Below are 54,735 nucleotides of genomic sequence, written 5' to 3' on the forward strand. Positions count from 1 at the left end.
GCTGCCGACTGCCAAGGGCCGTCCGGGGCCGGCCACTGCCGGCGGCCGGCGGCCCGCATCGCTTCTGAGCCCCTACTTATGTCTTATATAAGACTTCCTGGCAAATCGCGCCGTGGAGGCCCGGCCGGCGGATTGCTATGGGGTTGATTGCGACGTCCCGGCGGCAGTTTTCGCCGAAAAGAACAGTCTACTCTTTTGGCGTCACGCAGGGGAAGAAACATCTCCTTCGCGGGCCAACTATGGCGAGCCGTTCTCTTGAAGAAATGCAGCGCCAAGGCATTTTAGAAGCACGGGTTTTTCCGCTCCAGGTGCCGCCATGCCGCTCCGAAATTCGCATCTTGCCGCTATCCACCGTGCCGGCGACGACGGCTTCTCCTGGTCGATGCCCCGCCCGGAGACAGCGACGCGCGGCAGCGTCTGGCTCGGCGCGCTGGCATTCTGGATCGTGGTCGCCGGGCTGATCACGGCGCGAATCCTGTTCCTCGATCCCGCCAAGACCACCGTCAGCACTGACAGCCGCACCAGCGTCGAAACCTCGGTGGCGTCGAAGTTCTGAGATCGGCCGCCCGCGCGGACGATCGCGCGCACCGTCTGCCCGCCGCCGCTCACGACGCGACGTTGCGCTGATCCTTCACCCGCACCGCCTTGCCCTGCGACCGCGGCACCTCGCCCGGCGATTTCACCGCGACCTTGCAGGTGACGCCGATCAGCGACTTGATGTGATGCGTCACCTCGGCGGCCTTACGCAGCCGGCCGGCGTCGTCGAGCGCTGCGTCCGGGGCCATCTCGACCTCGACGGTCATGGTGTCGAGCGCCTTTTCGCGCGTCAGTACCAATTGATAGTGCGGCGCAATACCGGAGAAGCCGACCAGCACCGATTCGACCTGCGACGGATACACGTTGACGCCGCGGATGATCAGCATGTCGTCGTCGCGCCCGGTGACGCGCATGATGCGGACGTGGCTGCGGCCGCAGCTGCACGGTTCGTTGCTGAGCCGGGTAATATCGCGGGTGCGGTAGCGGATCATCGGCAGCGCTTCCTTGGTCAGCGTGGTGATGACCAATTCGCCGACCGCGCCGATCGGCAGCGGCTGCAGGGTTTCCGGATCGATGGTTTCGAACAGGAAATGATCCTCCCAGCCGTGCAGGCCGTTCTGCTCGACGTGGCACTCGCACGCCACGCCGGGGCCCATGATCTCGGACAGGCCATAGACGTCCATCGCCCGGATGCCGAGCCGCGCCTCGAGGTCGCGCCGCATCGCGTCGCTCCACGGCTCGGCGCCGAACAGCCCGAGCCGCAGCGGCGCATGCCGCAGATCAGCATTCACCTGCTCGGCGACTTCGGCGATGTTGAGCGCGTAGGACGGCGTCGAACACAGCACGTTGGCGCCGAAATCCTTGAGCAGCGAGACCTGCCGCTCGGTGCCGCCGCCCGACACCGGCACCACGGTGCAGCCCAGCCGTTCGGCGCCGTAATGCGCGCCGAGGCCGCCGGTGAACAGGCCGTAACCATAGGCATTGTGCACGATGTCATCCGGCAGCGCGCCAGCCGTGGCCATCGAGCGCGCCATCAGCTCCGACCAGATGGCGAGATCGTTCCGGGTATAGCCGACCACGGTGGGCTTGCCGGTGGTGCCGGACGAACCGTGAATCCGCAATAGCTGCTGGCGCGGCACCGCAAACATGCCGAACGGATAGTTGTCGCGCAGGTCGGTCTTTTGCGTCAGCGGAAACCGGGCGATGTCGGCGAGCGATGTCAGATCGTCGGGCCTGACGCCGGCGGCATCGAACTTAGCGCGATAATGCGGCACCGCGCGATAGGCCCGCTCCAGCGTCTTCTTCAGCCGCTCGAGCTGCAGTGCGGCGAGCTGCGCCCGCGGCAGGGTCTCGGCGGCGCGATCGAACATGAAGATCGGCATCTCGCGTGCCGCCGTCTGTGCCTGTACCAAGTCGATCTCCCGTCGATCGTTATTTCGCTCGTGTCGGTCGAACTATGACGCCGCCGCCGCAACCGGCGCCGCGGCCAAGGCATAGCCGGCCGCCAGCGCGTCCAGATTGAGATCGAGGAAGGCGCGCGGCGACCCCGCACGCACCACCCGCTCGATCGATTGACGGTTGCAGATCTTGCTGAGCGCGATCAACGCGCCGAGCGCCACGATGTTGGTGACGCGCTCATTGCCGAGTTCCAGCGCGGTGCGGCTGAGCGGCAGATGGTGCCGCGGAGTGCCGCCGTCCGGCAGCTCTGGACACAGCCTGGTGTCGGCGATCACCAGCGCGTCCGGCTTGATCCGCGGCCAGGACGGCTTGATGGCGAGCTTGTCGAGCAGCACCAGGTAGTCGAAGGCGATCGGCAGCGGATAGTCGACCTCGCCGTTGGCGACCACCAGGTCGGCGTTGCAGAAGCCGCCGCGCGAGGTCGGCTCATAGGTCTGCGACTGCGCGACGTGCTTGCCTTCCGCGGCCAGCGCGTCGGCCAGCATCTTGCCGCTGAGGATCAGCCCCTGACCGCCGGTGCCGCCGAAGCGCAGTTCGATCCGCGAATGGGGCATCACTTGGCTCCCTTCGCGGCCGCGGCCGCCGCGGCACGCCGATACGCCGCGCCATATTCCGGACGGTCGTTTTGGGTCAGGATGCCGGTCGGCAGCGAAGTCGAGTGGAACGGGGTGTCGACCGTGTCGCGATAGGCGCTGGGGCGAATCTCGCTCTTCTGGCGCATGATCATTTCCGGCGAGGAGCCGAGATCGTTCTTGCGGCCGAATACCTCGGTACAATCCGACAGCACTTCGACAAAGGCGAAGCCGGGATGTTCGAGCCCGGCCTTGATCAGCTCCTTGAGCTTCGGCACGTGGCGCGTCACCTCGCGGCCGACGAAGCCGGCGCCCGCCGCGGTCGCCAGCGCGCAGGCGTCGAAATTCGGCTCGGTGTTACCGAGCGGCGTCGTCGTGGTCAGCCGCGATTCCGAGGTGGTCGGCGACACCTGGCCGCCGGTCATGCCGTAGATCTCGTTGTTGAGCATCAGGCAGGTGATTTTCAGATTGCGCCGGCAGGCGTGGATCAGATGATTGCCGCCGATCGCCAGGCAATCGCCGTCGCCACTGATCACCACGACATGCAGATCGGGCCGCGCCAGCGCCAGCCCGGTGGCATAGGCCAAGGGCCGGCCGTGGGTGGTGTGGAAGGTGTTGGCGTCGATATAGGCCGACAGCCGCCCGGCGCAGCCGATGCCGCTCACCACGGCGAGCCTGTCGCGGTCGATGTCGAGATCGTGCAGCGCCCACAGCAGCGCGCGCAGCGCGATGCCGTGGCCGCAGCCCGGGCAAAGGAAATGCGGCATCATCTCCTTGCGGAGATAATCACGGACGTCGAAATTCGCAGCGTCGGTGAACATCAGGCCTCCGAGGCGAGCGTGTTGGTGCGCGCGGCGATCTGCGCCGGCGTGATCGGCTCGCCGCTGAACTGATGCAGGCCCTCGACGCGATGGCGGCCGAGCAGCCGCTCGACCTCGAGCCGCAATTGACCAATGTTGAGCTCCGGCACCAGCACGGCGCGGGCGCCCTTGGTGGCTTCGCGTAGCGCGGCTTCCGGGAACGGCCACAGCGTGATGGGGCGGAACAACCCGACATGGACGCCGTCGGCGCGGCAAATCTCAACGGCGCGCTTGGCGGCGCGGGCGCTGATGCCGATCGCGACGATCACCACGTCGGCGTCCTCGCAGCGGATCGCTTCCCACGACTCGATCAGCTCGCGGTGGTGGTCGAGCTTGGAATACAGCCGCGACATCGCGCGCTCGACCGCGTCCGGGTTCTGGGTCGGAAAGCCGTTCTCGCCATGGGTCAGCCCGGTGGTGTGGGTGCGATAGCCGTCGCCGGGGCGCGGCATCGCCGGGATGCCGTCGACGCCGGCCGCATAGGGCTTGTAGTCGGCGCGCGGGCCGCTCGCCCATTTGCGTTCGGCGCGCGGACCGGATGGCGCGGCAAGCGCCACGGTCTCCGAGGACTGCGCTATCACCTGATCGTACAGTACGATCACCGGGATGCGGCAGATCTCGGCGAGGTCGAAGGCCCGGATGGTTTCCTGGTAGATCTCGCGCACCGAGGCCGGCGCCAGCACGATCATCGGATAGTCGCCGTGGCTGCCGAACCTTGTCTGCATGATGTCGGCCTGCGACGGCCGCGTCGGCATGCCGGTGGAAGGGCCGCCGCGCATCACGTTGACGATCACGCAGGGAATTTCCGCGCCGGCGGCGTAGCCGATGTTTTCCTGCTTCAGCGAGAAGCCGGGACCGGAGGTCGCGGTCATCGCCTTGACGCCGCCCATCGAGGCGCCGATCACCGCGGCCATCGCCGAGATCTCGTCTTCCATCTGGATGAACACGCCGCCGGCTTGTGGCAAACTCGTGACCAGCTTTTCGGCGATTTCCGACGACGGCGTGATCGGATAGCCGGCGAAAAACTTGCAGCCGGCGGCGACCGCACCCTGCGCGCAAGCGCTGTTGCCGGACAACAGCGTCGCGGTCGGCTTGCTCAGCGATTTGTCGTGCACGTTCATCGCGCATTCCCTTCTGCCGCGGCATGCGGATCGAGATGCACCCGGATCGCGAAATCCGGGCACAGCCATTCGCACAGCCGGCAGCCGGTGCATTTCTCCGGCGCAGCCAGTTCGGCGACGCGCTCGGCGTTCAATGTCAGGCAACGTTCGGGACACAGCTTGACGCAGATGTCGCAGCTCTTGCACCAGTCGGCGTTGATCTCCAGCCGCGGCGTATAGGGCGCGGCGAGCGGCGCGTGCAGCGCCGGCGCCGCTGCCGCCGGCGTGCGGGCTTCGGCGACCCAGGTGCGGCCGAGCCGAAATGCTTCGAGATTGACCGCGACGGTTTTCTTCGGCACGAATTCGGCGACCGTGGTCTCCCAGTCCTCGACCGGGAAATCCAGCGCGTTCGACAATGCGCCGAGCAGCACGACGTTGGCGGCGCGTTCGTTGCCGAGCTCCTCCGCCATGGTGGTGGCGTCGATCGCATAGCCTTCGGCGACATAGCTCGCCACCTCGCCGGCGGTTTCCCGCGAATAGCGCAGCGCCGCGCCGGGCTTGCGGTTGAGGCAGGCGAACGGCGGCACGATCCGCTTGGTGTCGCAGATGAAGATGCCGGTGTCGGGTTTCAGGAACGGCAGCCAGCGCAGTCCTTCGGCCCATTCCAGCGCTACCAGCACGTCGGCCTCGCCCTTGCTGATGGTCGGCGACCACACCCGCTTGCCGAAGCGGACGTGGCTGAACACCGAGCCGCCGCGCTTGGCCATGCCGTGCACTTCGCTCTGCTTGACTTCGAAGCCGCGCCATTGCGCCAGCGCCGCCAGCACCTTTGAGACCATGATGACGCCCTGGCCACCGACCCCGACGATCAGCACGTTGAACGGCGGCTTGCTGGCGAGCGGCGCGACCGCGAGCGAGACCTCGATGCCGGGTTCACTCATGGCGTCACCGCCGCTGCAATCTTGATACAGTCGACGGTGCAGACTTGGGCGCACAGCGTGCAGCCGATGCACAGCGCAGGGTCAATCTTGACCCGGTGCCGACCCTCGAACCATTGATCGCTCCAGGTCAGCGCCGGGCAGCCGAGATTCATGCAGGACTGACACGCGGTGCATTGCCCGGCGAGGATTTCGAGCGGCGGGCCTTTGATCTTCACCGGATCTAGCACGCAGGGACGGTTGGAAATCAGCACCGCGACGCCGCGATAAGCGATCGCCTCGCGCAGCGCCTGCTGCGTCGCGGCGAGATCGTAGGAATCCACGGTGCGGACCCATTTGACGCCGATGGCGCGAATCAACGCCGCGTAGTCGATCTGCGGCGCCACTTCGCCGCGCAAGGTCTTGCCGGTGCCGGGATGTTCCTGGCCGCCGGTCATCGCGGTGATGTGGTTGTCGAGCAGCATCACCGCGATGTTGGCCTGGTTGTAGACCGCGTCGATCAGCGCCGGCAGGCCGGCGTGCAGGAACGTCGAGTCGCCGATGGTGGCGACGATCGGCTTGGTCTCGCCGGCCTTCGACATGCCGATGGCGTTGCCGATCGAGGAGCCCATCGCCACGCAGGTATCGAGGCCGCGCAGCGGATCGAGGCAGCCCAGCGTGTAGCAGCCGATGTCGCCGGCGACGCGGGCGCCGGCGGCGCGCACCGCCAGGAAGCTCGAGGTGTGCGGACAGCCGGCGCACAGCACCGGCGGCCGCACCACCAGTTCGGGCGTCCAGCCGTTGGAGACCGGCTGCGGCGCCAGCAGGCCGGCCTTGACGAAGCCGGCGCGCACCACTTCCGGCGAGAACTCGCCGGCGCGCGGGAACAGCGACTTGCCCGACACCGCAAAGCCGAGAGCTGCGATTTCCTTCTCGATCACCGGCTCGAGCTCTTCGACCACGAACACCCGGTCGACCGATTCGCAGAAATCCCGCAGCAATTTGTCCGACAACGGCCAGGACGCGCCGAGCTTCAGCACACTGGCGTCGGGCAGCACTTCGCGGACGTAAGGGTAGCAGGTGCCGGCGGTGACGATGCCGAAGCTGGTGTCGGTGATTTCGCAGGAATTCAGCGCCGAATCGGCGAAATACTCCTTCAACCGTTCCTCACGCTCCAGCACCGCGAGATGGCGCGCCCGCGCATGCGCCGGGATCATCACGTTCTTCGAAGGCTTCTCGACAAAGCCGCGCGGCGGCGGCGCGACCCGTTCGCCGACCGCGACGGGACTGCGGGTATGCGACAGCCGGGTGGTGCCGCGCACAATCACCGGGGTATCGAAGCGTTCCGAAATCTCGAACGCCAGCTTGGTGTAGTCGAGCGCCTCCTGGGCGTCGGACGGCTCCAGCACCGGCACCGAGGCCAGCATCGCATAGATCCGGCTGTCCTGCTCGTTCTGCGAACTGTGGATGCCGGGATCGTCGCACACCGTCAGCACCAGGCCGCCGTTGACGCCGATATAGGCTACCGTCATGAACGCGTCGGCGGCGACGTTGAGGCCGACATGCTTCATCGAGGCCAGCGCGCGCTGCCCGGTGAACGACGCGCCGATCGCGACGTCGAGCGCAACCTTTTCGTTGGTCGACCATTGCGCGTGAACGTCGTCGCGCGGATAGCTCGCGAGATTTTCCAGGATTTCGGTGCTGGGCGTGCCGGGATAGCCGGCGGCGACCTTGACGCCAGCTTCCCAGGCGCCGCGGGCGATCGCTTCGTTGCCGGTGAGCGGGCGGTACTCGCTAGCCTCGCGCTGCAATGGCTCGGTCGATCGCCGTGGTGTATGCATTGCGTAGCCTCCTTCAGCGTACGCCGCCGCGGCGATCAGCCCAAGGTACACACCATTCCAAATCTACCTCTGAACGTAATTGAGCTATGTCAACGGCAGCTCATGCCTTAGTCATACGCTGATCAATGTTGTTGCAGGCGGCGTCAGGCGCGGCGCTTGCTACTCGTTCTGAGCCGCGATCGGGCCGCCGCCGCGCCCGCCCTGATGCGAGTTCTTCGCGAGATTTGGCGTGCGCCGCAAAATCCGTTACGGCTATCGCCATGGCCGCTCATCCGTTGTCGCGCATCGTCAACCGTTTCAAGCGTGAACCGTCACGCACCGGATCACTGATCATCACCTTCTATGGCGATGCGATCCTGCCGCGCGGCGGATCGCTGTGGCTCGGCACGCTGTTGCAGTTTCTCGAACTGCTCGACACCGACGGTGGCGTGGTGCGCACCGCGGTATCGCGGCTCGCCGCCGACGGCTGGCTGGCGCGCGACAAGATCGGCCGCAAGAGCTTTTACAAGCTCGCGGCCGATGGGCGGGACCGCTTCGAACTGGCGGTCCGCCACGTCTATAATCCGCAACCGTCGACCGCGGCGGGGCGGTTCGAAGTGCTGCTGATCGGCAATGGCGCCGACCGCGAAGCGTCGCGCGCGGTCCTGAGCGAGGCCGGCTTCGGCAATCCGATGCCCGGGGTATGGGTGGCGCCGTCAGGCGTCGCGGTGCCGGCGCTGGCGGAAGGCACGATCCGGCTCGCGGCGAGCGCCGACGACGCCATGGGCTGGCGGCTGATCGGCGCAAGCTGGCCCCTGGAGGCCATCGCCGCCTCGTACCGCGATTTCCTCAAGACCTTTGCGCCGCTGCAAGATTGGGTCGAGGGCGCCGAAGCGCTCGAGCCGGCGGACGCCATGCTGGCGCGCATCCTGCTGATCCATCACTACCGCCGCGTCATCCTGCGCGATCCGTTGCTGCCGGACGCGCTGCTGCCGGCGGATTGGCCGGCACCGCCGGCCCGCGCGTTTTGCGGAGCAATCTATCGCGCGCTGCTGCCGGCCTCCGAGCAATGGCTTGATAATCATGGCGAAAGCGCCTCCGGCCCGCTGCCGCCGCCGGGCCGCGAACTGGCGCTGCGGTTTCGCTAGCGGCCGGAAATATGTTACAAGAATGACTTGCAATAGCCGTTTTATGTTATATGTTGCAGATAACAAGACCCTAGGGAGCCGAGCGCCATGTATACCCAGGCCCTCAATGCGCCGCAGAGCGACGAGCGGAACCTGGAAGACGCCGGGCAATCGGCGCGGTTCGAAGCGCGCATCGCCGAGGAGCAGCGCATCGAGCCCAACGATTGGATGCCTGAGGCCTATCGCAAGACGCTGACCAGGCAGATCTCGCAGCACGCGCATTCCGAAATCGTCGGCATGCTGCCGGAAGGCAATTGGATCACCCGGGCGCCGACGCTGCGCCGCAAGGCGGCATTGCTTGCCAAGGTGCAGGACGAATGCGGCCACGGCCTTTATCTCTATGCCGCCGCCGAAACCCTCGGCTCGTCGCGCGAAGAGCTGGTCGACCAGCTGTTGAGCGGCAAGGCGAAATACTCCTCGATCTTCAACTACCCGACGCTGAGCTGGGCCGACATCGGCGCAATCGGCTGGCTGGTCGATGGCGCGGCGATCATGAACCAGATCCCGCTGAGCCGCTGCTCTTACGGCCCCTATGCGCGGGCGATGATCCGGGTCTGCAAGGAGGAATCCTTTCACCAGCGCCAGGGCTACGAGACCATGCTGACGCTGTCGCGCGGCACCCAGGAGCAAAAGACGATGGCGCAGGACGCGCTGAACCGCTGGTGGTGGCCGTGCCTGATGATGTTCGGTCCGCCGGACCAGGCGAGCCAGCACGGCGATCAATCCACCCGCTGGAAGATCAAGCGCTTCAGCAACGACGAGCTGCGACAGAAATTCGTCGATGCCACGGTGCCGCAGGCGCATTATCTCGGGCTGACGATCGCCGACGCTGAGCTGCGCTTCAACGAAGCGACGCAGCATTGGGACTATGGCGCGATCGACTGGCAGGAATTTTCCGACGTGCTGGCCGGCTTTGGGCCGTGCAACCGCGATCGCCTGGTGGCGCGCCGCAAGGCCCATGACGACGGCGCCTGGGTGCGCGAAGCGGCAGCCGCCTATGCCGACAAACAGCGCACGCGGCGCAAGACGGCCAACGCAGCTGCGGCGTGAGCGCTGGGCGATGACGAGCGCACAGCTCATGGACAACGCCCCTTACGGTCGCGGCCGCAGTTCAATCCCTCCCCCTTGCGGGGGAGGGTCGGCCGAGCGCCGGCGATGCGCAGCATCGTCGGCAGCGGAGGCCGGGGTGGGGGTGCGGCGAGCCGCTCGACCGTGGCTTCCCCCACCCCCGACCCCTCCCCGCAAGGGGGAGGGGAGCGCGCTGCCGATGCGGCGGCACAGAGTTCATAACTGATCGAGACCACGCGATATAGGCCACGATAGATCCGCAAAGCAGGAGCCCATCATGAGCGAGCCGAACAGTCAGCTCTGGGAAGTGTTCATCCGCAGCCGCAACGGGCTCGCGCATAAGCACGCCGGCTCATTGCACGCTGCCGACGCCACGCTGGCGCTGCAGGCGGCGCGCGACGTCTACACCCGGCGCGGCGAAGGCCTGTCGATCTGGGTGGTGCCGTCCACCGCCATCACCGCCTCCGACCCGGCCGAGGTCGGCATGCTGTTCGAACCGGCGCAGTCCAAGATCTATCGCCATCCGACGTTCTACGAGGTGCCGGAGGAAGTCGGGCATATGTAAGCGCCTCCGCGTCATTGCGAGCCACCGGCGGGCGCGAAGCGCTAGCCGATGAGCGAAGCAATCCAGCGGCATCACATGCGGCCCTGGATTGCTTCGTCGCTTCGCTCACAGCAATGACGCAGCTATCGCATCGCGATTGTCGCCCACGCAGAAGGACGTTGAACGATATGGCCACCGCATCGATCGCAATCGCCGAAACCCCGCTGGTCAACTACGCGCTGCGCCGCGGCGACGACGCGCTGATCCTCGGCCATCGGCTGTCCGAGTGGTGCGGTCACGCGCCGATGCTGGAAGAGGACATGGCGCTGGCCAATATCGGCCTCGACCTGATCGGCCAGGCGCGCGAACTCTACAGCTACGCCGCGCAGGCCGAGGGCGCGGCCAACACCGAGGACAGCCTCGCCTATCTGCGCGACGTCCGGCAATATCGCAACCTGCTGCTGGTCGAGCAGCCGAACGGCGACTTCGCCCGCACCATGCTGCGGCAATTGTTCTATTCGGCGTTTGCCGATCCGTATTGGCGGGCGATGATGGGCTCCACCGATCCGACGCTGGCGGCGATCGCCGCGAAGTCGGAAAAGGAAAGCGCCTATCACCTGCGCCACGCGTCCGAATGGGTGATCAGGCTCGGCGACGGCACCGACGAAAGTCATCGCCGCACCCAGGTGGCGGTCGACGAACTGTGGGCCTTCACCGGCGAGTTGTTTCATACCGACGAGAGCGACGCTGCGCTGATCAAAGACGGCATCGCGATCGACCCGGAGCGCCTGCGCGCCGGCTGGTCCGACACCATCGCGAGCGTGCTTGAGCGGGCGACGTTGCGCCGCCCGAGTTCCGAGTGGATGCAGAAGGGCGGCCGCGCCGGCCAGCACAGCGAACACCTCGGCCATCTGCTTTGCGAATTGCAGTGGCTGCAGCGCAGCTTTCCGGGGGCGACATGGTAACGCTTGCCCGCGACATCGGCGATCTGCGGCGGCGCGCCTGGACTGCCGCTGCCACGGTGGTCGATCCGGAAATTCCGGTTTTGACCATCGAAGACCTCGGAGTATTGCGCGACGTTACGGTGACCGATGGTCATGTCGAAGTGGCGATCACGCCGACCTATTCCGGCTGCCCGGCGATGAGCATGATCGCGCTCGAGATCGAACTGGCGCTGGCACGCGAAGGCATCCGCGATCCGAAGATCACCACCGTGCTGTCGCCGGCCTGGACCACCGACTGGATGAGCGACGACGGCCGCCGCAAGCTGCGCGACTACGGCATCGCGCCGCCGGTTGCGGGCGGCGGCCGCCGCGCGCTGTTCGGCGAGCAACAGGTCGCCTGCCCGCAATGCGGCTCGACCGCCACCGAGCTGCTGTCGGAATTCGGCTCGACCTCCTGCAAGGCGCTGTGGCGCTGCCGCAATTGCCGCGAGCCGTTCGATTACTTCAAATGCCATTGATGACTTGCGACATGACGTCCGAAGCTGCTCAGGAGCTCGCTATATTATCCGCCGTCATTCCGGGGCGCGAGCAGTTCGCTGCGAGCGAACCCGGAATCTTGCCGCGGGTTGATGGGCCGGGGCACGTCGCGAGATTCCGGGTTCGCTCGGCCTTTCGGCCTCGTGCCCGGAATGACTCTGTCTTTCATGTCTATCGGACGGTGAGTTGAGCGAATGATGATGTCCCACACCCCGAAATTCCATCGCCTGGCGATTGCCGACTTGCGTCGCGAAACGCAAGACGCGGTGTCGATGAGCTTTACGATCCCCGATGAGCTCGCCGCCGACTACGCCTTCGCGCCGGGACAATACCTCACGCTGCGCACCACGCTCGACGGCGAAGAACTGCGGCGCTCCTATTCGATCTGCTCCGGCCCCGACGATCGCGAGCTGCGCATCGCGGTGAAGAAGGTCAATGGCGGCGTGTTCTCTGGCTTTGCGTTGGAGCAGCTGAAATCCGGCGACGAGATCGAGGTGATGACGCCGACCGGCCGGTTCGGCGTGGCGCACGTACCGGATCAGGCGCGGATCCATGTCGGCTTCGCCGCCGGCTCCGGCATCACGCCCTTGATCTCGATCATCCGCGGCATCCTGGCGCGCGAGCCGAACAGCCGGTTCTTCCTGTTCTACGGCAATCGCACGACCTCGAACATTCTATTTCGCCAAGCGCTGCAGGATCTGAAGGACCGCTTCATGGCGCGCTTTGCGGTGTTTCATGTCTTGTCACAAGAGGAGCAGGAGCTGCCGATCCTGCACGGCCGGCTCGACCGCGAGCGGGTGACGCTGCTGCTGCGCGCGATGCTGCCGGCGCAGGCGATCGATCACGTCTTCATCTGCGGCCCCAGCGCGATGAGCGAGGAAATCGCTTCGACCTGCGCCGGGCTCGGCGTGCCGGAGGATCGCGTGCACGTCGAACGCTTCGTCGCGGGTTCCGGCGGCAAGCCGCGGCCCGCCCCGGTGGTCGCGCCGGAAGCGCCGCCCAAGGCGATCGCGTCGCTGATCATCGACGGCAAGCGCAAGGACGTGCCCGTTGCCGAAAGGGAAGCCATCCTCGACGCAGCATTGCGCGCCGGCCTCGACCTGACCTATGCCTGCAAGGGGGGGATGTGCTCGACCTGCCGCGCCAAGGTGGTCGAAGGCAAGACACACATGGACGTCAACTACGCGCTGGAGCCGTGGGAGCTGAAAGCCGGATTCGTGCTGACCTGCCAGGCCCATGCCGTGTCGGACCGCGTGGTGATCGATTACGACGCGGTGTGACGCCCGCGTATGAGGCGCCTGCGGGTGAGCGGCTGCCGAGTGAAAGCGACGCTCGACCAACAACCCCATCGTCATTCCGGGGCGCGAGGGCGATAGCCCGGGCGAACCCGGAATCTTGCCGCTGGGGACGACTTGGACGTGTCGCGAGATTCCGGGTTCGCTCGCAGCTTTGCTGCGCGCGCCCCGGAATGACGGTTCAATATTGGTCGCTACATCATTCCACTTGAACAGCGCAGCCCATCGAACAGCTCAACCCACCCCGGTCCTATTGCAAAATATCGTTGATCTGCAGCGACGGCTGGCTGTTGGAGAAGTGCGGGATGTCGGCGAAGATCTCGCGGCCATGCGCCTTGCCGGCGGCCTTGAAGGCGTCGAGCGATTCGAAGGTCAACAGCGCCATCATCTGGTAGTCCGGCGCGATGCCGTCGGGTTTGCCGATGCCGCGCAGCACCTGGACATTGCTCATGCCGAGCGGCGACCAATGCTGTTTCAAGAGCGGAATATGCTTGTGCAGATAATAATCGAGATCGAATGTCGATTCGGTTCCGGCCGGATACATCACCGTGACGAGAATCATCGCTTCCTCCGCTGTTATTGTTGGTTATCGACGGTAGCTTAGCCGCAATCGCCCCGCCACATCAATCAGCGTGCACCGAGTTCGTGGTCCTAAGCTCGTCGGTCGCGGCCGGCGATCCAGCGGCCGCCGAGGTCGCTTTCAAGCGTCATGCGAAACCCCTGCTGCTGAACCGGGATCGCGGGTATGAGCGGTCATCGACGGCGCGCGTGCCAGAAGATCGCGCGAGCCGTCGGCGATCAGTCGTGTCACCAGTTCGGCATAGTCGGCGCGGCTGACCGAGCCCTGCTCGCTGAACCAGAGATAGTGCCAGTTCACCATGCCGAACAGCGACATCGTCACCAGCTTCAGCAGGGGAGTGTGGTTGAGCTGCGGCGCCACCGCCGCGACCGCGTCGGAAAACATCCGCACCAACTCGCGTTCGATGTCCTTCAGCGCGGCTTGCCGTTCGCCGGACAGAAACCGTAGGCTGGAGATCTGCACGTTGTGCTGGGCGTCGGCGTCGCGATAGGCTTCGAGCAGCGCCGCGACCAGTTCGCGCAATTGCACGTCGGGCGCAAACTCCGGGCGCTGCGCCGCCTGCACCACCGCCCGCAGCGCCTCGAGATGCGTTCGGATCACGTCGAACAACAGTTCGTCCTTGTCCGCGTAGTAATGATAGAGGTTGGCCTTCGATACCCCGCAGGCCGCGGCGATGCTGTTCATCGAGGCGCGGTCGTAGCCGTATTCGGAGAACAATTCCGCGGAGCGCTCCAGAATAGCGCGGCGCTTGTCGTCGTAATTGCTGGCGCGGGGACGTGCCATGGCGCCCCTAGGTCAGCGGCCGGCGATCGACGATGCGCTTGGCCTTGCCGGCCGAGCGTTCGATGCTGTCAGGATCGCGGATGATCACCCGCGTGGTGATGCCGATGCTGTGCTTGATCGCCTGTTCCAGCCGGCCCGCCGCGGCGGCGCGCAGCTCGGTTGCCGCCGCATCCGGCCGCGCCTCGACGTGCACTTCGAGTTCGTCCATCCGGCCGGTCCGGGTCAGCACCAGTTGATAGTGCATCGACAGCGCGGAGATGGTCAGAAGCTTCTCCTCGATCTGGCTCGGAAACAGATTGACGCCACGCAGGATGATCATGTCGTCGGTCCGCCCGGTGACCTTCTCCATGCGCCGCATGCTGCGCGCGGTTCCCGGCAGCAGCCGCGTCAGGTCGCGGGTGCGATAGCGCACCACCGGCATCGCCTCTTTGGTCAGCGAGGTGAACACCAGCTCGCCCTGCTCGCCGTCCGGCAGCACGCGGCCGGTGTCGGGATCGATCACCTCCGGATAGAAATGATCCTCCCAGACGTGCAAGCCGTCCTTGGTCTCGACGCATTCCGAGGCGACGCCGGGGCCGATTACTTCGGACAGCCCGTAGATGTCGACGGCGTGCAGATCGAACGCCTGCTCGATTTCCTCGCGCATCGCGTTGGTCCAGGGTTCGGCGCCGAAGATGCCGACTTTCAGCGATGACTTTCGCGGGTCGATGCCCTGGCGGCGGAATTCGTCGAGGATCGCCAGCATGTAGGACGGCGTCACCATGATGATGTCGGGCTTGAAGTCGGTGATCAGCTGCACTTGCCGCTCGGTCATGCCGCCGGACACCGGGATCACCATGCAGCCGAGCTTCTCCGCGCCGTAATGCGCGCCAAGCCCGCCGGTGAACAGGCCGTAGCCATAGGCGTTGTGCAGCTTCATGCCGGGGCGACCGCCGGCGGCGCGGATCGAGCGCGCCACCACGTCGGCCCAGATCTCGATGTCGCCCTTGGTGTAGCCGACCACGGTCGGCTTGCCGGTGGTGCCGGACGAGGCATGCACCCGCGTCACCTCGTGCTCCGGCACCGCGAACATCCCGTAGGGGTAGTTGTCACGCAGGTCGGCCTTGGTGGTGAACGGAAATTTCGCCAGATCGTCGAGCGAGGTCAGGTGGTCGGGGTGTACACCGGCAGCAGCGAATTTCCTGCGATAATGCGGCACGCGGTCGTAAGCGTGGCGCAGCGACCAGCGCAGCTGCGACAATTGCCAGGTGCGTAGCTCGTCGACCGAGGCGCGCTCGTAACGATCGAGCGTCGCGGGTGCCGGGGCGAGCTGACCGAGTTTGCGCAGAGGAATTCCCACCATGACGGCCTATCGCTCTTGAGGTGTGGCGGTGTCCGGCGTCAACAGATCGCCGGCGACGGTACGCGAGTGGCCGCGAAACTCCGCGACCACATTGTCGCCGGCGCGCACGGTGACATCATAGATGCCGCCGCGGCCGGCCCTGGAACGCTCGACGGCGTGCGCGGTGAGCGTGGCGCCGGCATGCACCGGCAGCACAAAGGTCACCGCGCAGTGCTGCGCCACGGTGCGCTGGCCGTGACTGTTGCAGGCATAGGCGAAGGCGGAATCCGCCAACGTGAAGATGAAACCGCCGTGGCAGATGCCGTGGCCGTTGGCCATCTCCTCGCGCACCGTCATGGTCAGCACCGCCTCGCCGGGGCCGACCCGCACGAGCGCAATGCCGAGCGTCTTGGTGGCGCGGTCCTCGCACTGCATGACGTCGGCGCAGGCCTGCGCCAGCACCTGCGGGTCGAGCCGATCGATGGGGTTGCGTGCGTGCATCATTGTCTCCCGATGAAGCGCGGCGGCGGTTTGGCGAAGAACGCCACGACGGCTTCGGCGTCGTCCGGCGCGCGGCAGGCTAGAGATCCGGTTCTGATCGAATCAGAACCGAAGCTCTAGATTGTTATTCTGACGCGTTTTCTTCACGCGAACCGGGACCCACTTCGCTCGAAACGCCATAGGACCTGCAATTTGCATTCGAGGTCGAACTGCTGATCGAGGCTGTTGCTGTCGGACGCGTCGCGTGCCTGCTTGATCAGCGCCAATCCTGCGGTCGGCTGGGCGGCGAAATGCCCCGCCGCGTGTAGCTCGGCATTGAAGGCGTTGAGACGGTCGGAGCGTTGGAGCGTGACGACGCGATGTCCGTCACGGATCTCCGTCAGAACCAGAGCTATTTCCACCCTTGAACTCCGCATCGGCTTGTTAGTTGCTCACCGTTGCAGCAGCACGTTACTATTGACCAACCGTCCGGTCAATTATATTGCTAGCCGAAAGCATGACGTGCGATCGGCGCCGGCAACGCCGTATAAGATGCGTCAGTTTGCGCCGGCCAAGCTCGTTCGAAGAAGCGGGCAGCCACTCAGGGAGGAATTTCGAATGACGCGACCGTCGCGTTTGCCGCCTTCGCATGTCACCCGCCGACACATCACCCGCCTGCTCGCGGCCGTCGCGGTCGCCGGTCTTGCCATCATCCCTTCGGCCTTCGCGCAAGCGACTATCAAACTCGGCTCGGTGCTGTCGATCACCGGGCCGGCGTCGTTTCTCGGCGATCCCGAGGACAAGACGCTGAAGCTCTATGTCGACAAGATCAACGCCGCCGGCGGCGTCGGTGGCAACAAGATCGAGTTGGTGGTCTATGACGACGGCGGCGATGCCAGCAAGGCCCGCACCTTCGCCACGAGGCTGATCGAGGACGACAAGGTGGTGGCGATGGTCGGCGGCTCGACCACCGGCACCACGATGGCAATGATCCCGGTGTTCGAGGAAGCGCAGATCCCGTTCATTTCGCTGGCCGGCGCGATCGAAATCATCGAGCCGGTGCGCAAATACGTGTTCAAGACGCCGCACACCGACAAGATGGCCTGTGAGAAGATCTTCGAGAACATCAAGCAGCGCGGCTTCACCAAGGTGGCGCTGATCTCCGGCACCGATGGCTTCGGCTCCTCGATGCGCGCGCAATGCGTCAAGGTGGCGCCGACTTACGGCGTGCAGATCGTCACCGAGGAAACCTACGGCCCGCGCGACAGCGACATCACCGCGCAGCTCACCAAGATCAAGGGCACCGCCGGCGTCCAGGCGGTGGTCAATCCGGGCTTCGGCCAGGGCCCGGCGATCGTCACCCGCAACTACGCCCAGCTCGGCATGCAGACCGTGCCGCTGTACCAGAGCCACGGCGTCGCCTCAAAGAGCTTCATCGCACTCGCCGGCCCGGCGGCGGAAGGCGTGCGGCTGCCGGCCGCGGCGCTGTTGGTCGGCGACAAGCTGCCGGACAGCGATCCGCAGAAGCCGGTCGTGGTCGACTACAAGAATACCTATGAGGACGTCACCAAGCAGCCGGTCTCGACCTTCGGCGGCCACGGCTATGACGGGCTGTTCATTCTGGTCGAGGCGATCAAGCGGGCGAACTCCACCGACCCGAAAAAGATCCGCGACGAGATCGAGAAGACCACCGGCTTCGTCGGCACCGGCGGCATCGTCACCATGTCGCCGACCGATCACCTCGGCCTCGACCTGTCGGCGTTCCGCATGCTGGAGGTCAAAGGCGGCGACTGGACCTTGCTGCCGTCGAGCAGCTGAGCGGTTGCGCGCACACAAAGCCGTCATTCCGGGGCGCGAGCCCCAAGCGCGAGCGAACCCGGAATCTGCTGCTTGCTGAATTTCGAGATTCCGGGTTCGCCCAAGCTGTCGCTCTCAAGCCCCGGAATGACATCGTTGCTAACAGCACGGCCGTATCGAATCCTCACCCCCGACCATCGCGGTCGCAACCTCCGAACCTGATGTCCGAATTCCTGCAATTCCTGGTCTCCGGACTGACGGTCGGCGCGGTCTATGCGCTGGTCGCGCTCGGCTTCACGCTGATCTACAACGCCTCCGACGTGGTGAATTTCGCGCAGGGCGAATTCGTCATGCTGGGGGGCATGGTGACGGTGTTCGCCGCGGCCGCCGGCGTGCCGCTGCCGTTGGCCGGACTGATCGCGATCGGCGTCGCGATCGCGGTCGGGCTATTGTTGTATTGGTGCGCGATCGCGCCGGCGCGCGGCGCCTCGGCGGTGTCGCTGATTATCATCACCATCGGCGCCTCGATCCTGCTGCGCGGCGCGGCGCAGATCGTGTTCGACAAGCAGTTCCACAAATTGCCAGCCTTCTCCGGCGACGCGCCGGTCGAGCTGTTCGGCGCCGCGGTGCAAAAGCAGAGTTTCTGGGTGCTCGGCGGCGCCGCGGTAATCGTGCTCTTGCTGTATCTGTTCATGGAGCGCACGCTGCTCGGCAAGGCGGTGGTGGCGACCGCGGCCAATCGGCTCGCCGCAAAGCTCGTCGGTATCAACACCTCGACCGTGATGGCGCTGGCGTTCGGCGGCTCGGCGGCGATCGGCGCCGTCGCCGGCATTCTGATCACGCCGATCACCCTGACCAGCTATGACGTCGGCACGCTGTTGGCGCTGAAAGGCTTTGCCGCGGCGATGCTCGGCGGCATGGGCAATCCGCTCGGCGCGGTCGCCGGCGGATTGCTGCTTGGCCTCCTCGAAGCCTTCGGCGCCGGCTACATCTCCTCGACCTACAAGGACGCCTTTGCCTTCCTGGTCATCCTCGGCGTGTTGTTCGTCGCACCGCAAGGCTTGTTCGGCCGCCGCGGCGTCGACCGGGTCTGAGTGATGCCGGCACGGCTCAACCACCGCTACGTCGTCCTGATTGTGCTCGCCGCAATCATCGCGCTGCTGCCGCTAGTGTTTCCCTCGAGCTATTATCTGCGGGTCGCCGCCTTGGTCTGGGTCTCGGCGTTTGCTGCGATCGGGCTCAACATCCTGATGGGCAAGGCCGGCCAGGTCAGCCTCGGCCATGCCGGGTTCTTCGGCATCGGCGCTTATGCGGTGGCGATTCTGCCGGCGCGCTTCGGCCTGCCGTCGCTGGCCGCGCTTGTGATCGGCGCCGCGCTCTCGGCGCTATTGGCCTATCTGGTCGGCCGGCCGATCCTGCGGCTGAAGGGGCATTATCTCGCCATCGCCACGCTCGGCCTCGGCGTGCTGGTGGCGATGGTGATCAGCACCGAAAGCCGGTGGACCGGCGGGCCGGACGGCATGGCGGTGGCGAAATTGTCGCTGTTCGGCTGCCGCGCCGCGGGCTCGGCCACCTGGTACTGGATCACGGGCGCGCTGTTGCTGATCGGGGCCTGGATCGCACTCAATCTCGACGACACCCCGACCGGCCGCGCCTTTCGCGCGCTGCACGACAGCGAGATCGCCGCCCGCGTCACCGGCATCGACGTCAATCGCTTCAAGCTACAGGCCTTCGTGATCGCCGCGGTGTATGGCTCGATCGCGGGTTCGGCGCTGGCGATGATGAACGGCTTCATCAATCCGGATCAGGCCGGCTTCCTGCATTCGATCGAACTGGTCACCATGGTGGTGCTGGGTGGCCTCGGCTCGGTGATCGGCTCGATCGTCGGCGCCGCGGTGCTGATCGTGCTGCCGCAACTGCTCACCGTGTTCCAAGAGTATGAGAACCTGATGCTGGGGCTGATCATCATTCTGTCGATGATCTTCATGCGCGACGGCATGGTGCCGACGGCATGGATGCTTTTGACGCGGGCGCGGCGATGACAATCCTCAAGGTCAGCGACATCGGCATCTCGTTCGGCGGCGTCAAGGCGATCGACGGCGTCGGCTTTGCGGTGACGCCCGGCCAGATCTTCTCCATCATCGGCCCCAACGGCGCCGGCAAGACCACGCTGTTCAACGTCATCTCCGGAATGTACCGGCCAAGCCACGGCCGCGTCGAACTGAGCGGCCGCGATGTCACCAACCTCACGCCGGACGCGCTGGCGGCGCGCGGGCTGTCGCGCACCTTCCAGAACCTGCAGATCTTCCAGCGCATGACCGCGGCCGAAAACGTCATGGTCGGCCGCCATCTGCAGGAACGCTGCAACCTGTTCGCCGACCTGTTGCGGCTGCCCTCCGTGACGCGGCAGAACCGGGCGACGCGCAACGCTGCGCTCGGTTATCTCGAGCAGGTCGGATTGCGTGATAGCGCCGACGCGCTGGCCGGCGCGTTGTCCTACGGCGCCTGCAAGCGGTTGGAGATCGCCCGTGCGCTCGCCGCCGAGCCGCGCGTGCTGCTGCTGGACGAGCCGGCGGCCGGCTGCAACGCGGTCGAAACCGAAGAGATCGACCGGCTGATCTGCCGCGTCGCCGCCCAGGGCATCGCGGTGGTGCTGGTCGAGCACGACATGAAGCTGGTGATGAAGATCTCGCATCGCATCCTGGTGCTGGTGCAGGGCCGACCGCTGATCGAGGGCGATCCGTTTGAGGTGCGGCAGGATCCCGCGGTGCTGGAAGCCTATCTCGGCAAGCACGGCGCGCGGGAGGCGACGCGTGCTTGAGGTCGCGGGTCTTTGCAGCGGCTACGGCCGCATCGCGGTGCTGCACGGCATCGACCTTAGCGTGCACGCCGGCGAAGTGGTGGCGCTGATCGGCGCCAACGGCGCCGGCAAGACCACGCTGCTGCGCGCATTGAGCGGCGTGCAGCCGGTCACGGCTGGCGAGATCCGGTTTCTCGGCGAGCGCATCGACAAATTGTCGCCGCATCACAGGGTGGCACGCGGCATCCTGCAATCGCCGGAGGGCCGCCAGGTGTTCGGCCCGCTCAGCGTGCAGGACAATCTGCGGCTCGGCGGCTATCTGCGCCGCGATGCGGAGATCGAGGCCGACCGCGAAAAGATCTTCGCGATGTTTCCGGTGCTGAAGGACAAGCGGCACCAGGCGGCCGGCGGCTTGTCGGGCGGCCAGCAGCAGATGCTGGCGATCGGCCGCGCGCTGATGGGCAAACCAAAACTTTTGCTGCTCGATGAACCGTCGCTCGGGCTGGCGCCGCTGTTGGTCGATCAGATCCTCAACGCGGTGGTGGCGTTGCGCAGCGACGGCATCACCGTGTTGCTGGTCGAACAGAATGCCGCGGCCGCACTCGAGATTGCCGACCGCGGCTATGTCATCGAGACCGGGCGGATCGTCCACGGCGGCCCGGCCTCGGATCTATTATCCGACCCGAAGGTGAAATCGGCCCATCTGGGGTTCGATTGAGCGGCCGCCCCGCCGTCCGCTGCTACTTGGATTTCGTCAGCAGCAGATAGAGCGCCAGCGGGTTGGTCTTCAGATAGCGCCAGCCCAGCCGCTTCGGCTCCAGCGCCAACCGCCACAGCCATTCGAATCCGATCGCCTGCATCCACGCCGGAGCCCGCGGTTTCAAGCCCGACAGAAAGTCGAACAATCCTCCCGAGGTCTTGATCACCCCCACCGAGGTCAATCGGCTGCGGTGGCGGACCACAAACTTCTGCTCGAGCGGAACTCCCATCGAAACCCAAAGAATATCCGGCTGCAGCGCGGCGATCTGGTTGCAGACCGCGATTTCTTCCTGCTCATCGGCAAAGAAGCCATGGCGGTGGCCGACCAGCTTGATGCCGGGGAATTGCTCGCGGATGCGCTCCACGGCGATGCTGTTTGCGAGCTCGGTGGCGCCGAGCAGAAACATCGTCGCGCCGCGGCTGCAGGCTTCCGCCGCGACGTCAAAGAACAGATCGGTGGTGGCGACGCGCTCCGGAAGCGCAACCTCGCACTTCATTCGCGAGGCGAAGACGTGCGGCATCCCATCGGCGTGGATCGCATCGGCCTTCAGGAACAACGAACGCTCGGCCTCGTCGAACGCGACGCGGGACGTCACTTCGCCATTGGTGGAGGTGATATAGGCCGGGTATCGCCAAAGGCCGCGGCGTTTCATGGCCTCGTCGACAATCGCCTTGGCGGATTCACGGGTGTCGACCACGGCCACCGGCAAGCCGCCCACCATGATGTGGCGCCAGTTCTGGAAGCGATTCTTCCTGCGGTCCCCGGACACCCGCCGTTCGATCTCAGGCGCCGTGCGGGTCGCGTCGAAGGCGGCATCGCGACGGTCAGGGGCGCGTTGCTCAAATACAACCGCGCTTTCAATCAATGGATCGTCCGAGTCGGGCTGCTTTGACATCTGAGTTCTCGCAATCGGCACGGCACATGGACGCCCCTCCCATGGCTCACCCGGAAGACCAGCGAATTCTATCAACGGCGCCCTCGCCGTCCATGCCATTCAAGAAAAAAGGTTAAGCGCATGTAGCAAATTAGCCCGGAAAAATTGCGATGATTTCAAGTGAAATTCTTGTGTGCTGTTTGAGCTATTGGACGGCTGCGCCTCGTCAGGCGGACTGCCGAGCCGGCTGATAATTGTCGCTGCTGGACGGAAGTTCATAGATCACAACGCCGATGATGTCGCGTTCGGCCCCCTGCAGCGCGGCGATGACGTCGTCCATGCAGCGGTTGATATCCAGGCTGCCGGGCAGCACCACGAGGATATTGTCGTTCGGGGCCAGCAGCTCGCGATGCCAATCGTGACCGGGCAGCGTCGGGCCATCGAGGATCACCAGATCATAGCTCTGCGCGGCGCGGGCCTGCGCGATCGCGGTGCGGATCGCCCCGGCGCGCGCCTTGGTGCTCAGCTTGGCGTTCAGCTTGGCGTCCGGCGCTTTCGGCAGCGTCAGCACGCTGATGCCGTTGACGGTCACGAGCGGCGGCGCCGTTTCGGTGAGGCCGGGCCCGGCCGCAGCGAATTTGTCGGACAAGGCGTGCAGCGCCGGATCGGCGTCGATCAGCAGCACCTTGGCGCCGTCGCGCGCGGCCGCGAGCGCGATGTTGAGAGTGGCGATCGCCCGATCCTCGCCGCTGTCCGGTCCGACCACGGCCATCACCGGGGCAGCTCCCCCGGACCGTCGCACTGCGGCGGTGCGGATCTGACGCATCGCATCCAGGAACGGGGTAATCGGAATCCCCGGGCGCAGCGTCGGCCAGCCGATGCGGGTGACGTCGGCGGTGTCGGCGCCGGACAGGATCCCGTTCAGCGTCATCAGCACATCGGTCGGTTGCAGCCGGGCGATCAGCGGCTTTTCCAGCAACACCGGCGCAAGCTTCGCGCCGGGCTGCGGACCGCCCACCGGGTTCGGCGCCGACGGCGGGCTGGTGTCGGGCGCGCCGGGCGGCGGTGGCGGCGGCACCGGCTGCGGCCTGCGCAACTGTTCGAGCACGAGCGTCCCGGCCGCCGCCGCCAGGCCGCCGAGCGCCAGGCCGAGCATCGCCAGCATGCTCATGGCGGGCGGGAAGATCCGCCGCTGCGGCGGGCTCGCCTCGCCGATGATCCGCGCGCTCGAGGTGTTCAGGCTTTCCTGTTCCTCGGTTTCCCGCGAGCGTTTCAGAAACGACTGATAGATATTGCGACTGGCGTCGACGTCGCGTTCCAGCTCGCGCAGCCGGACCGAAGCCTGGCTGAGATCGACGCTCTGGCGTTTCTGCTCCTCCAGCGCCTTGGTCAGCGACGCCTCGTAGTCGCGGGCCCGGGTCAGATCGTTCTTGGCCGACTGCGCGAAGCGGTTGACCTCTTCAGTGAGGGTTCGGCGCAGGTCGTCGACCTGCTTTTCCATGTTCTTCAGCGCCGGATGCCGCGGCCCCAATTCGCCGAGCAGTTCGGCGTAGCGGCGTCGCGTCTCGGCATATTGCGACCGCAGGCTGGCGATGGTGGGCGATTGCAGCGCCTCGGGGATCGCTCCGGCGTCGCTGGCGGCCCGCCGGCTGCTCTCCATCTGATCGTAGCGGGCCTGAGCGTCGAGCGTCTGCGCGCGCGCCGCCGCGAGCCGCTGGGTGCTGGCCGAAAGTTGCTGGTCGCTGACCAGGGTATCCTGGGTGCCGACGAAATTGTTCTGCGCCTTGTAGACCGCCAGCGCGTTTTCCGCGCTGCGCAGCCTGGTCTGCAGTTCCGTCAGACGCCCCGACAGGTCGGTGGTGGCGCGCCGCGCCGCCGCGGCCTGCGACTGCCTGGACTCCGCGAGGTAGGCCGCGGACACCGCGTTGGCGAGCAAGGCGGCCTTCGCCGGGTCGCGCGACCAGACGTCGATATCGACGATGAAGGTGCGGTCGGCGCGCTTCACGGCAATGTGGCGGTTAAGGTTCTCCAGCACCGACATCTTGACGGCGTTGGCATCGACCGCGGCTTTGCCGCCGAAGCCCGCCAGTCCCAGCAGCGCGCCGAACAGCCCGTCCGAGGCGCCGCCGAACTCCGGATCCTGTTCGAGCCGAAGCTGCTCGATCACCGGCAATAGCACGTTGTTCGACGTGATGAGGCGGGCCTGGCTTTCCACCACCATGGCCAGCCCGGAGACGTCCTGCGCGCGCGGCGTCAGCTCGCGATCGACCAGTTGCAACTCGCGGGGATCGACGTAAAGCTGCGCCGTCGCCACGTAGCGCGGCGTCAGGCTCTTGCCGATCATCACCGCCACACAGCCGCCGATCAGCGCCGCCATCGCGATCGCCGCCTTGCGGCGCCACAGCGCCTCGACCAGTTCGGCGACGGTGAAGCCCGCGGGCCTCGCCGGGCGCGACTTGGTCAGGGGTGGCGCGGCTATCGGCTGATCATAGGCCAGCATTGGTCCCTGCTTCCGTTGTGCCGGTGCTCTCATCGGACAATGCCATCATCTTCCATCACACGTGGCCGCGGACGGGTCGCCATTGCCGCCAATACGCGAAATTAACCATGTCGACGCGGCAGTATTTCTGAGAAAGGCAAACAAAGCGTTTATACGCCGGCCAGGCTCAGCGCTTGCGACATCTTCACCGCGGGAATCTGCCGGCGCGACGCCGCCGTGAGCGCGTGCCGTAGCAGCTGCGGCGAACAGCCATAACGGCTCGGCGCGCCCGCCACGTCATGACTGTAGAACACCAGCCAGCCGTTGCGTCGCTGCGCTTCCTCAAAGGCCCGATCGATCGCGGCGCAATCGATCTGCCCGGTGATCAGCGGCATCGCATAAAGGAACTGCAGATCGACGGTGCCGCTGTTGATACCGGGAAAGATCCCCCGGCTGGAACGAAACATGGTGCCGAGCTGCGATTTCCGCAGCACCGCCGCGACGCCGAACGGATAGGCAAAGTTCTCGGTCCGGATCGTGTCGTCGAGGGTGCGCAGAAAACGGCCGTTGCGTTCGACCTCCGCCGCCATCGCCGCGGGGTCGAGATCACAGGTCGGTTGGTGGGAAAACGTGTGGCACCCGATTTCGTGGCCCTGGCGATGCAAAGCGACGATGTCGTCGCCGCTGGCCGCGGTCCAAAGCGGCGACGGCGCGCCGAGCAGACTGCCGGCAATATAGAAAGTCCCGGTCGAGGAATATTCGTTGAGAATTTCGGCGCCGACGGTGACGGCGCTCTTGGGAACATCATCGAATGTGAAGCTGACCATCGGCCCCGGGTTGCGGAGACGAAACGGCATGGTGTCCACCAGTCGCGCCAAGCGATTGTTGATCCGGGCTTTGGCGTGGGACAAAAAGGTCATCTAGGGCCTATTGGAACTCAACTAACTTTCATTCGTAGAAAACCAGCAGCAATGTTTGGACATAGTCAAACAAATCAATTCAAACGCTTCATTTCGAAAATCGACCAAATAGCGCAATGGTAAACAGAATTACAATCCGCGGCGTTCGTCGCAGTCCGGCGTGGGTTCTTCGCGCCGCAGCTCGCGTGCGTTCCGGTGAGACAATCAATATTGCCGCATCGATCTTAAAAAACACCCCGTGGCAGCGGGGGGTGCCGCCCTCGCGCCGAGGAGCTGCGGTTTCCGGCTCGCTGGAACCGGGCGCGAGCGTCGCGCATCCGGTTAATGCTAATGCGGCCTTTACGTTGCCTGTGGCACGATGTTTCTAAATACTGACGGCAGAGGCCGAGGTCGCGGAAGATATCAACGCAGGCTGGCGTTCACGCCGGGCGTCAGGTTGGCTCAATGAACAAGACTTTCGCACCGGCCGCCGAGCGATCCAGCATAGCGCCGGCCAGGCCGCATGCCATGCCGGCCAAACGCCGGCCGAATTTCACGGTCGAACTGCATTCGGATTTCAGCGACGCTGAACTTCGCGAGACCTGGAGTTCCTTCGAACGATCGCCGACCGCCACGGCATTCCAGCGGTTGTCCTATATCGAGGCGCTGATCGCCAATATCGTGCCGCACCGCGCCGCGGAGCCGATCCTGATCGGCGCGCGCGACACCGCCAGCGGCGCGATCGTGCTGGTCGCGGCGTTGATGCGCAGGCGCCGCCACGGCGTCGCGGTGATCGAGGCGCTCGATCTCGGGCTGTGCGACTATTTCGCCCCGTTGATCCGGCCCGGACATGAATTCAGCCCGGCCGAGTTTCAGGAGCTCTGGAGCGCGATCTGCCGGGCGGTGCAGCCCGCTGCCGCGGTCTTTATCGACAAGATCCCGGCGGAAATCTTTGGCACGGCCAATCCGATGGCGCTGCTGCCGGCGGCAACACCGACCGACGGGTTTGCGACGACGTTGCGGCTGCGCGCGGCGGACGGCAGCAGCCTGGTGCGGCTGCAGGATTTTTCGGTGGTGCGCAAAGCCAACCGGCTGTGCGCCAAGCTGGCGATCTGGGGCCACCTCGAACTTCGCCTCGCCGACACCGAGCCGGCGCTGCAGGCCGCGATCGACCTGATGGTGGCGCATCGGCTGGTGCGCTCCCGCGCCCTGGGGCGCCATGACCTCTTGGACGACCACGGTTTCATCGCGTTCTACCGGCAACTCGCGCGCGACGGGCTGGCGGACGGCTCGGTGCGGGTGTTCGTTCTCAGCTCCGATCGCGAGCCGATCGCCGTGGTCTATGCATTGGCGCATCGCAACACGCTGACGGTGGTGGTGCCGTCGATGACCACGGAGGAGCGCTGGCGCAAGCTGTCGCCCGGGCTGGTCGCGATGGTGAAATGCTGCGAATGGGCCGACCGCGAGGGCTTTCACAATTTCGATCTGAGCGTCGGCGCGCTGCAATACAAGACCCGGTTCGGCGGCGATCAGCGACCGCTGTTGGAAATCCAGCAGGCGCTGTCGCCGGCCGGGCTGCTGATCAAGGCAGAGGTGACGGCGCGGCGGCGGCTTCGCGCGCTCGCCGCGCGCCACCCGAAGGCGAGGGCGCTGGCGCGCCGCATTCTGCGCCGGCCACCGTCCGCCTGACCGGCCGGCGGCGGGCTTGCCGCCCGGCCGTGTCCGCGAGAAGATGCATTAACTTCGATGGGGGGATAGTTTTGACCGACAACGGCGCGCAACCTATCTATTCCGGCATGTCTTCAAGCCGTCGAGCCCGCAGATGACGCCCCCCCTTCAACCCGCGGTGAGCCTGTGCATTCCGACGTTCCGTCGTCCCGACGGCTTGCGCAAATTGCTGTCGCACCTGGCGCTGCTGGACTACAAGGGGCCGCTCAGCATCATTGTCATCGACAATGACGGCGAGGGCCGCGCCGGCGAGGCGGTGGTGCAGGAGATCGCGCCGGGCTTTCGGTTTCCGATCGTCTGCCTGGTCGAGCCGCGCCGCGGCCACACCTACGCCTACAACACCGGCTTTGCCGCCGCCTGCCGGACGCCCAGCACCGACTATGTCGCGGTGCTCGACGACGACGAATATCCGTCGCCGGGCTGGCTGACCGAGATGATCGCCGCCGCCGTGCAGTACCGGGTCGACATCGTCGGCGGCCCGGTGTTCCCGGTGTTCGACGATCCGACGCATTGGCTGGCGCGCGGCCAACTCTACGCGCCGCAGCGCTATCCGACCGGCCCGGTCGCCATGATCTACGGCGCCGGCAACATGCTGATCCGCCGCGCCACGCTCGACCATTATCTCGACGAACCGTTCTCCCACGCCTTCGCCTTCACCGGCGGCAGCGACCTGGATTTCTTCAAGCGCTGCGCCCGCGACGGCCGCTCCTTCGCCTGGGCGGACCACGCCGAGGTGTTTGAAACCACGCCACGATCGCGGATGACGGTGTCCTGGGTGCTGCTGCGGGCGTTTCGCATCGGCTCCGACAATACGCGGACCGACCGCGCCGTGGCGGATCGCCCGCGCGACGCCGTGGTGCGCTGGGTCAAGGGCGCCGGCCTGTTCACCTACGGCGTCGCTTTGGCCCCGTTCGCGCTGCTGCGCGGCCGTTGCGCGATGATCGCCAGCCTGAAAGTGGCGGCTCGCGGCGTCGGCCGGCTCGCCGCCGAATTCAACGTGTTGTACGAAGAATATCGCTGAGCGGCGTCAAATTCGCAGCCAGGCGAGACCGAGCCGCAGCGCCACGGCGGGCAGCGCGCGCGGCGCGCGACGGATCGCGGCGAGCGCATAGCCGGCGGCCTGACGATAATGCCCGAAGCGGACCGCCTGGGTCGCCGCAAAAGTGATCATGTGGGTCTCGGCGGCGCGGCGCAGCGCCGGCAGGTCCTCCGCCGGCAGCCTGGCGAGGATGATCGCATCGCTGAACACCCGGTCCACCGCCGGCAGGAAGTCGGCGGGCGAGCGCAGGGTCGGGCTCATGGTGCTGTCGCCATGGACCCGGTAATCCATGAGATGATCCGGCAGCGCCTGAAATTCGCCGAGCGCGGCGAGCCGGCACCAGCAATGCCAGTCCTCGCAATATTTCAGCGCAACGTCGAAGCCGCCCACCGCCGCGAAGGCGCTGGCGCGAACGATCATCACCCCGCCATTGACGATGAAATTGCCGGCGGCGAGGCGTTGCAGCACCTCGCCCGAGGGCTTGGCGCGGCCTTGCAGCCAGCCGCGATGGCCGATCGGATTGCCGTTGCCGTCGATACGATCGTAATCGCCGTAGATCGCCACCGCGCGCGGCGCGGCCCCAGCCGCCTGCAATAAGGTCGCGATCGCGCCGGGGCGCAGCCGATCGTCGCTGTCGAGAAACATCAGCCAGTCGGCTTTGGCCGCGGCGGCGCCGTGATTGCGCGCCGCCGACACGCCGCGGCCCGGATTGCTCAGCAGCCGGACCCGGGCGTCGTCACAGCCGGCCACGATCGCGCGCGTCGCGTCGGTCGAGCCGTCGTCGATCACGATGAGCTCCTCGACGCCGCTGCCCTGTGCCAGCACGCTGGCGATCGCCTCGCCGATATACGCGGCGGCGTTCCAGGCGGGCATCACCACCGACACCGTGGCGGGCTGGCCGGTCACGGCGCCCGCCGGCGCGCTCGCCGCCGCATCAACTGGGCAGCAGGGCACGGGCGGCCCGAATGAGACGTCGGCCTGTGGTCTTCTGGCGAAGCGCCTCGGTCCAGTCGAACATGCTTGAATTGATATCATAGTCGCCTCGCTGGGCGTCGGGAATCGCGCCGGCGACGATCCGGCCGATCAGGTTCGGCAGTTCGCGATAGAATTTCTCGGAGCGAAACGGCGGATGCAACGAATACATGCCGGCGCCGGACCCTAAGAAGTCGATCCGGCCGAGCCGCTTTTGCATCATCGCCGCGCTGATGACCTCCTCGGCCGGCATCGACAGCGGCGATTGATGAAAAAGCCAGGCGCGCAGCCTGCGCTTGAAATTCGGCCGCACCAGATCGAGCGCGCCGACCGCGGTATCGAACCGGCGCTGGTCGAGCGCGAAGATCCGGGTGCTGACGCTCGCAAAGCGATAGGCCGGATAGTCGGCGTCGAGCCGCAGCGGCAGCGCCACGCACTCCAGCCCGGGGAACGAGCGGTGCAGATCCGGCAGCGTGCCGTCCGACCGCGGCGGACCGGGCAACGGACCGGCGAACAGCGCGTCCGGCGAGCGTTGCAGCCAGCCGATCGCCTCTTCGAGCCAGCTCTGACTGCCGCCGCCGAACAGCATGTCGCTGTCCATATGCACGACGTAGTCGGCGCGGGATTGCAGCAGACCGTAGAAATAAGCGTGGAACGGGCCGCCGTCGAAGGCCTTTTCCGGAATGGCCGCGGAGCTTGCGAAATAGCGCTGCCGCACCGCTTCGAGCGCCGCCGGCGCGTAGTCGACCTCGACGATCTCGATGTTGGCGGCGGCGCCGGCCATCGCTTCGAGCTGCGCGAACAGTCGCCCGCGGCTGTCCTCATAGGCCTCGCCGCCGTAGCGGCCGTTCGCGCTCTGTTTGGTGTCGACCGTCAGCACGACGCGGTCGACCTGCCCGCCCCACACCTCGAGCTGATGCGGCAAGGTGTGCACGGCATGACGCACGTCGAGCGGATGCAGATTGATCTGTAGCGCGGTGCGGACTTGCATGGTCATGCCTCCCTGCCGGTGAACTGATCAATGACGTCCATGAACGGCTTGCGCTGGAACTCGCGATCGAGCGGCAGCGGCCGGTTGGGCTGCTTGTCGGCGCGCGGCGCGGAATAGGGAATCCAGCTATAGCGGTCGGAAATGCCCCAGGTCAGCAGCGCGTCGAGCGGCCCCGGCGCGGTCACCGCCGCGAGCAGATCGCGAACCTGCGACGCGATCAGCGCGTCGCGCCGCGGCACCGCCGCCGGCAGATGCTGATCCATCACGTCGAGTTCGGTCACCAGGCATTTCAGGCCGTTGCCGTGCAGCTCCGCCACGAAGCCCTCGAGCCCGGCGCGATCCACCGCCATCTCGCCGTGCAGATGGCATTGCAGCCCGACCGCGTGGAGCGGCACGTCGGCGTCCTGCAACTGCCGGATCAGATGGCGAAACGCCGCGCGCTTGCGCAGGCAGCGGGCGTCGCCGAATTCGATATCGTAGTCGTTGAGCACGAGCTGCGCCTTGGGATCGACCTCGGCGGCGATCCGGAACGCCAGCGGGATGTAACGCTCGCCGAGATAGCGCGACCACAGCGACGGCCGGCGGTCGGTGACCTGATGGGCCTCGTCGGGAATCACCTCGTTGGCGACATCCCAGGAATGGATGCGGCCGCGATAGCGCGACACCACCGTCTCGATGTGCTCGCGCAGCGCGCGTTCCGCGGCGGCTTCGCTGTCGATCTGTTGGGTCCAGTCCGGCAGAGCGGCGTACCAGACCAGCGTATGGCCGCGCATCGTCAGGCCGTTGTCGGCCGCGAAGGCCGCCAGCGCATCGGCCTTCTCGAAGGCGAACTGACCCGGCGCGGGTCGCAAGTCGCTCCACTTCAGTTCGCTCACCGGCACGATCTGGCTGCAGGTTTCGGCGATCACTTGGCCGAGCCTGGGATCGGCGCGCAGATCGTCGAGCGCGATCGCGGCGCCATAGGGGATCTTGCGGCGCGGCCGGATCGTCGCCGAACGCGCTGCGGGCGACGCCAGCGCGAGCAGCGCCGCGGCCGGCGCAGCGCGCAACAAGTGCCGCCGGGTGACGCCGAAAGGCGCGGCGCGGTCGGAGAAGATCTGCGGGGGCGTCGCCATCAGCCGGCCATCCGCAAGCGCAGGAACGACGCCATCGAGGTCCTGATCCGCACCACGTTGAGCAGCCAGGCGGCGGCGGCATAGGCCAATCCCCCCGCCGCGCTGACGGTCAGCAGCGACATCAGCCCGGTGCCGCCGACCGCAAGCCGGGTGGCATAGATCGCAACGCCCATCGCCGCCGAGGCCAGCACCACCCCGGCCAGCCGGCGCGGTTCGAACGGCAGCACGAAGGCCTTGCGCGTCAACAGGATGGTGATCACCACGCCGACCGCTTCGGTGATCAAGGTCGCATAGGCTGCGCCCAGCAGATCGAACGTCGCCACCAGCGGGAACATCAAGCCGATACTCAGCACCAGCGTGATGATCGACTGGATCACCGGCAGCATCGGCCGTTCGGCCAATTGGAAGCTGATCTGCAGATAGAACTGATTGACGACGCCGAACAGCCGCGCCAGCGCCACGATCGGCAGCAGCAGCGCGACGCTGGCGCGGAAATCCGCGCCGACCAGCGTGCCCGCCACCTGGTCGGCGGCGAGCGCCAGCCACACCGCAACCGGCAGGATCACCGCCAGTAGCAATTCGATGTTCTCGTTCAGCCGCTCGCGGGTCGCGGCCAGCCCTTCGCCGGTGAAGGTGCGGAACACGATCGGAAAGGTCGCCGCCGCGACGCTCGACGCCAGCATCACCATGAACTGCCGCGGCAGGTCGGCCGCGACGCCGAATTTTCCCGCGGCATCGGGTCCGAGCAGATAGGCGACGACCAGCCGGTCGCTGGTGCTGTACAGCGCGATCGACAGCCCGCCGAGCGACAACGGCAGCCCGTAGCGCGCGAACTGCATCAGCTGATGCCGCTGATAGCGGCTGATGCGCGGCGCGCTGCCATCGATCGCGTTCATCACCGCGCCGACCATGAAGCTCACCCCGACCGCAGCGAGCAGCCCGAGGCCGCCCCAGCCCAATTCGATCGCCAGCCAGCCGAGCAGCAGACCGAGCACGCTGCGGGTGATGCCGATCACCGCATAGCGATAGGGGCGCAGCGTGGCGCGGGCGAATTCCTGCGCGATGTCGAAGGCGCCGACCGCCAAGGCGGTGAACACGCCGCCGAACAGGATGTAGATGTTGACGTCGGGGCTAAGCAGCAGGATCGCCGCCGGCGCCACGCAGCCCATCGCCCCCAGCGTCAGCCCGTAGGCGACGATCGCGGTGCCGCGGAAATCGACGTCGGCGGAACTCGCCTGATAGCGCGACACCGACAGCCGGATCCAGACGAAGAACACCGCGCCGACGATGCCGGCGATGCTCATGCCGACCACATAGACGCCGTATTCCGCCGGGTTGAGCAGCCGCGTATAGGCGGTGATCGCGATGAAGCCGATCACCGCGGGAACCAGATGCGCGCCGAGATAGATGGAGAAGTATCGATTCAGCATGTCGTCCCGATGTCCTTCGCCGACCCATCGCGCGACCGATGATATGTTGCACGCGCCGACCGTCTGCTCATCGCCGTTCACCGCTGCTCGATCGTCGGAGCCGGCCACTCACACGCGCGCCGCCCCGTCCGGACGGCAATCGTCCGCTGCAATCGCTTGTATTTTAACGAGCCCGGGCTCCGACATAAAACCAATTCGCGCGCCGTCGTTAACGCCTAGCCTGCGCCGCCACGGCGATGCGCTTAACCATGTGCAGCCGTCGCGGGCCGAGCTTGCCAGCAAAATCATGCCGCTTTGCTAATCGAACGGCGCGGAATCCGCGAACACGTTAACCGCTTGCACATTCTGCAATTCAGATTTTTGGCGAAATGTCGGAGAACTGCGTATATCGACAGCGCCCGAAGGACGGTCGTACGCCATGATCTTGAATCTGTTTTACGAGGAGAAGGAGGATCGCTGGCTGCCGGGCGATCGCCATGTCCGATCCTTGTTGCGTCGCCTGCTGATCGGCAAACCGCAGCCCGCCGGGCACACCCGCGTGTTCCTCAATCTTTGCGCGGGTCTCGACCTGCTCGGCATCCGCTATCGCGTCAACGACTACAGATATATTCAGAGACATCCCGACGAACTCGCCTGCGTGATCGGCCGCCGGTTCCTGCTGAACAAGATCGCGTGGAAGAATCCGATCCTGCTCGGCGTCGCCGCCTATGACCATCCGGTGGACGCGCCGGGTCTGTTCGACCGGCTGCCGATCAAGATGGTTCTGGTTCCCGGCGAATGGTACGTCGACATGTGCCGGCCGTATTGGGAGCGGGTGCGGAGCTGGCCGGTGGGCATCGACACCGAGCTGTGGGCGCCGGCGCCGCAGGAGCAAAAATCGGTCGACGTGCTGCTGTACGACAAGGTGCGCTGGGAGCACGACCGCATCGCGCCGGCGCTGAACGATCCGATCCGCGCCCGGCTCAGCGCCGAGGGCCGCTCGGTGCAGGAGTTGCGCTACGGCTCCTATGCGGAGGAGGAGTTCCGGCAGGCGCTGGCGCGCTGCCGGACCATGATCTTCCTGTGCGAACATGAAAGCCAGGGCATCGCCTATCAGCAGGCGCTGTCCTGCGACGTTCCGATCTTCGCCTGGGACCGCGGCGGCGCCTGGCAGGACCCGAACTACTTCCCGCACAAGGTAGTGTACGAGCCGGTGTCCTCGGTGCCCTATTGGGACGAGCGGTGCGGAATGAAGTTTGCGACCATCGACGAGTTCCAGTCGCAATGGCCAGAATTCTGGCGGCGCAGCCAGAGCCGGGAATTTGCGCCGCGCAGCTTCATTCTCGAGACGCTGACGCTGGAACAGCGCGCCCAGCAGTATTACGACATCGCCAAGAACGTGGCCGACGGGCTGGCCGCGTAATTCCGCTTCGTTCACGTCTGCGCGCGCCGGCGCGGCTACGCTTTCACGCCGAATCTTGCCAGATAGTGCAAACCGGCGGCCGCCACCACGAAGCTGAACCAGGTCGGATTCTGCCGGTCGAGCAGGAAGGTCTCCATGGTGGCGAAATAGACGCCGAACATCCAGATCACCAGAAACAGCCGGGCCAGCCCGCGAGTGCGCTCCGCCGACTGGATGAGGTGAAAATTGCGCAGCGGCGTGATCACAAAGACGAGAATGACAAACGCCAGTCCCGGCAAGCCGATGGTCAGCGCCAGGTCGAGATAACTATTGTGGCTGTGCGGCGAAGTCGACGCCCAGCCGAGATCGTCGGCGGAAGTTGTGCGGTTGGCGTTTTCCCAGAATGCGGCATAGCCATAGCCGCGGAACGGGTGATCGAGGAAGGCGGCGAAGGCATATTGCCAGATATCGGTGCGCCCGGTGAAGCTCGGATCGATCGGCAACAGCCGGACGATGGCGGCGAGCCCGGCGTTGATCGCGCTGCCGACGCTGAGCAGATTCATCAGCACCACCGGCACCAGACAGATCAGCATTTTGAGCCAGAGGCTTCTGACGCTGGCGACCAATTGGGCCAGCAGGCCGACGCCGATGCACAGCGCCAGCGCGCTCTTGCCGCCGGAGCCGATCAGGAACAACGCGGCGAGCGCAGCGATCGCTCCGCCCCACCACCGCAACCCGTTGGTTGCAAGATAGAGCCCGAGATAGACCAGGATCGCCATCACCGGCGCGGCGGCGTTCTTGTGCGCGAAGCTGCCGCGCCAATCGCCCGCCAGATCCGGCTCGGTGACGTCGGCGGCGGTGTGGATCGACAGCGCCGGCGCCACCACCAGGCCGAGATAGCACAGCGCCAGCAGCAGCAAGGCGGCGATCGCGAAACACCATTTGAACGCGGCCTGGGTCGGCGGCAGCAGCGGGATCATCACCGCCAGCCCGATCACGCTCGCGGTCAGCACGAAGCGCTGCAGCGAAATCCCCGGACTCTGCGACAGCGCGATATTGAACGCCATCCATCCAAGCAGGCCGAGATGCAGCGGCGTCCATAGCGATTTCAACGCCGGCAGATTGTCGGAGGCCGACAGCAGCATGGTGAGAACGGCGAGCGCGCCGAAGGCGAGGTAGGTGAACGCCAGTTTGCCGGTCGGCTCGCCCGGCAGGGTGGCGTTGCGCAGATCCTGGAACGGCTCCAGCGTCACCCACACCAAGAGCAGCGACACCACCACGGCGAGACAGCGGGCGCAGCTCAGAACGTTCAGTTCATCCAGGGCGGCCTGAACCACCGCAACGACTTCCAAACGCCGAATGTCGATCATGGGATAAAATGCTCTGCCCGGCATTCTTCAGCCGCGCGTCGCTTTGCGGCAACCTGCAGGTCTAGCGGCGCTTGGTTAACGCCGCGTGAAGCCGATGCTGGCCTGGCGCTCGCGGTCGAACTGCCGCTATCGACGAGCACGCCCCAGCGCCGTCGCGCCGCCTGCGGAAACGGCGCGACGCATTGATAATTCGGCGGTTGCGCGATGCGCTGCGAAGCTGCGGCAGAGAAGGATTAACCGTTTCAAAAGGAATGACTGGCGGGCGGAGGACGCTGTGCCAGTATGTTCTTCATATTGCGACACGCGCGGATTGGGTTGCGATGAATTTTTACGCATCAGCGGATTATCTCGACGCGGTCGCCGAGGTCTACTTTAAAGGCCAACGCAGCCGCGTCGAAGACGTGCAGATCGGCGATGAGGTGCTTCGTCTGCTGGTGGTCAACGACAAGCGGGTGATCACCCGGCACCAGTTCCTGGATTTTCATCAGCCGCTGCTTGAAGGTGAAATCCGCGGTCCGACGCGCAAGGGCCGTTACGCGCCGTCCGTCGCGCGTCGAGTGATCGAGCGGGCGCAATGGGACCCGGCGCAGTTTCCCGGCCTCGAGCTCGCGCCCTATGTCGACTGGTCGCAGTTTGCCGACCATGACGACTACCGGGCCTATCTGATGCAGCACCACAAGAGCCTGGTGCGGGATCGCGAACGCCGCGGCCGCAGCCTCGCCGCGGCGCATGGCGAACTGGTATTCACCATGAACGACCAGCAGGCCGACGTGTTCGACGCTGCCAAGCGCTGGAAGAGCCGGCAGCTACGCGACAGCGGCCTCGCCGACTATTTCGCCGTCCCGCAGACCCTCGAATTTCTCCAGGCGCTGCGCAGCCGCGGCCAATTGGTCTCCTCGACGCTGCGCGCCTCCGGCCGGCTGTTGTCGCTGTGGATCGGCTTCGTGCATGACCGCACCTGGTCGGGCTGGATTTTCTCCTATGATCCGGCGTTCCGGAAATACTCCGTGGGACATCAGCTGCTCAGCTTCATGCTGAGCGAGAGCCATCGCCTCGGCCATCGCGAGTTCGATTTTTCGATCGGCAGCGAGGACTACAAGATGATCTACGCCACGCACGGCCGCGTGCTGGGCGCGATCGGCCAGCCGCCGCTCGGACAGCGGCTGATCAGCTACGCCAAGGGCGAATTGCGCGAGCGAACCCCCAAGCTGTTCGGCGCCGCACGAAACCTGAAGAAGCGGATCGACGGCACGTTGCCGGTGCAGCTGGTGACGGGCCAGACCGATCCGGCCAAGGCGTGAGCGCCGCGCCTCCCGGTGAGACAACTCTGCACGGCGACTCCGCCGGTCCAGTCAAAGGAGCCCGCGCCTTGGAGGTGAAACAGGCTTTCGACACCGCGCCGCCGCTGCCATCGACGCCCGCCACGCCCTGGGAGGGCTGGAAGCGGGGGCTGAAGGACCGGCTATCCGCCGCGATCCTGCCGTTGGTGGAACACGTCGCCCGCCCCTATCTCGGCGGCGAAACCGTCGACGACGCATTGTGCGTGGCCCGCCGCCTGGCGCAGGAGACCGCGGCGAGCACGCTCGGCTTCTGGGACACGCCGGATTATTCCGGCCGCGAGATCGCCGATATTTATCTCGCGACCATTGCCCGATTGGCAGACGGCAGCCTTGATAGTTACGTCTCGGTCAAGCCGCCGGCGTTGCGGTTTGATCCGGACCTTGCGATCGAGCTTGCCGCGGCCGCGGCGGCCTCCGGGGTGCGGCTGCATTGCGATGCTCACGGCATCGAGGTCGCCGATCGGTCCAATGCCATGTTGCAGGCGATGCTGACGCGGTTCGGCGCCGGCTGCGCCGGCACCACGCTGCCCGGACGCTGGGCGCGTAGCGTGGCGGATGCCGATTGGGCCGTCGCCTATGGATTGAACGTCAGGGTGGTGAAAGGCCAATGGCCGGATCCCGCCGATCCGCAGCGCGATATGGCGGACGGATTTCTCGAGGTGATCGACCGCCTGGCGGGGCGCGCGCGCCATATCGCGGTCGCCACCCACGACCTCGCCTTGGCCTCGGAGGCGATCCACCGCATCCGCGCCGCCGGCACCTCATGCGAACTGGAGCTGCTGTTCGGGATGCCGTTGCAGCCGCTGCAGCGCTGGGCCGCGAGTCACCAGGTCAAGACCCGGATCTACGTGCCGTTCGGGAAAGGATTCATTCCCAATGCGCTCAATGTGCTGCGGCAAAATCCTGGACTGATGTGGACCATCGCCCGGCGCCGCCTCGCCGTGGGCTAACTCTGTCGCGCAAAGGCCCGGTAGCAACCGCGGGGCTGCCGCGCCGCGGCTCGAGCGCGCACGCCCGCAAAGCAAGCCCGCAACCGCGGACGGCGTCTGGCTTAACCATTTCATAACCATGGCTGCCGCAGTCTCGCGGCGGTATCGTCTCCGTTCGAGACCTCGCAAAAGGCTTGAACATGCTTCAGTTCTTATTGCGCACGCGGGCCGGCAATCCGTTCCGGGCACGTTCAGCGGCGCGCGACGTCGAAACCGACACCGCGCGCATTGCGTCGATCGCCCTGTCGATCGACGAGGCGATCCGAGCGGCCGAAGCTGAGAACGAGGGCTTGAACCGGCGGCTGGCCGACGTCGTGGCGCGTGCCGCCGTGACCTTCGGCAATGACACCCACGAATATCAGGAGCGCGACCTGCTCGACAGCCACCACCAGAACCTGTTCAACGCCGAGATCGCCAACGCCGAACGCCGGCTCGCGGAGCTCGTGGAGAGCATCGGGCATTTCAAATTCTTGAAGGCGGTGCTGACGACAAGGTTTCCGGATCTCAAGCCGTCAGCCTCGCCGGCCGGCCCGGGCGACGCGCCGCGATAGCGCCGTCGGGCGCTGTCCGCTCAGCGATCCACAGCGGGTTCGGGCGCTGCGGCTTTTGCAACGCGACGCGGCGCCACGTCGAATGCAGCTTCGCGGTGATGCCGCGCACCTTCGCCTCATGGCGACTGCATCGCGGGATGCGGCCGCTCGGCGGCGACGCCGCGCTCACCGATCACGCTGCAAGCGCAGAAACTGGCTCTTGGCGAGCCGCCCCGCCACAATGCCGATGCACATCGCTAGGCTGTCGACGAGCGCGTCTTCGAGCCGGGCGTGACGCGTCGACAAGGGAATTTGCATGGCTTCGAGAGCGAGGCAAAACCAGATCGCGGCGATCAGCAGCAGCGGCGTTTTCTTCTCGAAGGCAAAGCCGAACAGCAGGCCCGGCAGCACGAAGGCGCCGAAATGTTCGATGTCGTGCTGAAGCCCGGTGACCGGCCGCACGTCGGCCGGCACGATGCTCAGCAACACCAGCGCCGCGGCGCAGACATAGGCCAGGATGCGCAAAGATTTCATGCCCGCGGCAATCCGAACGCCCTTTGAAGAACACCCGGCGCGCGCCTCGGGAAGGGCTTTTCCGAGTAACACGTGGCTTCGCCGCGATCGAACCAGACCGCCGCGACCATCAATTCTCAATGACCAGCAATTAAGAGCAAGATTGCGGCCGACAAGCGCTTGGCGTGAAGCCGGGCATTGCGGCGGTCGCGGCGCGCCGTCTGATCGCGGAATTCAGCGGCAGGAACGGCACCCGGACCTCATGCGGCTCTTGCTGTGCAAGCTGAGGTTCAATGGCGAGCAGAACGCACCGAAGGCACGACCCTCGGCAAACAAGGGCTCAAGCCGAAATGGTGCCCCTGGCCGGAATCGAACCAGCACTCCTTGCGGAACTCGATTTTGAGTCGAGCGCGTCTACCAGTTCCGCCACAGGGGCCCACGAACCACGGCAAGCCGTGGTCGCGAAGCGGGCGGAATATAGCGGCCGCGCCCGCGCGGTCAACCCGCAGCCGGCCTCGGTGCGCAAACATCAAACGCCGCATTGAAATCCAGCTCGGCGCGGCGGCAAATTCCGCGGCGGCGGCGACCACCGGCCGCCATGACGACCGGGCGCTGCACATCGTCGGCAAAGCCGTGCCGCCGGCAGCCGCGCGACCGGTCCCGACACCGCGCTTTGATCGAGCCCGGCTCGACAGCGCCGTGGCCCGGCGCTACAGCATGATCCCGAAAAATACGTCCGGTTTTCGAAAACATCGTGCGCGATCAAAAAGCTAGGGCGGAATGGCGATTTGAACAAACGTCATCCCGCTGGACAGCGGGCTGAACAGGAGTCTCCACGGTGGCGCTGAACAATCTGGCGGCTGACACAGGCGGCAAGGCAGCGCCGGCCCGCGATGCGGCGCGGGGCGCGACGATCGGCGTCGCCGCGATCGGCGCCGCCACCTTGGCGGGCGCCTGGTTCTTCCAGCTGGTGCTGGCCATCGTGCCCTGCCCGCTCTGCCTCGAGCAGCGCTACGCCTATTATCTGGCGATCCCGCTGGCGCTGATCCTCGCCGTCGCCGCCGGCCGCGGCGCGCCGCAGTGGCTGCTGGCGGGCGGCCTTGCGGTGCTGGCGCTGCTGATGCTCGGCAATGCCGGGCTTGGCGCCTATCACGCCGGCGTCGAATGGGGATTCTGGCCGGGACCGACCGATTGCAGCGGGCCGCTGGTCGATTTCAGCCGCGGCGGGCTGCTCGACCAGCTCGACAAGGTCAAGGTGATCCGCTGCGACGAGGTGCAATGGCGCTTCCTCGGACTCTCGCTGGCCGGCTACAACGTGCTGATTTCGCTGGCGATGGCGGCTTTGGCCGGGCGTGGCGCGGCGACCGCCGCCAAAGCCATTTAATCGTCGAGATCGTCCTGCGCCTTGCCGAACAGATGGATGATGCCGGGCGTCACCAGCGAGACGAAGATGAAGCGCGACAGGTGGTGCGCGCCGACGAACACCGGATCGACGTGCAGCGTCAGCGCCAGCGCCATCATCGCGTCCATCGCGCCGGGCGCGAACGCCACCACCACGTCGCCGATCCGCACCGGCATGGTGAAGGCGATCACGGCGACGAAGCTCGCCGAGATCGTCATCGCCACCGCAAATGATCCCAGCGCCGCGCCGATATGGCTGACGATGGTGCGGGTCCGGATCGTGCTGAACCGCGCGCCGATCAGCGTGCCGATCCCGGTCAGGGCCGCGATATAGGCCCATTGCGGCAGCGTGCCGTCGACCCAGCCGATGCCGTGCAGCACCGCGGAGCCTAGCATCGCGCCGAACATCCAGCTCGCCGGGAAATTCACCAGCCGCAGCAGCAAGGCCACGACGAAGCCGACCGCGACCAGTTCGGCCAGCGCCTGCGGCGACGCCGCAACGCCGCGCGACGGCAATGGACCGTGCGTCATCATCCCGGTGGCGGTGAGAAACAGCGGCACGCCGGCGGTCAGGATGATCACCCGAATGATCTGCACCACCGCGATGCCGGGGACGTCGGCCTTGCGTTCGCTCGCCAGCATCACGATCTGCGACAGCGCGCCGGGGCTGCCCGCCAGCAGCGCCGAGGTGCGGTCCCAGCCGTGGACGCGTTGCAGATACAGGCTGCTGAAGAGCGTCGAGCACGCCGTCGCCAGCGCCAGCAAGGCGATGGTGGTCGGATAGGCGCTGAGATTCCGGATCAGCTGCGGCGACACCATGGCGCCGAGCGACAGCCCCAGCGTCATCAGGATGGCATGGCCGAACGGCTGCGGCAGCCCGAGCGGGCGCCCCGCCATGCCGACCGCGGCGACCGCGACCATCGCCCCGGTGATCAGCCCGCCGGGCAGCTCCGCCCAATAGAACAGCGCGCCGCCGGCGGCGCCGACCGCGAGCGTCTCAAACACTTGCAGCAGCTGCGCGCGGCTGGGCAGGGCGATCGGCATCGAGACGGGGCGTGGCACGGCTTCAAGGCTGCACGGGGAGGCTGCAACTTAAGACAGGCTTGCAGCAGGCCATCGCCTTATGGCAAATACCGGCAGCGCCCACAATCATGCCGACACGCCACGCAGCATTGCGCGACGCGGCCGCGTTCCGCGGCGACGTCAACGCTCGCCGCCGCGCCTCCGCGGCGTCAGTTCGGCTTGGCCGCCTTGCGGCATTCGGAGCGGAATTTGCGGCGCTCCTTGCCGTGCAGTCCCTTGGCATCCGCCTGTTTCGAGCAATCCAGCGACGCCGCGCTGCGCGCCGGCTCGGTGGATGTGGCGGGCGGTGCGGATTTGGTCGCCGGTGCCGGCGTCGGCGCCGGCGCCGGCGTTTGGGCGAAAGCGGCGCCGGTGAACATCAAGGCGACGATGGCGGCGACGGCTGTACGTGACGAGAGGGTCATGACAATACCTCTGCTGCTGGAATGGCCATGTTCACGCCACTTGGCTGAACCATGGCTGAACGACGCGCCAAGCCGCGTCGATGCTGCGCAAGCCTTGCGACGCGGATCACGCCCGTCGGCCGCTCGATCCGGATCCGCGTGATCGGTGCAAAACCGGAGTCCACTTTTCGGGGTCATGCTTTAGGATGCGTTGTTCGCTAGGTGACAGGAGAGCCCGATGACGAAGCAAGCCGATCACACGGCGCTGTTCGGCGCCGCCTTGGTGTGCGGCGCGGCGCTGTTTGCCGCCACGCCCGTGCAGGCGCTGACCGCGCAGCAATGCAGCGCGAAATATCAGGCGGCCAAGACCGCCGGCACGCTGAACGGCCAGAGCTGGAATGATTTCCGCAAAGCCGAGTGCGCGGCCGGCGCCGCGGCAACGCCGGCTGCCGAGAAGCCCACGGCAGAGAAGCAGCCCGCGGCCAAACCGGCCGCCACGCCGGCCGTACCCGCGGCGCCGGCCGCCGCCGCAATCTTCCCCTCGGCGGTGGATGCGAAATACGCCAAGGAGACGGCGGCGCGCGCCAGATTGCACACCTGCGCCGATCAATGGAAACTCAACAAGACCAGCAACGCCACCGGCGGATTGCGCTGGATTCAAAAAGGCGGCGGTTACTGGAGCGAATGCAACAAGAAACTCAAGGGCGCGTAACCGCGCCGCCATGCCGCCGCGGGCCGGCTCTGACCCGGCCGCGCCCGTGGGGTGAGCGATGATCGCGAGTCTGGGACTGATCCTGCTGTGCCAATTGGCCGGCGAGGCGTTGGTGCGTGGCATCGGGCTGACGCTGCCCGGCCCGGTGGTCGGGCTGTTGCTGCTGCTGACGCTGCTATTGGCGCGCGACAAGCTGTCGCTGCTCGAGGTCGGGCCGCTGCGCAATGACGGCATCGAAAAAGCCGCCAAGGTGCTGCTCGCCAACATGTCGCTGATGTTCGTGCCGGCCGGGGTCGGGGTGGTGCAGAAGCTCGATCTAATCGCCGAGCACGGCCTTGCCATCGCCGGCGTGCTGGTCGGCTCGGTGATCATCACGCTGGTGGTGACGATGGCGACCTTCCTGATCGCGGCGCGGCTGATGGCGCGCTGGCGGAGTTCGCGGTGATCAAAAATCCGTTCGCGCTATGGGTGTATCTGTCGCAAAGCCCGTTGCTGTGGCTGACCACGACGCTGGTGGTCTATGCCGTCACCGACGCGGTGTCGCAGGCCAGCCGCCGCAATCCGCTGGCCAACCCGGTGCTGCACGCGATGTGGCTGATCGGCATCTTCCTGTGGCTGACCGGCACCTCGTATCAGACCTATTTCGAGGGCGCGCAATTCGTGCACTTCCTGCTCGGGCCGGTGACGGTGGCGCTGGCGGTGCCGCTGTATGAGAACCGCAACGCGGTGATGGCGGCGATCGTGCCGATGCTGCTGGCGCTCGTGGTCGGCAGCGTCACCGCGATCGGCTCGGTGGTGCTGCTGGCCAAGGCCGCCGGCCTGCCGGGCATCGTGATGCTGTCGATGACGCCGAAATCGGTCACGGCGCCGGTGGCGATGGGCATCGCCGAAGCGATCCACGCCGACCCGTCGCTCGCCGCGGTGGCGGTGATCCTCACCGGGATCATCGGCGCGATGATCGTGACGCCGTTGATGAATCTCCTGAAGATCACCGATTTCCGTGCCCGCGGCTTCGCCGTGGGGCTAGCCTCGCACGGCATCGGCACCGCGCAGGCGTTCCAGGTCAATCCGGTGGCCGGCGCCTTCGCCGGCATCGCCATGAGCCTGAACGCGCTGTTGACCTCGCTGCTGGTGCCGCTGGCGGCGACGCTGCTGCTGCATGGCTAGGCCGATGCGGACGTGAAGGCTTAGCCGGCGGCTATCTTTCTTGCTGCCAGCGACTATATGGGGCGACGCTGCCGGCCCGCCTCCTGGATCAGCCCGTGGCCGTTGGAGACCTCCATGACCGATCACATTGCCCGCCCGCCGCAGCCTGCCGCGAACGCCTCCCGCCGCGGCGTGCTGGGCGTGCTCGGCGCAGGCGCCTTGCTGCTCGGCCCGTTGCCGCGCGCGGCCATGGCGGCCAAGAGCGACGACGACAACGTGCTGTCGGAAGCAGCGGTGCTGCGCGATCCGGACATTCCGGCGGCGGGCAACGCCGATGGCGACATCAGCATCGTCGAGTTCTTCGACTTCCAGTGCCCGTATTGCCGCAAGGTGGCTCCGGACCTGCGCGCGCTGGCGCAGGACGACGGCAAGATCCGGCTGGTGTTCAAGGATTGGCCGGTGCTCGGCGGCGCTTCGATCTATGCCGCGCGATTGGCGTTGGCGAGCAGGTTTCAGGACAAATACGTCGCCGCGCATGAGGCGCTGATCGGGCTCACCGCGCGGCTGAGCGAAAGCTCCGTGCGCGACGCCTTGAGCGCGGCCGGCATCGATGTCGCCCGCGCCACGTCGGACCTCGACAGCAAGGGCAAGACGATCGACGCGCTGCTGGCGCGCAACGACGCGCAAGCCAAAGCCTTCGGCTTCCAGGGCACGCCATCGTTCATCGTCGGCAAATTCCGGGTGCCGGGCGTGCTGACCAAGGAGCAGTTCACGCTGGCGGTCGCCGATGCGCGCAAGGCCGCGGCGCAGAAATAACGCCGCGCAGCGGCAGGTCGGTTATTTCTCCGACAGCTTGACCCAGTCGCGCTGCGCGCGGGCCTTCAGCGCATCCCAGTCCGACTGCGCGACGTCCCAATTGACGATGGTGCGACTGGCCTGCGCCACCTGGCCATTGGCGACGCTGGAGGTCTGCATCGAATCGTAGATGTAGACCCCCGCGACCAGAAGCAGCGCGCCCAAGATCATTCCGACAAACATCCGCATCGCGCAAACTCCGGTGAATTTCGCCAGCCCAACGCGGCGCGGGGCGCGATGGTTCCGACGCGCCGGCGCGGCCAACCGCGCAACGATCTACGCCGACGCCGCAGCGCTCCCCGCCCAATTCCCCGCCTGAACCGCTTGACTCAAACCCACATATCGAGAATTATCGATATATGGATTCCGAACAAGTCATTCTGGCGCTCGCGGCACTGGCGCAATCCACCCGGCTCGAGGTGTTTCGGCTGCTGGTGAAGCACGAGCCGCAGGGACTGCCCGCCGGCGAGATCGCCCGTGCACTGGCGGTGCCGCAGAACACCATGTCCTCCCACCTGGCGATCCTCACCCGCGCCGGGCTGGTGTCGTCGGCGCGGCACAGCCGCTCGATCGTCTATCGCGCCGAGCTGCCGCGGTTTCAAAGCGTCGCACTGTTCCTGTTGCAGGATTGCTGCGGCGGCCGGCCCGAAATCTGCGCGCCGCTGATCGCCAGCCTCACCCCGTGCTGCCCGCAAGATTCGTCGACGGGCATGCCGCCCGCCAACATCACCTGAGGCCGAACATGGACGTCATCATCTACCACAACCCGGATTGCGGCACCTCGCGCAACACGCTGGCGCTGATCCGCCACGCCGGCATCGAGCCGCATGTGATCGACTATCTCAAGACGCCGCCGTCGCGCGCGATGTTGCAGCAACTGATCGTCCGGATCGGGCGCGGGGTGCGGGCCGTGTTGCGGGAAAAGGCCACGCCCTATGCCGAGCTCGGCCTCGCATCGCCCGCGCTCGGCGACGAGCAACTGCTCGACGCCATGCTGGCGCATCCGATCCTGATCAACCGCCCGATCGTGGTCAGCCCGCTCGGCGTCAAACTGTGCCGGCCCTCGGAAGTCGTGCTGGAGATCCTGCCGCCGCTCACAGCGGGCGAATTCCGCAAGGAAGACGGCGAGCTGGTGATCGACGCCCACGGCCGCCGTGTCGCCAGCGCGTAGCGGGCAACCGATGTCGATCTTCGAACGCTTTCTGACGCTGTGGGTGGCGCTGTGCATCGTGGCCGGCATCGCGCTCGGGCACCTCACGCCCGACCTGTTTCGAGCGATCGCGGCTGCGGAAATTGCCAAAGTCAACTTGCCGGTCGCGGCGCTGATCTGGCTGATGATCGTGCCGATGCTGATCCGAATCGACTTCGCGGCGCTCGGCCGCGTCACTGAGCATTGGCGCGGCATCGGCGTCACGCTGGTCATCAACTGGGCGGTGAAGCCGTTCTCGATGGCGGCGCTGGGCTGGCTGTTCATCGGAGAGCTGTTTCGCGGTGAGCTGCCCGCCGATCAGATCGACAGCTATATCGCGGGCCTGATCATCCTGGCCGCGGCGCCCTGCACCGCGATGGTGTTCGTGTGGTCGAATCTGACCCACGGCGAGCCGCATTTCACGCTGAGCCAGGTGGCGCTCAACGACGCCATCATGGTGTTCGCCTTTGCGCCGATCGTCGGCCTGCTGCTCGGGCTGTCGTCGATCACCGTGCCGTGGGGCACGCTGCTGCTCTCGGTGGCACTGTATATCGTGGTGCCGGTGCTGATTGCGCAGCTGCTGCGCCGACGGCTGCTCGCGACCGGCGGCGAGGCGGCGCTTGCCCGTCTGCTCGGCCGGTTGCAGCCGCTGTCGCTGGTGGCACTGCTGGCGACGCTGGTGCTGCTGTTCGGCTTCCAGGGCGAACAGATCCTGTCGCAGCCCTTGATCATCGGCCTGCTGGCGGTGCCGATCCTGATCCAGGTCTATTGCAACGCCGGCCTCGCCTATCTGTTGAACCGCATCGTCGGCGAGCAGCATTGCGTCGCCGGTCCCTCGGCGCTGATCGGCGCCTCCAACTTCTTCGAACTCGCGGTCGCAGCCGCCATCAGCCTGTTCGGCCTGCAATCCGGTGCGGCGCTCGCCACCGTGGTGGGCGTGCTGATCGAGGTGCCGGTGATGCTCACCGTGGTGTGGATCGTCAACCGCTCGAAGGGTTGGTACGAGCGCGGCAGCCACCTGGCGCCGCTGGCCGCAACGCCGAAACAGCCGGGGTGAGCGGCGGCGCCGGACGGCCAAGTTCCGCTACCTTCACGCGCGAAAGATGTGAGCGGCACCGGACAAAGGGTGGTAGCGTCGGCGATGTTTGAAACCGATCTTTGCCCGAATGCCCGCGATCACTCCGCACCGACGCCGCCGCAGGATGTCCTTGAGGCCGAGAATGTCAGTCTGCGGCTGTTGCTGGCGCAGGCTGAAATCAATGCCCAGGAACTGCTCGAACAGGCCGGCATCGACGCCAAGCAGCGCGAAGCCGCCGACAAGCTGCAGAAGCTGATTCTCGAAGAGCTGCACCACCGCATCAAGAACACCCTGGCGACGGTCGGCGCCATCGCCGCGCAGAGCCTGCGCAATGCCTCCAGCACCGAACACGCGCAGCAGGCGATCGAGGGCCGGCTCTTGGCGCTCGGCCGCGCCCACGACCTGTTGCTGCAGGCGCAATGGTCGAGCGCCGAACTCGGCAAGGTGATTCGCGGCGCCACCGAAGCGTTCGACAACCGCGACGCCCCGAAGTTCTCGATCGACGGGCCGGACATCCGGATGAATTCCGGCGCGGTGATCGCCATCGCCATGACGCTCAACGAATTGTGCACCAACACCACCAAATTCGGCGCGCTGTCGGTGCCCGCCGGCCATGTCGACATCGCCTGGACGCTACAGGATGCCGGGCAACGCCTGCATCTGACCTGGTCCGAACACGGCGGCCCGCCGGTGCAGCCGCCGAGCCGGCGCAGCTTCGGCACAAGGCTGATCGAGACGCTCGGCCGCCAGCTCAAAGGCGAGGTCGCGCTGAACTATCCGACCGACGGCTTCAGCTACGTCATCGACGTGCCGCTGGAGTCTCTGACCTTGCAGCCGGCGGCATAGCGCGCGGCGAATCGCATCGCGCGCGCAAGACCCCCGCGATGCCGCTTTGTTCTTCTGGAACGAACAGGGGACAGCATTTCGGCGCCGAACAACGATGAAGAAATCGCTAAGCTCGGGTCGTTGATTGCGGCTTCGGCGCCGATGCGGCTGACCGCGGCGCCAGCGGGGTCCTGGCGTAAAGCGCCCCGATCGGGCAACGCAGACCGCACCCCAGAATCGACAGCTCGGCGCTTGCACCTTCCAGCACCGACAAAACCCAGCCGTTCGCCGTCTTGAGCTCAAGTTCGACCTTGATGCAGTCCTGCGACACCATCAGCACCGCCTGGCAATGGACATGAGCGCGATAGAGATCGCGCTTTACGTCGATCCAGTTTCGGGGGGTGCCGGGCACCGCGACGTCGTCGGTTGTCGAGATAATCTCCGCCAACAGATAAGCCTTTTGAACAAACCGCTGGCCCTCCTCGAAGTCGGCGTCGATCACGGCGACGTCCGGCTCCGGCGTGTAGTCGCCGCTGGCGAGTTCCAGGCCGGGGCGCTGCGCCGCAAGCCATGAGGGGGCATGGCGTTCCAAAGCATCGTTGAGCAGCTGCTGCAGGTTGCTGGCGATCTGATTGTGCGCGAGCGTCGGCGGCGTCATCATCATGGCGACACCGCCGAGCAATTCCCAACGCTCGTGATCCGGCCGCTTCTCCTGGAAGGCACGGAATTCCGCTGCCGACATCCGGCCGGCGCGATGGTCGATGATCGTAGCGTCCATGGCCACCATCCAGCGGCTCCGCAAATGGCTGCATGGGCAGGATAGGGCCGCATCAGCCTGCCGCGCTACGGATCGAGCTCGGTGTCCCAATACAAATAGTCGAGCCAGCTATCGTGCAGATAGTTCGGCGGAAACAGCCTTCCATTACGATGCAGCTGATGCACCGTGGGCGCGAACGGCGCCTGCTTGGGAAACATCCGGGCCTGCTGCGGCGTCATGTTGCCCTTGCGCAGATTGCACGGCGAACACGCCGCGACCACGTTTTCCCAGGTGGTCTGTCCGCCCTTGGAGCGCGGCATGATGTGGTCGAAGGTGAGGTCCTCAGGCGCGCCGCAATATTGGCAGCTGAAGCGATCACGCAGGAACACGTTGAACCGGGTGAAGGCCGGGTGGGTCGACGGCTTGACGAAGGATTTCAGCGACACCACGCTGGGCAATTGAATTTCGAACGACGGGCTGTGCACCGCGCGATCGTAGTGCTCGACGATGTTGACGCGGTCGAGGAACACCGCCTTGATCGCGTCTTGCCACGACCAAAGCGACAGCGGATAGTAACTGAGCGGCCGGAAGTCGGCGTTCAACACCAAGACCGGCCAACCGCCGTGCGAGACATGTGCGTTCAAGAAACGCTCCTGGCCCCCATTTGCTGCGAAGCAGCCTGAGTTCACATACTATAATTAGCGTGACGTCCTTGTGAAGGGCTGTTCGCCGCCGTGCACCGTTTGGAACCGGAAGCGTAAACCGGCGCGGAGCGCCGCGGCCGCGCAATCCGGCGGCGACGCGTTACGCGGTGGTGCGGGGCTGCCGGGCCGCTAGCAGGCTGCGGTAGAGCTGCGCATAATGCTGTGCCGGGTTGCGCCAGGACACGTCGGCGGTCATGCCGTTGCGCTGCAGCGCCTTCCAGGCCGAACGGTCGGCAAACAGCGCGCGGGTCTTGCTCAGCGCCGCCGCCAGCATGTCGCCGGTCACCGGCGAGAACTGCACCCCGGTCGCGACGCCCGCGGCGATCGCCATCTCGTTGGCGTCGACCACGGTATCAGACAGCCCGCCGACCCGCGCCACCACCGGCACCGCGCCGTAGCGCAGGGCGCACAATTGCGTGAGCCCGCAGGGCTCGAACCGCGACGGCACCAACAGCGCGTCGGCGCCGGCCTGGATCAGATGCGCCAGATCCTCGTCATAGCCGATCATCACCCCGATCTGGCCGGGATACGCCTCTGCCGCGGCCTTGAACCGCGCCTCGAGTTCGGCGTCGCCGGCGCCGAGCAGCGCCAGCTGGATGCCCTCGGCGCGCAGCACCGGCAGCGCCTCCAGCAACAGGTCGAGGCCTTTTTGCCAGGACAGCCGGCTGATCACGCCGAGCAGCAGCCGGTCCGGATCCGGGCTGAGGTCGAACAGCTCGCGTACCGACTGCGTATTGGCGGCGCGGGTCGGCAGCGTGGCCAAGTCGTAAGTCGCGGTGATCCGCTTGTCGGTGGCCGGATTCCAAACCCTGTCGTCGATGCCGTTGAGGATGCCGGTGAGTTGCGCCGAGCGCTGCCGCAGCAACCCGTCGAGCCCCATGCCGGCCTCCGGCCCCTGGATCTCCAGCGCATAGGCCGGCGACACCGTGGTGATGCGGTCGGACAATTGTAGCCCGGCCTTCATGTAGCCAATGCTGCCGTAATATTCGACGCCGTCGACGCTGAAGGCGCCGGGCGGCAACCCCAGCGTCGCCAACAGCTCGCGGGGGAACTGGCCCTGAAACGCCAGATTGTGCACGGTGAACACGGTGGCAGGCGACGGCTTGCCGCTGTAGCGCAGATAGGCCGGGGTCAGCCCGGCCTGCCAATCATGGGCGTGAATCAGGTCCGGCACGAAGGACGGCACCAGGCCTTGGCCGATCTCGGCAGCGGTGCGCGCCAAGGCCGCGAAGCGATAGGCGTTGTCCGGCCAATCCTGGCCGTCCGGCGCGCTATAGGGGCTGCCGGGACGGTTATAGAGATGCGGCGCGTCGAGCACGAACAGTTCGAGGCTGCCCTTGTGCGCCGCCAGCAGCCGCGCCGGGCCCCCGAACAACATCGCAAACGAATGCACCGGCAGCGCCGATTCGATGCCCGCCAGCACCGCGGGATAGCCCGGCACCAGGGTGCGCATGGTGACGCCGTGGCGCAATAGCGCCGCGGGCAGCGCGCCGGCGACGTCGGCCAACCCGCCGGTCTTGATCAGCGGATAGATTTCGGACGCGACCGATAGCGCCGTAACGGGTGTCATGCCTCGAGCCTGTCGATCATCGGCTGGGTGATCAGGCAGATGCCGGCCGCGGTGCGCTGGAATCTGGCGGCGTCGAGTTCGGGATCCTCGCCGACCACCAGGCCTTCAGGGATCCGCACGCCGCGGTCGATCACCACATTGGTGAGCTGGCAGGAGCGGGCGACGTCGACATAGGGCAGGATCACCGCCTGCTCGATGGTGGAGTAGGAATGCACCCGCACCCCGGTGAACAGCAGCGTCTGCCGCAGCGTCGAGCCGGAGATGATGCAGCCGCCGGAGACCAGCGAGGAAATCGCCTCGCCGCGCCTGCCGATCTTGTCGTGGACGAATTTGGCCGGCGGCACGATCTCGCCATAGGTCCAGATCGGCCAGTTATGGTCGTACAGATCGAGTTCGGGAACGATGTCGCACAGGTCGATATTGGCGGCCCAATAGGCGTCGACGGTGCCGACGTCGCGCCAGTAGCTGGCGGCTTCGGCGTGGGAGCGGATGCAGGAGCGGTCGAAGCTATGCGCCACCGCTTTGCCGTGTTTGACGATGTAGGGGATGATGTCCTTGCCGAAATCATGCGACGAGTTCGGATCGGCGGCGTCGCGGCGCAATTCCTCGAACAGGAATTTGGTGTCGAACACGTAGATCCCCATGCTGGCGAGCGACATCGTCGGCTTGTCGGGCATCGGCGGCGGATCGGCCGGCTTCTCGACGAAGGAATGGATCACGTCATTGGCGTCGGCCGCCATCACGCCGAAGCCGGAGGCTTCCTTGCGCGGCACTTCGAGGCAGCCGACGGTGACGTCGGCGCCCTGCTCGACGTGCTGCTGCAGCATCTGCTCGTAATCCATCTTGTAGATGTGATCGCCGGCCAACAGCACGATGAATTGCGGGTCGTAGCTCTCGATGATGTCGATGTTCTGATACACCGCGTCGGCTGTGCCGAGATACCACAGTTCCTCGGATACCCGCTGACTGGCCGGCAGAATGTCGAAGCTCTCGTTACGTTCCGGGCGGAAGAAGTTCCAGCCGTGCTGCAGATGCCGGATCAGGCTGTGCGCCTTGTACTGGGTGGCCACCGCGATCCGCCGGATGCCGGAATTCAGCGCATTCGACAACGCAAAATCGATGATCCGCGACTTGCCGCCGAAATACACCGCCGGCTTGGCGCGGCGATCGGTCAGCTCCATCAACCGGCTGCCGCGGCCGCCGGCCAGCACATAGGCCATCGCGTGACGGGCGAGCGGAGCATTTACACCGTTACTCATGAGGCCTCTCATCGTGCGTTGGCAGGGCCCGGGCGGCCCCCGCGCGGCCGGCCGGATCACCGAATCCGCCGCCGCTTGCACCGCACCATCTCTAGCGAAATTCGGATTCAAAAGGACAGCGCAAATCGATAATTTTTTCGATTTGGCAGAGGCATTGGTCGCAGGCGCGGCCGCGCCGCGGGGACTGCCGGCGGATCTGCGCCGCGCTCCCGGCGGTATCAGTGTCGGGGTGACGGTCGCAAATCCACACCTATCAGGCTACCAGGCAAGGAATAACCCGATATCACCGGGGACGCCGTCAGGAAATTCCACCACACGGGCATGCAACGAAAACCCATGGTCGCGTAGCTCGGCCTTCCAGCGCATGAACACCTCGGCGGCCATGCCGCGCAGGGTTTCCGGCCAACTCGGATCCGGGGCATTCACCGCGCGGCCATGGTCGCTGCACACCTCGCAGGGAAACCGCAGCAACAGGTGCTCCTGCTCGCCCTTCATCGCGGTGCTGCGGGCGCCGCTCAGCATCCTTTGCCAGGCCTCCTCGGTCAGATGCTGCGCCAGGAACTTGTCGGCCTGCTGGTGATGTTTCACCTCGGCGAGGTGCTTTTCGTCATGGCGGCGGCGGTCCTCTTCCTCTTCGAAATGCAGCGCCAGATTATGAAACGCCTTGGCCGAGAAGGCGGTGTCGAGTTCCGGCGGCGGTGGCGCCGGCGGTGCGGCACGCTGGGAAATCTCCTGCAGCCGTTGCGAGGCCGCCGGCCAGCGCGAGCCGTCCTCGAACACCGGCTCGCCCTCGTGTGCGGGCAGCGGATGCGCGAACGCCCGCACCAGATCGGCCCGGCTGACGATGCCGACCAGCACGCCGTCGCGCAGCACCGGCACCCGCTTGATGCGTTTCGACGACAGCAATTCGGCGACTTCCGCCAGATCGGCGTCCTCGGCCACCGCGATCACCGGCGAGGTCATCACCTCGCGCGCGGTGCGCTCGGTCGAGTTGAGGAATTCCAGGTAGTCGGAGCTCAGCTCCTGGCCCTGCGACAGCATCCGCAGCCACCAGTCGCGCCCGGCCTGACGGTCAGCGTCGTTGCGCGGCATCAGATCGCCTTCGCTGACGATGCCGATCGGCCGGCCGCTGCCGTCGACCACCGGCACCGCGCTGATGCCGTGACGCAACAGCGTCTTCGCCACCTCCCGCGCCGTCTCCTCCGGCCCTACCGTCACCACCTTGGTCGACATCACCTCCCGCACCTTCACAGCCAATCTCTCGATGACCGCCGCGGCGGACGCGCGGTTTTCAAGTCCAGACGTCATTCGCTATGTCCCGTGTTCAAGATCGCTAAATTTACGCCGCGCGTCGGCGATGCCAACGCCGCGGGTCGATGGCTCGCGGCAAAATGATCGGCGGTTGTAAAGATTTCCTACTCGCCGCGGCGACGGCTGGATGAATTTCAGCTTTGCATGGCCGCGGCGCGGCTGCGTCCCTCCGCCGGAGGCGACCTAGTAGATCCCCGGTGATGCAAGGATGTCGCGATCGGCACGCAAATACAATCTATGAGCGATTTCGCGCGGTGCTTCGCCGGGGCCGTGCTCTGGTTCGACTATTGCGCTCCCGATTGATTCGGGCCGCCACGATAGCAATGGAGCCCGGATGATGACGCGTTTTACCAAGCCTGCGTTGCTGGTCGGCCTGGCGCTGACCGCCGTCACGCTGCCGCAGATCGCCGACGCCGCCACCGCGGAAGAGCAGATCACCGCCCGCCTCAACGCGCTGGAGAAGGAAAACGCCGGGCTGCGCGCCCGGCTCAACCGGCTCGAGACCACGACGACCGCAAGGCCGCCGGCCGCCGGCGCGGGGTCCAATGCGGCGCTGGCGGCGCTGCCGGCGCGCGCCAACGAGCCGTACACCAAGGCCCCGATCGCAATCATCCACCCCGCCCCGCCGCAAGCCTTCGAGCTCTCGGGCTCGCTCTTGTTCCTGCAATCGGCCAGCGGCAACATGGAATACGCCACGCTGATCAATCCGCTGCCGGTGGTGTCGCCGCATTGGAACAATCAGTCGCTGGCCCCCGACTTCGCCGCCACCTTCGATCTCGGCGCCCGCTACATGAACGGCGCCAACGACATGGCCGTGCAGTGGACGCATCTGAAAGCCACCACCAACGCCTCGTTCCAGGGCACGCCGGATCAGATGGTCGGTCCTCCCTACCTGATCGGCCCGGAGTCGGCGCTGTACAAGGTCGGCCGCGGCTCGCTGCAGAGCGAATTCGATTCGGTCAAAATGGACGCCGGACATACGTTCTGCGTCGACTGCGATTTCCAGATGCGCGCGTTCGGCGGCGTCGAGTTCGCCCGCATCGGCCAGGATCTCACCGGAACGGCGGAAACCCGCGACGCTAGCGCGTCGAGCTCCTACACCAATCATTCGAAGTTCACCGGCGCCGGCCCGCGGGTCGGCGTCAAGGGCCAGTACTCGCTGGGAAGCTTCGACTTCTCCGGCGAAATCGGCGGCGCGGCGCTGATCGGCACTACGCAGAGCCGGGTCGACTACCTCACCGTCAAGCCGGCGCTGGCGCAGCCGACCGTGCAATATCTGGCCTCGCCGAATGCGACGCGGGTGATCCCCAGCGTCAACGCCCGGCTCGCCACCGCGTATAATTTTGCGCCGACCGCCTACGGCCTCTTCAAGATCGAGGTCGGTTATCAGGCGGCGGTGTATTTCGACGCGATCGGCGAATACGCCGTGACCCAGGTGCCGACCTCGCTGGT

General features: G+C 66.2%; 56 protein-coding genes and 1 tRNA gene (1 of these 57 only partly in view). 28 read left to right on the forward strand and 29 right to left on the reverse strand.

Translation table 11 applies throughout. From position 1 onward, the window contains the following. Positions 1 to 316: 316 nt before the first annotated feature. The gene (locus VGC77_RS00590) at positions 317 to 556 is read left to right on the forward strand and encodes a hypothetical protein (RefSeq protein WP_331169637.1); all 240 of its coding nucleotides are present in this window, start codon (positions 317 to 319) and stop codon (positions 554 to 556) included. A gap of 49 nt (positions 557 to 605) precedes the next feature. On the opposite strand, the gene VGC77_RS00595 is transcribed toward VGC77_RS00590, so the two are convergent. The 6 genes from VGC77_RS00595 to iorA form a co-directional block, all read right to left on the reverse strand. Next, on the reverse strand, positions 606 to 1,919 hold the full coding sequence (locus tag VGC77_RS00595) for a phenylacetate--CoA ligase (protein ID WP_331169698.1): 1,314 nt from the start codon (positions 1,917 to 1,919) through the stop codon (positions 606 to 608). Between the two features lie 72 nt (positions 1,920 to 1,991). Beyond that, a complete protein-coding gene (locus VGC77_RS00600; protein ID WP_331169638.1) occupies positions 1,992 to 2,549 on the reverse strand; it encodes a 2-oxoacid:acceptor oxidoreductase family protein in 558 nt (185 codons plus the stop codon). After that, complete coding sequence (locus tag VGC77_RS00605) at positions 2,549 to 3,388, reverse strand: 2-oxoacid:ferredoxin oxidoreductase subunit beta (RefSeq protein ID WP_331169639.1); 840 nt, start codon at positions 3,386 to 3,388, stop codon at positions 2,549 to 2,551. The genes VGC77_RS00600 and VGC77_RS00605 overlap by 1 nt, the downstream gene beginning before the upstream one ends. Further along, the gene (locus VGC77_RS00610; RefSeq protein ID WP_331169640.1) at positions 3,388 to 4,548 is read right to left on the reverse strand and encodes a 2-oxoacid:acceptor oxidoreductase subunit alpha; all 1,161 of its coding nucleotides are present in this window, start codon (positions 4,546 to 4,548) and stop codon (positions 3,388 to 3,390) included. Before VGC77_RS00610 ends, VGC77_RS00605 begins: the two co-directional genes overlap by 1 nt. Continuing rightward, on the reverse strand, positions 4,545 to 5,468 hold the full coding sequence (locus VGC77_RS00615; RefSeq protein WP_331169641.1) for a 2-oxoacid:acceptor oxidoreductase family protein: 924 nt from the start codon (positions 5,466 to 5,468) through the stop codon (positions 4,545 to 4,547). Before VGC77_RS00615 ends, VGC77_RS00610 begins: the two co-directional genes overlap by 4 nt. Further along, complete coding sequence (iorA, locus tag VGC77_RS00620; RefSeq protein ID WP_331169642.1) at positions 5,465 to 7,285, reverse strand: indolepyruvate ferredoxin oxidoreductase subunit alpha; 1,821 nt, start codon at positions 7,283 to 7,285, stop codon at positions 5,465 to 5,467. Before iorA ends, VGC77_RS00615 begins: the two co-directional genes overlap by 4 nt. 260 nt (positions 7,286 to 7,545) lie before the next feature. Here iorA and paaX point away from each other — a divergent pair, with 260 nt between their 5' ends. The 6 genes from paaX (at position 7,546) to paaE (ending at position 12,824) form a co-directional block, all read left to right on the forward strand. Next, positions 7,546 to 8,412, forward strand: a complete 867-nt coding sequence (gene paaX, locus VGC77_RS00625; protein WP_331169643.1) for a phenylacetic acid degradation operon negative regulatory protein PaaX — start codon at positions 7,546 to 7,548, stop codon at positions 8,410 to 8,412. A gap of 87 nt (positions 8,413 to 8,499) precedes the next feature. Further along, on the forward strand, positions 8,500 to 9,501 hold the full coding sequence (gene paaA / locus VGC77_RS00630; protein WP_331169644.1) for a 1,2-phenylacetyl-CoA epoxidase subunit PaaA: 1,002 nt from the start codon (positions 8,500 to 8,502) through the stop codon (positions 9,499 to 9,501). Positions 9,502 to 9,796: 295 nt separating this feature from the next. After that, entirely contained in the window at positions 9,797 to 10,084 is a 288-nt protein-coding gene (gene paaB / locus VGC77_RS00635; protein ID WP_331169645.1) for a 1,2-phenylacetyl-CoA epoxidase subunit PaaB, read from the forward strand. A gap of 167 nt (positions 10,085 to 10,251) precedes the next feature. Next, positions 10,252 to 11,028: a 1,2-phenylacetyl-CoA epoxidase subunit PaaC gene (paaC, locus tag VGC77_RS00640; RefSeq protein WP_331169646.1), complete on the forward strand. Its 777-nt coding sequence runs from the start codon at positions 10,252 to 10,254 to the stop codon at positions 11,026 to 11,028. After that, the gene (gene paaD, locus VGC77_RS00645) at positions 11,022 to 11,525 is read left to right on the forward strand and encodes a 1,2-phenylacetyl-CoA epoxidase subunit PaaD (protein ID WP_331169647.1); all 504 of its coding nucleotides are present in this window, start codon (positions 11,022 to 11,024) and stop codon (positions 11,523 to 11,525) included. Before paaC ends, paaD begins: the two co-directional genes overlap by 7 nt. A 219-nt stretch (positions 11,526 to 11,744) precedes the next feature. Then, positions 11,745 to 12,824 carry a 1,2-phenylacetyl-CoA epoxidase subunit PaaE gene (gene paaE / locus VGC77_RS00650; RefSeq protein WP_414709589.1) on the forward strand — a complete coding sequence of 360 codons (1,080 nt, stop codon included), beginning with the start codon at positions 11,745 to 11,747 and terminating at the stop codon, positions 12,822 to 12,824. Between the two features lie 265 nt (positions 12,825 to 13,089). Here the strand turns inward: paaE and VGC77_RS00655 are convergent, their stop codons facing one another. The 5 genes from VGC77_RS00655 to VGC77_RS00675 form a co-directional block, all read right to left on the reverse strand. After that, the gene (locus tag VGC77_RS00655) at positions 13,090 to 13,401 is read right to left on the reverse strand and encodes an EthD family reductase (protein WP_331169648.1); all 312 of its coding nucleotides are present in this window, start codon (positions 13,399 to 13,401) and stop codon (positions 13,090 to 13,092) included. Positions 13,402 to 13,539: 138 nt separating this feature from the next. Further along, positions 13,540 to 14,202: a TetR/AcrR family transcriptional regulator gene (locus tag VGC77_RS00660; protein WP_331169649.1), complete on the reverse strand. Its 663-nt coding sequence runs from the start codon at positions 14,200 to 14,202 to the stop codon at positions 13,540 to 13,542. A 7-nt stretch (positions 14,203 to 14,209) separates the two neighbouring features. Continuing rightward, positions 14,210 to 15,544, reverse strand: a complete 1,335-nt coding sequence (paaK, locus tag VGC77_RS00665; RefSeq protein ID WP_331169650.1) for a phenylacetate--CoA ligase PaaK — start codon at positions 15,542 to 15,544, stop codon at positions 14,210 to 14,212. A 6-nt stretch (positions 15,545 to 15,550) separates the two neighbouring features. Next, complete coding sequence (gene paaI / locus VGC77_RS00670) at positions 15,551 to 16,024, reverse strand: hydroxyphenylacetyl-CoA thioesterase PaaI (protein WP_331169651.1); 474 nt, start codon at positions 16,022 to 16,024, stop codon at positions 15,551 to 15,553. 143 nt (positions 16,025 to 16,167) lie between these two features. Then, the gene (locus tag VGC77_RS00675; protein ID WP_331169652.1) at positions 16,168 to 16,425 is read right to left on the reverse strand and encodes a hypothetical protein; all 258 of its coding nucleotides are present in this window, start codon (positions 16,423 to 16,425) and stop codon (positions 16,168 to 16,170) included. Between the two features lie 196 nt (positions 16,426 to 16,621). Here VGC77_RS00675 and VGC77_RS00680 point away from each other — a divergent pair, with 196 nt between their 5' ends. The 5 genes from VGC77_RS00680 to VGC77_RS00700 all read left to right on the forward strand — a co-directional run bounded on the left by VGC77_RS00680 (position 16,622) and on the right by VGC77_RS00700 (position 21,318). After that, positions 16,622 to 17,821: an ABC transporter substrate-binding protein gene (locus VGC77_RS00680; protein WP_331169653.1), complete on the forward strand. Its 1,200-nt coding sequence runs from the start codon at positions 16,622 to 16,624 to the stop codon at positions 17,819 to 17,821. 200 nt (positions 17,822 to 18,021) lie between these two features. After that, positions 18,022 to 18,894 (forward strand): branched-chain amino acid ABC transporter permease, encoded by an 873-nt coding sequence (locus VGC77_RS00685; RefSeq protein ID WP_331169654.1) that lies wholly within the window; start codon positions 18,022 to 18,024, stop codon positions 18,892 to 18,894. Between the two features lie 3 nt (positions 18,895 to 18,897). After that, positions 18,898 to 19,842: a branched-chain amino acid ABC transporter permease gene (locus VGC77_RS00690; protein WP_331169655.1), complete on the forward strand. Its 945-nt coding sequence runs from the start codon at positions 18,898 to 18,900 to the stop codon at positions 19,840 to 19,842. Beyond that, positions 19,839 to 20,621, forward strand: a complete 783-nt coding sequence (locus VGC77_RS00695) for an ABC transporter ATP-binding protein (RefSeq protein WP_331169656.1) — start codon at positions 19,839 to 19,841, stop codon at positions 20,619 to 20,621. The genes VGC77_RS00690 and VGC77_RS00695 overlap by 4 nt, the downstream gene beginning before the upstream one ends. Next, positions 20,614 to 21,318 carry an ABC transporter ATP-binding protein gene (locus VGC77_RS00700; protein WP_331169657.1) on the forward strand — a complete coding sequence of 235 codons (705 nt, stop codon included), beginning with the start codon at positions 20,614 to 20,616 and terminating at the stop codon, positions 21,316 to 21,318. Before VGC77_RS00695 ends, VGC77_RS00700 begins: the two co-directional genes overlap by 8 nt. 22 nt (positions 21,319 to 21,340) lie before the next feature. On the opposite strand, the gene VGC77_RS00705 is transcribed toward VGC77_RS00700, so the two are convergent. The 3 genes from VGC77_RS00705 to VGC77_RS00715 all read right to left on the reverse strand — a co-directional run bounded on the left by VGC77_RS00705 (position 21,341) and on the right by VGC77_RS00715 (position 25,633). Continuing rightward, positions 21,341 to 22,354 (reverse strand): WecB/TagA/CpsF family glycosyltransferase, encoded by a 1,014-nt coding sequence (locus VGC77_RS00705; RefSeq protein ID WP_414709587.1) that lies wholly within the window; start codon positions 22,352 to 22,354, stop codon positions 21,341 to 21,343. 106 nt (positions 22,355 to 22,460) lie between these two features. After that, positions 22,461 to 24,734: an exopolysaccharide transport family protein gene (locus VGC77_RS00710; protein WP_331169658.1), complete on the reverse strand. Its 2,274-nt coding sequence runs from the start codon at positions 24,732 to 24,734 to the stop codon at positions 22,461 to 22,463. A gap of 149 nt (positions 24,735 to 24,883) precedes the next feature. Then, the gene (locus VGC77_RS00715) at positions 24,884 to 25,633 is read right to left on the reverse strand and encodes a polysaccharide deacetylase family protein (RefSeq protein WP_331169659.1); all 750 of its coding nucleotides are present in this window, start codon (positions 25,631 to 25,633) and stop codon (positions 24,884 to 24,886) included. A 444-nt stretch (positions 25,634 to 26,077) separates the two neighbouring features. Between VGC77_RS00715 and VGC77_RS00720 the strand changes: the two genes are divergently transcribed. Then, a complete protein-coding gene (locus VGC77_RS00720) occupies positions 26,078 to 27,301 on the forward strand; it encodes a GNAT family N-acetyltransferase (RefSeq protein WP_331169660.1) in 1,224 nt (407 codons plus the stop codon). A gap of 133 nt (positions 27,302 to 27,434) precedes the next feature. Then, positions 27,435 to 28,361: a glycosyltransferase family 2 protein gene (locus VGC77_RS00725; protein WP_331169661.1), complete on the forward strand. Its 927-nt coding sequence runs from the start codon at positions 27,435 to 27,437 to the stop codon at positions 28,359 to 28,361. 6 nt (positions 28,362 to 28,367) lie between these two features. Here the strand turns inward: VGC77_RS00725 and VGC77_RS00730 are convergent, their stop codons facing one another. The 4 genes from VGC77_RS00730 to VGC77_RS00745 are packed head-to-tail and all read right to left on the reverse strand — an operon-like array spanning position 28,368 to position 32,887. Next, a complete protein-coding gene (locus VGC77_RS00730) occupies positions 28,368 to 29,285 on the reverse strand; it encodes a glycosyltransferase (protein ID WP_331169662.1) in 918 nt (305 codons plus the stop codon). 28 nt (positions 29,286 to 29,313) lie between these two features. After that, positions 29,314 to 30,348 carry a glycosyltransferase family 2 protein gene (locus tag VGC77_RS00735; protein WP_331169663.1) on the reverse strand — a complete coding sequence of 345 codons (1,035 nt, stop codon included), beginning with the start codon at positions 30,346 to 30,348 and terminating at the stop codon, positions 29,314 to 29,316. Continuing rightward, positions 30,345 to 31,457 carry an endo-1,4-beta-xylanase gene (locus VGC77_RS00740; RefSeq protein ID WP_331169664.1) on the reverse strand — a complete coding sequence of 371 codons (1,113 nt, stop codon included), beginning with the start codon at positions 31,455 to 31,457 and terminating at the stop codon, positions 30,345 to 30,347. The genes VGC77_RS00735 and VGC77_RS00740 overlap by 4 nt, the downstream gene beginning before the upstream one ends. Next, positions 31,457 to 32,887: a lipopolysaccharide biosynthesis protein gene (locus VGC77_RS00745; protein ID WP_331169665.1), complete on the reverse strand. Its 1,431-nt coding sequence runs from the start codon at positions 32,885 to 32,887 to the stop codon at positions 31,457 to 31,459. The genes VGC77_RS00740 and VGC77_RS00745 overlap by 1 nt, the downstream gene beginning before the upstream one ends. A 418-nt stretch (positions 32,888 to 33,305) precedes the next feature. On the opposite strand from VGC77_RS00745, the gene VGC77_RS00750 reads away from it, so the two are divergent. Next, a complete protein-coding gene (locus VGC77_RS00750) occupies positions 33,306 to 34,289 on the forward strand; it encodes a glycosyltransferase family 1 protein (protein WP_331169666.1) in 984 nt (327 codons plus the stop codon). Between the two features lie 35 nt (positions 34,290 to 34,324). Here the strand turns inward: VGC77_RS00750 and VGC77_RS00755 are convergent, their stop codons facing one another. Continuing rightward, positions 34,325 to 35,605 (reverse strand): O-antigen ligase, encoded by a 1,281-nt coding sequence (locus VGC77_RS00755; RefSeq protein ID WP_331169667.1) that lies wholly within the window; start codon positions 35,603 to 35,605, stop codon positions 34,325 to 34,327. Positions 35,606 to 35,958: 353 nt separating this feature from the next. On the opposite strand from VGC77_RS00755, the gene VGC77_RS00760 reads away from it, so the two are divergent. The 3 genes from VGC77_RS00760 to VGC77_RS00770 all read left to right on the forward strand — a co-directional run bounded on the left by VGC77_RS00760 (position 35,959) and on the right by VGC77_RS00770 (position 38,518). After that, positions 35,959 to 36,939, forward strand: coding sequence for a GNAT family N-acetyltransferase (locus VGC77_RS00760; protein WP_331169668.1), 981 nt, complete (start codon positions 35,959 to 35,961; stop codon positions 36,937 to 36,939). 68 nt (positions 36,940 to 37,007) lie between these two features. Further along, the gene (locus tag VGC77_RS00765; protein ID WP_331169669.1) at positions 37,008 to 37,928 is read left to right on the forward strand and encodes a hypothetical protein; all 921 of its coding nucleotides are present in this window, start codon (positions 37,008 to 37,010) and stop codon (positions 37,926 to 37,928) included. 179 nt (positions 37,929 to 38,107) lie between these two features. Next, on the forward strand, positions 38,108 to 38,518 hold the full coding sequence (locus tag VGC77_RS00770; RefSeq protein ID WP_331169670.1) for a hypothetical protein: 411 nt from the start codon (positions 38,108 to 38,110) through the stop codon (positions 38,516 to 38,518). Between the two features lie 165 nt (positions 38,519 to 38,683). Here VGC77_RS00770 and VGC77_RS00775 read toward each other — a convergent pair whose 3' ends face one another. Further along, positions 38,684 to 39,031 (reverse strand): VanZ family protein, encoded by a 348-nt coding sequence (locus VGC77_RS00775; protein ID WP_331169671.1) that lies wholly within the window; start codon positions 39,029 to 39,031, stop codon positions 38,684 to 38,686. 330 nt (positions 39,032 to 39,361) lie between these two features. After that, positions 39,362 to 39,446, reverse strand: a tRNA-Leu gene (locus VGC77_RS00780). A gap of 408 nt (positions 39,447 to 39,854) precedes the next feature. Here VGC77_RS00780 and VGC77_RS00785 point away from each other — a divergent pair. Continuing rightward, the gene (locus VGC77_RS00785; protein WP_414709590.1) at positions 39,855 to 40,394 is read left to right on the forward strand and encodes a disulfide bond formation protein B; all 540 of its coding nucleotides are present in this window, start codon (positions 39,855 to 39,857) and stop codon (positions 40,392 to 40,394) included. Here VGC77_RS00785 and VGC77_RS00790 read toward each other — a convergent pair. Beyond that, positions 40,391 to 41,455, reverse strand: a complete 1,065-nt coding sequence (locus VGC77_RS00790; protein WP_331169672.1) for an AbrB family transcriptional regulator — start codon at positions 41,453 to 41,455, stop codon at positions 40,391 to 40,393. The genes VGC77_RS00785 and VGC77_RS00790 overlap by 4 nt on opposite strands. 188 nt (positions 41,456 to 41,643) lie before the next feature. Beyond that, on the reverse strand, positions 41,644 to 42,075 hold the full coding sequence (locus VGC77_RS23645; protein WP_414709588.1) for a PsiF family protein: 432 nt from the start codon (positions 42,073 to 42,075) through the stop codon (positions 41,644 to 41,646). A gap of 40 nt (positions 42,076 to 42,115) precedes the next feature. On the opposite strand from VGC77_RS23645, the gene VGC77_RS00800 reads away from it, so the two are divergent. The 4 genes from VGC77_RS00800 to VGC77_RS00815 all read left to right on the forward strand — a co-directional run bounded on the left by VGC77_RS00800 (position 42,116) and on the right by VGC77_RS00815 (position 44,551). Continuing rightward, positions 42,116 to 42,589 carry a hypothetical protein gene (locus tag VGC77_RS00800; protein WP_331169673.1) on the forward strand — a complete coding sequence of 158 codons (474 nt, stop codon included), beginning with the start codon at positions 42,116 to 42,118 and terminating at the stop codon, positions 42,587 to 42,589. Between the two features lie 58 nt (positions 42,590 to 42,647). After that, complete coding sequence (locus VGC77_RS00805) at positions 42,648 to 43,034, forward strand: CidA/LrgA family protein (RefSeq protein WP_331169674.1); 387 nt, start codon at positions 42,648 to 42,650, stop codon at positions 43,032 to 43,034. Then, the gene (locus VGC77_RS00810; RefSeq protein WP_331169675.1) at positions 43,031 to 43,756 is read left to right on the forward strand and encodes an LrgB family protein; all 726 of its coding nucleotides are present in this window, start codon (positions 43,031 to 43,033) and stop codon (positions 43,754 to 43,756) included. The genes VGC77_RS00805 and VGC77_RS00810 overlap by 4 nt, the downstream gene beginning before the upstream one ends. 114 nt (positions 43,757 to 43,870) lie before the next feature. Continuing rightward, on the forward strand, positions 43,871 to 44,551 hold the full coding sequence (locus VGC77_RS00815) for a DsbA family protein (RefSeq protein WP_331169676.1): 681 nt from the start codon (positions 43,871 to 43,873) through the stop codon (positions 44,549 to 44,551). 21 nt (positions 44,552 to 44,572) lie between these two features. Here VGC77_RS00815 and VGC77_RS00820 read toward each other — a convergent pair whose 3' ends face one another. After that, a complete protein-coding gene (locus VGC77_RS00820) occupies positions 44,573 to 44,779 on the reverse strand; it encodes a hypothetical protein (protein WP_331169677.1) in 207 nt (68 codons plus the stop codon). Between the two features lie 170 nt (positions 44,780 to 44,949). Between VGC77_RS00820 and VGC77_RS00825 the strand changes: the two genes are divergently transcribed. From VGC77_RS00825 to VGC77_RS00840, 4 genes are all read left to right on the forward strand, one after another. Continuing rightward, on the forward strand, positions 44,950 to 45,324 hold the full coding sequence (locus VGC77_RS00825; RefSeq protein WP_331169678.1) for a metalloregulator ArsR/SmtB family transcription factor: 375 nt from the start codon (positions 44,950 to 44,952) through the stop codon (positions 45,322 to 45,324). Between the two features lie 8 nt (positions 45,325 to 45,332). Then, positions 45,333 to 45,761: an arsenate reductase (glutaredoxin) gene (gene arsC, locus VGC77_RS00830; protein ID WP_331169679.1), complete on the forward strand. Its 429-nt coding sequence runs from the start codon at positions 45,333 to 45,335 to the stop codon at positions 45,759 to 45,761. A gap of 10 nt (positions 45,762 to 45,771) precedes the next feature. Then, entirely contained in the window at positions 45,772 to 46,836 is a 1,065-nt protein-coding gene (arsB, locus tag VGC77_RS00835; RefSeq protein WP_331169680.1) for an ACR3 family arsenite efflux transporter, read from the forward strand. An 84-nt stretch (positions 46,837 to 46,920) separates the two neighbouring features. Further along, complete coding sequence (locus VGC77_RS00840) at positions 46,921 to 47,703, forward strand: sensor histidine kinase (protein ID WP_331169681.1); 783 nt, start codon at positions 46,921 to 46,923, stop codon at positions 47,701 to 47,703. A gap of 106 nt (positions 47,704 to 47,809) precedes the next feature. Here the strand turns inward: VGC77_RS00840 and VGC77_RS00845 are convergent, their stop codons facing one another. The 5 genes from VGC77_RS00845 to VGC77_RS00865 all read right to left on the reverse strand — a co-directional run bounded on the left by VGC77_RS00845 (position 47,810) and on the right by VGC77_RS00865 (position 53,280). Beyond that, a complete protein-coding gene (locus VGC77_RS00845; protein WP_331169682.1) occupies positions 47,810 to 48,469 on the reverse strand; it encodes a Uma2 family endonuclease in 660 nt (219 codons plus the stop codon). A 56-nt stretch (positions 48,470 to 48,525) separates the two neighbouring features. Beyond that, a complete protein-coding gene (locus tag VGC77_RS00850; protein ID WP_184261591.1) occupies positions 48,526 to 49,083 on the reverse strand; it encodes an HNH endonuclease in 558 nt (185 codons plus the stop codon). Positions 49,084 to 49,243: 160 nt separating this feature from the next. After that, positions 49,244 to 50,713, reverse strand: coding sequence for a glycogen synthase GlgA (gene glgA / locus VGC77_RS00855; protein ID WP_331169683.1), 1,470 nt, complete (start codon positions 50,711 to 50,713; stop codon positions 49,244 to 49,246). Continuing rightward, a complete protein-coding gene (gene glgC, locus VGC77_RS00860; RefSeq protein ID WP_331169684.1) occupies positions 50,710 to 51,972 on the reverse strand; it encodes a glucose-1-phosphate adenylyltransferase in 1,263 nt (420 codons plus the stop codon). Before glgC ends, glgA begins: the two co-directional genes overlap by 4 nt. 258 nt (positions 51,973 to 52,230) lie before the next feature. Continuing rightward, positions 52,231 to 53,280 (reverse strand): CBS domain-containing protein, encoded by a 1,050-nt coding sequence (locus tag VGC77_RS00865; protein WP_331169685.1) that lies wholly within the window; start codon positions 53,278 to 53,280, stop codon positions 52,231 to 52,233. A gap of 337 nt (positions 53,281 to 53,617) precedes the next feature. Here VGC77_RS00865 and VGC77_RS00870 point away from each other — a divergent pair, with 337 nt between their 5' ends. Then, on the forward strand, positions 53,618 to 54,735 hold the 5' portion of the coding sequence (locus VGC77_RS00870) for an Lpg1974 family pore-forming outer membrane protein (RefSeq protein WP_331169686.1). 100 nt of this gene lie beyond the right edge of the window; only the first 1,118 of its 1,218 coding nucleotides appear in the window; it begins with the start codon at positions 53,618 to 53,620; its stop codon lies beyond the right edge, outside the window.

Origin of the sequence: Rhodopseudomonas sp., from assembly GCF_036404135.1 — a bacterium.
GTDB lineage: Bacteria > Pseudomonadota > Alphaproteobacteria > Rhizobiales > Xanthobacteraceae > Rhodopseudomonas_A.

What these genes read in the sequence shown, in the direction of transcription:
- VGC77_RS00590 (WP_331169637.1), top strand. Translation starts at nt 317, where the DNA reads ATGCCGCTCCGAAATTCGCATCTTGCCGCTATCCACCGTGCCGGCGAC.
- VGC77_RS00595 (WP_331169698.1), bottom strand. Translation starts at nt 1,919, where the DNA reads ATGCCGATCTTCATGTTCGATCGCGCCGCCGAGACCCTGCCGCGGGCG.
- VGC77_RS00600 (WP_331169638.1), bottom strand. Translation starts at nt 2,549, where the DNA reads ATGCCCCATTCGCGGATCGAACTGCGCTTCGGCGGCACCGGCGGTCAG.
- VGC77_RS00605 (WP_331169639.1), bottom strand. Translation starts at nt 3,388, where the DNA reads ATGTTCACCGACGCTGCGAATTTCGACGTCCGTGATTATCTCCGCAAG.
- VGC77_RS00610 (WP_331169640.1), bottom strand. Translation starts at nt 4,548, where the DNA reads ATGAACGTGCACGACAAATCGCTGAGCAAGCCGACCGCGACGCTGTTG.
- VGC77_RS00615 (WP_331169641.1), bottom strand. Translation starts at nt 5,468, where the DNA reads ATGAGTGAACCCGGCATCGAGGTCTCGCTCGCGGTCGCGCCGCTCGCC.
- iorA (WP_331169642.1), bottom strand. Translation starts at nt 7,285, where the DNA reads ATGCATACACCACGGCGATCGACCGAGCCATTGCAGCGCGAGGCTAGC.
- paaX (WP_331169643.1), top strand. Translation starts at nt 7,546, where the DNA reads ATGGCCGCTCATCCGTTGTCGCGCATCGTCAACCGTTTCAAGCGTGAA.
- paaA (WP_331169644.1), top strand. Translation starts at nt 8,500, where the DNA reads ATGTATACCCAGGCCCTCAATGCGCCGCAGAGCGACGAGCGGAACCTG.
- paaB (WP_331169645.1), top strand. Translation starts at nt 9,797, where the DNA reads ATGAGCGAGCCGAACAGTCAGCTCTGGGAAGTGTTCATCCGCAGCCGC.
- paaC (WP_331169646.1), top strand. Translation starts at nt 10,252, where the DNA reads ATGGCCACCGCATCGATCGCAATCGCCGAAACCCCGCTGGTCAACTAC.
- paaD (WP_331169647.1), top strand. Translation starts at nt 11,022, where the DNA reads ATGGTAACGCTTGCCCGCGACATCGGCGATCTGCGGCGGCGCGCCTGG.
- paaE (WP_414709589.1), top strand. Translation starts at nt 11,745, where the DNA reads ATGTCCCACACCCCGAAATTCCATCGCCTGGCGATTGCCGACTTGCGT.
- VGC77_RS00655 (WP_331169648.1), bottom strand. Translation starts at nt 13,401, where the DNA reads ATGATTCTCGTCACGGTGATGTATCCGGCCGGAACCGAATCGACATTC.
- VGC77_RS00660 (WP_331169649.1), bottom strand. Translation starts at nt 14,202, where the DNA reads ATGGCACGTCCCCGCGCCAGCAATTACGACGACAAGCGCCGCGCTATT.
- paaK (WP_331169650.1), bottom strand. Translation starts at nt 15,544, where the DNA reads ATGGTGGGAATTCCTCTGCGCAAACTCGGTCAGCTCGCCCCGGCACCC.
- paaI (WP_331169651.1), bottom strand. Translation starts at nt 16,024, where the DNA reads ATGCACGCACGCAACCCCATCGATCGGCTCGACCCGCAGGTGCTGGCG.
- VGC77_RS00680 (WP_331169653.1), top strand. Translation starts at nt 16,622, where the DNA reads ATGACGCGACCGTCGCGTTTGCCGCCTTCGCATGTCACCCGCCGACAC.
- VGC77_RS00685 (WP_331169654.1), top strand. Translation starts at nt 18,022, where the DNA reads ATGTCCGAATTCCTGCAATTCCTGGTCTCCGGACTGACGGTCGGCGCG.
- VGC77_RS00690 (WP_331169655.1), top strand. Translation starts at nt 18,898, where the DNA reads ATGCCGGCACGGCTCAACCACCGCTACGTCGTCCTGATTGTGCTCGCC.
- VGC77_RS00695 (WP_331169656.1), top strand. Translation starts at nt 19,839, where the DNA reads ATGACAATCCTCAAGGTCAGCGACATCGGCATCTCGTTCGGCGGCGTC.
- VGC77_RS00705 (WP_414709587.1), bottom strand. Translation starts at nt 22,354, where the DNA reads ATGGCATGGACGGCGAGGGCGCCGTTGATAGAATTCGCTGGTCTTCCG.
- VGC77_RS00710 (WP_331169658.1), bottom strand. Translation starts at nt 24,734, where the DNA reads ATGCTGGCCTATGATCAGCCGATAGCCGCGCCACCCCTGACCAAGTCG.
- VGC77_RS00715 (WP_331169659.1), bottom strand. Translation starts at nt 25,633, where the DNA reads ATGACCTTTTTGTCCCACGCCAAAGCCCGGATCAACAATCGCTTGGCG.
- VGC77_RS00720 (WP_331169660.1), top strand. Translation starts at nt 26,078, where the DNA reads ATGAACAAGACTTTCGCACCGGCCGCCGAGCGATCCAGCATAGCGCCG.
- VGC77_RS00725 (WP_331169661.1), top strand. Translation starts at nt 27,435, where the DNA reads ATGACGCCCCCCCTTCAACCCGCGGTGAGCCTGTGCATTCCGACGTTC.
- VGC77_RS00735 (WP_331169663.1), bottom strand. Translation starts at nt 30,348, where the DNA reads ATGACCATGCAAGTCCGCACCGCGCTACAGATCAATCTGCATCCGCTC.
- VGC77_RS00740 (WP_331169664.1), bottom strand. Translation starts at nt 31,457, where the DNA reads ATGGCGACGCCCCCGCAGATCTTCTCCGACCGCGCCGCGCCTTTCGGC.
- VGC77_RS00745 (WP_331169665.1), bottom strand. Translation starts at nt 32,887, where the DNA reads ATGCTGAATCGATACTTCTCCATCTATCTCGGCGCGCATCTGGTTCCC.
- VGC77_RS00750 (WP_331169666.1), top strand. Translation starts at nt 33,306, where the DNA reads ATGATCTTGAATCTGTTTTACGAGGAGAAGGAGGATCGCTGGCTGCCG.
- VGC77_RS00760 (WP_331169668.1), top strand. Translation starts at nt 35,959, where the DNA reads ATGAATTTTTACGCATCAGCGGATTATCTCGACGCGGTCGCCGAGGTC.
- VGC77_RS00770 (WP_331169670.1), top strand. Translation starts at nt 38,108, where the DNA reads ATGCTTCAGTTCTTATTGCGCACGCGGGCCGGCAATCCGTTCCGGGCA.
- VGC77_RS00775 (WP_331169671.1), bottom strand. Translation starts at nt 39,031, where the DNA reads ATGAAATCTTTGCGCATCCTGGCCTATGTCTGCGCCGCGGCGCTGGTG.
- VGC77_RS00790 (WP_331169672.1), bottom strand. Translation starts at nt 41,455, where the DNA reads ATGCCGATCGCCCTGCCCAGCCGCGCGCAGCTGCTGCAAGTGTTTGAG.
- VGC77_RS23645 (WP_414709588.1), bottom strand. Translation starts at nt 42,075, where the DNA reads ATGACCCCGAAAAGTGGACTCCGGTTTTGCACCGATCACGCGGATCCG.
- VGC77_RS00800 (WP_331169673.1), top strand. Translation starts at nt 42,116, where the DNA reads ATGACGAAGCAAGCCGATCACACGGCGCTGTTCGGCGCCGCCTTGGTG.
- VGC77_RS00805 (WP_331169674.1), top strand. Translation starts at nt 42,648, where the DNA reads ATGATCGCGAGTCTGGGACTGATCCTGCTGTGCCAATTGGCCGGCGAG.
- VGC77_RS00815 (WP_331169676.1), top strand. Translation starts at nt 43,871, where the DNA reads ATGACCGATCACATTGCCCGCCCGCCGCAGCCTGCCGCGAACGCCTCC.
- VGC77_RS00820 (WP_331169677.1), bottom strand. Translation starts at nt 44,779, where the DNA reads ATGCGGATGTTTGTCGGAATGATCTTGGGCGCGCTGCTTCTGGTCGCG.
- VGC77_RS00825 (WP_331169678.1), top strand. Translation starts at nt 44,950, where the DNA reads ATGGATTCCGAACAAGTCATTCTGGCGCTCGCGGCACTGGCGCAATCC.
- arsC (WP_331169679.1), top strand. Translation starts at nt 45,333, where the DNA reads ATGGACGTCATCATCTACCACAACCCGGATTGCGGCACCTCGCGCAAC.
- arsB (WP_331169680.1), top strand. Translation starts at nt 45,772, where the DNA reads ATGTCGATCTTCGAACGCTTTCTGACGCTGTGGGTGGCGCTGTGCATC.
- VGC77_RS00840 (WP_331169681.1), top strand. Translation starts at nt 46,921, where the DNA reads ATGTTTGAAACCGATCTTTGCCCGAATGCCCGCGATCACTCCGCACCG.
- VGC77_RS00845 (WP_331169682.1), bottom strand. Translation starts at nt 48,469, where the DNA reads ATGGTGGCCATGGACGCTACGATCATCGACCATCGCGCCGGCCGGATG.
- glgA (WP_331169683.1), bottom strand. Translation starts at nt 50,713, where the DNA reads ATGACACCCGTTACGGCGCTATCGGTCGCGTCCGAAATCTATCCGCTG.
- glgC (WP_331169684.1), bottom strand. Translation starts at nt 51,972, where the DNA reads ATGAGTAACGGTGTAAATGCTCCGCTCGCCCGTCACGCGATGGCCTAT.
- VGC77_RS00865 (WP_331169685.1), bottom strand. Translation starts at nt 53,280, where the DNA reads ATGACGTCTGGACTTGAAAACCGCGCGTCCGCCGCGGCGGTCATCGAG.